The organism is Paenibacillus sp. JT22N12, from assembly GCF_056269365.1.
This window is the reverse complement of the sequence record NZ_JBWDNU010000016.1, coordinates 1-57,671: the sequence shown is the minus strand read 5'-3', so window position 1 is coordinate 57,671 and position 57,671 is coordinate 1. Positions and strand designations below refer to the sequence as shown.

Sequence of the window (57,671 nt, the reverse complement as noted above, 5' to 3'; positions counted from 1 at the left end):
CTTTTGTGTCGCCGAGACTCCGATGCGCTGCACCGGCTTCAGGCATAACGCACTGAGCCGCTCCAACGACAGGGATAAATGAGCTCCCCGCTTGTCTCCAGCCAGCCCGTGGATTTCATCCACAATGACCGTTTCCACCGTCTGCAGCATGCCGCGTCCTTTCTCGGAGGTAAGCAGGAGGTAGAACGATTCAGGGGTGGTAACCAGCACATCCGGCGGATTGCGCACCATTCTGGCGCGCTCGCTTGAGGACGTATCCCCGGTCCGCACGGCTGAGCGTACTCCCGGCCAAGCAAGGGTCTCCGCCCTTTGATGCTCTTCATGGAAACGTTCAATAGCTTCCATGAAGCCGATGATATGGTACTGAATATCGTTATTAAGCGCCTTCAAGGGCGTAATATAGAGTGTGCGTACACCTGGCTTCCAGCTGCTGCCCGGGGCCGTGGCGGCGATTTTGCCCACTGCGATTCCGTTCAGGCAGGGCAGCAGCGCCGCAAGTGTTTTACCGGAGCCGGTCGGTGCTGCGATGAGCGTATGACGATTTTCCATGATTGAAGCCCACGCGTCCAGCTGAATATCGGTCGGCTCGCCGAAGGCCTGCCGGAACCACCCCGCAAGAGTCGGATGAAACACCTGCAGCGCAGGGGAAAGCTCTGTCATCACCTAACAGCTCCTTTCATTCATACATCAAGGTTGGGATTGTGGTTATATTATACCCATTTTCCCTCTGATTGCGAGATTCGCCGGCACCCTCCGCACTTCGCCCGGGTCTATAGGGTCCATTTTGATGGCATCCAGCATGCGCTGGACTGTTTGAATACCGGAACATACGGGGTATATATAGGTGCCGCTTCTTATTTCATACACCCAAATGAAAAAGCAAAAACCGCAGCTGCTTGTCCAATCGGACAAGCAGCTGCGGCTATGCATCAGCATTCGTTAGCGAATGCTTATCGACACTGATCAACCAGCGTCTTCGCTGTCAACCAATTCATCAGAAGGTTCGTCAGCGTATTTCTCGAATGTCTCAGGGCTCATTACGCGGCGGGCAGTAACATAGCGTTTAACGTAGTAAGAGTCACTGAGGCTGCTAATGGTAACGCCCTTGCTGGAGGAGGAATGAGCAAACTTGCCGTCTCCAACATAAATGCCGACGTGCGAAATGCCGCGACCATTCGTATTAAAGAATACGAGATCACCAGCAATCAAGTCGTCCTTGACTACTTTCTTGCCCAGCTTGGACTGAGCGGAGGATGAATGCGAGATCGAGACGCCGAGTTTGTCAAACACGTACATCGTAAATCCGGAGCAGTCAAATCCTTTGTTAGTCGTCCCTGCCGTGCGGTAAGGAGTGCCGATCACATCACTGATAACGCCGTCCATTTTGGAGTCTGCTAGTGCGCTCCCAACTTGGAATAAGAGTACCAATGCTAGACCGATGAGTAGTGCAGAAACTTTTTTCAAAAAATGTGACCCCTTCCGGTTGCCTGCGAGGTTAGCTGTGGGGTTCGGTTGAAGGCTCCCTATGATACCCTCTGACATTCGTTGCAGCGAATGTCGGGATCAATTCACCCAAGATGGTTCCCCCGCTTCTCATCCAAGAGAATTCGGCAATTTTTTCATGCTGGCATACTAATTCTGTTTTTTTAGCGAATCTCCTTCCAAATTCACAATTTGTTCACAAATTAGAATTATTAGAGTGAAACTTTTTGACAACTCGTCTCGTTATCTTATTGCAAAAAATGCGAAAGGTCCTTCCGGCATTTGCAGGAGCCTTTTTTTTGTGGTCTAAACTTGAGTCTCAAGTCCAGGCAGGGAGATGAACGCTTCCGGTTTCACCCGCATTATCGACAATATCTGACTGCGCCTGTTTCTCTAATTCGCCTTTCAGATGTCATATTTTCAAAACAAAGAGGGACCAACCGCATCATAACGGCTGATCCCTCTTTGATATTATAGATTCTTGCCGGCAGCTGAACCGACTTCTGCCTGCTTACTGTTTCACTAATAAGAGCGGTGGTCAGGTCTGCTTGGAATGCCATACTTCATATTGCGAGGCTACCGTCCAAACCTTCATAACCGTACGAATCAGATGATAGCTTTGGTGCAAAATGAGTGCAATCAATCCGGCCCAGAGCATGGAGGCCGAGGCCATAGTCAGACTGAGCGCCATTCCAATGGCCCACATTAGCAGCGAGATGCCGGCCAGCGGAATAAGATGCCGCACCCCGCCCCAGAATGAGCGAAGCGCGCCGTTTCCGGACACAACGCCGAACTGCATGGCGAGGAAGAGCAGGTGGAGCAGTGCCGCCCACACCAGCCAACCGCCGGCCCAGGGCCCGATCTTGTTGGCGATGTCCGCCAGACTGCCGCTGCTGAGCAGGGCATCAAGCGCTTTGGGCAGCAGCCACACGCCCGGAGCCAGCGTCAAGGCCGTTTCGATGCCGTATAGCAGTGCAATCGGCTTCCACGCCGTGCGGATTCCTTTGATAAATCTTGTGCCGTTCTCATCCTGGGCATGATGCAGGGAATGGAACAGCCCGGCGTTCAGGAACGGGGTCAGGAGCATGCGCCCGAGCAGCAGACTTGCGAAGAGCCAGATATAGGGACGAATGAGATCGGTCTTGAGCAGCTGGAACTGCGCCTCCGTCAGGAAAAGCGCCACAGCTCCGTCCGAGGGTGCGCTGTCCGGGTAACGCTTCAGCAGCGGGACCATAATTCCTTCAACCGCACGGTAGAGGAAGAAGCCCCACAGCAGCTCATACAGGAACAACATAATAATGATGTAAAAATGCTTCATCGTCAGATGCCAGCCTTGCTTCACATGATGGTTCATGCAAGCCTTCACCTCCTTTTTTCTCCATTTGTGCGATGGGTACCTGCCGGCCCCAGGTCGCCAGGCTACCAGGCAAGGGAAGTGAAGATCCCCTCCAGCAGCTTGGCGACGCCAATGCTCCAGCGCGTTTGTACCTTCTCCGGAAGCTCGGCTTTCATGAAATTGTTAATATGCTTGTTGTCGAGCACGTTCTCATTCTGCGGATCAATCGCTGCCCAAAGCAAAGGAGAGGAATGCACCAGCTTATATTGAATGTGCATCTGCGCCGCATCCCAAACCTTCGGCAGGGTCGTCCCGTCGGCAAACTGGAAAACAATCGGGACAGGTCCGTAGCTCCCGCCATTCTTGCGGATCAGCACGGTTGACTCATACTTCACAGTGCCGTTTTCCTTCACAGGCTTGACCGCAATCGATTCAACCGAATAGTCGGACATCTGATTGCCGTAGACAAACTGGCTGAAATAATCGTTCCACTTGGTCTTGGTGACCTGCTCCACAACATGCTGGAAATCCGCCGTGGACGGATGCTTGAACTTGTATTTCTGGAAGTACGTCCGCATGATCTTGCTCATGATCTTCGGACCGACCTGTTTCTCGATGCCGAACAGGACGAGCTTGGCCCGCATGTACACATTTTCCGCATAATGATTATGGCTGTGGTAGGACCAGGAAAGCTGCTTGAGCGGTGCGGGATCGGTCATGTAGCTGGCTTCTACAGGAAGATTGGGAGCTACGCCGTATTCGCTCTCCATCACCTTGTCCTCAGAGTAGGAGGTGAAGCCTTCATCCAGCCAGGCTTCTTCGAACTCATTGGAGGCGACCATGCCGTACCAATATTGATGGCCGATCTCGTGAACGACGGTGCGCTCCAGATCGTAGCCGGGATTGTCCGTCTCGGCGGCGAATGAAGTGATCAAGGTCGGATATTCCATTCCTCCCGCCCCGTTGCCGCCTTTGGGGGGGACGACAATCGAGAGTGTGGAATAGGGATAAGCCCCGTACCACTGGGAATACTTGGCCAACGCTGATTTGGCGGCATGCATGTAGCGGTCCTTGAATTTGGCATGCAGCGGGTCGAGGTACAGCTTGATGCGGACACCGGGGACATTGTCGGTCGAGAACGGTTCTTCCGCATAAACAAAGTCGGGAGAGGCGCTCCAGCCGAAATCATGCACATCGTCTGCATAGAAGGAGAAGATTTTCCGGTTGTTGTCGGCTGCGGCAGGCTTCGTCTGGAATCCGGTTGCGGCAACCTTGTAGGAGGCGGGTACATTGATTTTTACGCTGTAAATGCCGAAGTCGCTGTAAAATTCAGAGTTGCCGTGGTACTGATGGGCATCCCAGCCTTCGGTCGTTCTTCCCCTGGTCCCTACCGTCTCATAGGCGGCAAGCTTCGGAAACCATTGGCCGGCCATAACGAAATCCCCCATGTAGCCCATCCGTGCAAAGACTTCCGGAAGCTTGACCTCGAAGGCCATTTTGAGGGTGACGCTTCTTCCGGGCGCTACCGGCTCGGGCAGACGGAGCTTGGCCAACGTTTGGTCATTCGCATTGCCGTCATCGGGCTGCACATAATGAAGCCTTGGCAGAAGGCTGTCATTCTCGCTGGTGACCAGCGAATTGATCCGCATGTAGCCGAGGCTTGCTTCCGTGGCCTTGTCATTCCTGAGCTGGCCGCCGGATTCGCGCATGAACGTCGAGTCTTTGGACTGGAATGCGTTGGGGTACAGGTGAAAATACATCTCGGACACCTGCTGTTTGCCCGGGTTTGTCCATGTGATCGTCTGCAGACCCTGCAGCGTATGCGTATCTTCCTGCAGCCGGACATCAATCTGGTATTCGACGACCCGCTTGCTGAGCGGCGCATCCGGCCCGGGCTGCACCACCGGGTCGGGTTCCGGCATATTGATGCGCGGCGGGGGTGTCTTGGGCGACGTATCTGTTTTGTCGGGGGCAAAAGCATACGTATATTGCGAAGCCCAGGCATCCCCGAATCCATACTGGGCACTCACGCCGAGCAGGACGGCAGCTATTGCAAGGAGCAGCAAACGTTTGGTGTGACGTGGCGTCATTGAACCATTCCCTCCCGTTGACAAGCATCTACAGCATGTATATGTTGGCTTTTCCCGGATTATTAGCTAAAATGGAATTAAAGTGTGGACAGGCGAAGAAGCCTTGTCGGACGCGGGATTTGGAATCATTGGCGAGCATGCGCGGCAATAAACGGGCGATGCTTTTAAAATATAAGAAAGTATAAGATTTCATCATACTTTGCTTATATTTCTGAGGGAAGAAACCTGGCTTAACCGTCAGAGGGTGGCGGCAGCCGGTTTTTCCTGGCGGCATATACGGGCTTGCAGAGAAGGAGAGTGGAACCACAGATGACCGAACAGGATCAAGGACAGGATAAGAACCCGGAACAGGCGGCGCCTGCGCCGGAGAAGAAAGAGAAGAGGCAGCTCTCGCTCAATGTGGTGAGCAACAAGGAGCATCGGGGCTTCGGGGCGGGAACGATCGACCTCAGCGCGGTGTCATGCATCATTATCGATCAGGGCGAGGCTTATATTGATGTAGGCGCCATGCACGCCAAGAGCAAGGTGGAGAAGGGCATCAAGTTCAGCCCGGATAAAGAAACGGTACCGAACGGTCGTCTTTGCTGGATTGTGTGGGTAGCGGTTGACAGGAATGAGGAAGGCTCTTATTATGCGGGAGCGACGGCCTGCCCGATGCTCGTGGATACGGAGGCGCGCCGCGGGTGGAAGATCCTCGCCCAGCACGTGAACAATCTGGACTATGCAATCAAGCGGCGCTTCGTGCTGAGCGAGCTTTCAGCCGAGGAGAAGGCTGCGCTGCGCAAATTGCTGATCGCCAACAACGAAGAGTGGTGGGACCGCTCGCCGGAAGAGCTGAAGCAGGGGCTGGCTTAATTGAAGCAACAGCTGCAGGCGGGCATCGTCGCTTGGCTTTCAATCCAACGCGTAACGCTCCGCGGCGCTGTTATGCTCATGAAAGCCTATGAGATTGCGGCAGGTGCCTCTATCAGCAAGGTACAATCCGCTGGCTTCGCCGACAGGATGTCGATCAGCGAATGGGCCAGGGATTATGTGGATGCGGCCTATAATCTGGGTTTTATCAATGGCCAGGGAGAAAACAGATTTGCTCCCCAAAGCCCTGCAACCCGGGCAGAAGCGGCGCAGATGATTGCCAAACTTTAGTTTTTCTCAAGGATTGCAGATAATCGTTTTATCTTAAATATCGATCATGAACAATCGCGCACCTCCGCTTAGGCTTCTTGGAGGTGCGCGATTTTTTGGTTGTTAAAAAGCGGCGTTTGTTTGAAAACCTGCCACCCCGTGTAATTGGAAATAGAAAGACTTTTCCAGATTTAGGGTTGACTAATGAATAGGAGGCGTTATAACCATGGATAAGAAAATTGTAGGCGTGTTCAGTACCCATGAAGAAGCGGTAAGAGCGATCGACGATTTGAAAAGCCAAGGATATTCCTCTGATGATATTTCAATCGTAGCCAAAAATAACGAGGTCATGGAGGAGATTTCTGAGGAGACGGCTACCAATGCGGAGACCGGATTTGCAGCGGGAGCCACTACGGGCGGCGTGGTCGGCGGCGTGACCGGACTCCTGGCGGGGCTGTTTTTGATTCCCATTCCGGGTATCGGCCCAATCCTCGCGGCTGGCCCAATTGCCGCAACATTAACGGGTCTGGCCGTTGGCGCGGGTGCAGGCGGAATCGTAGGCGGCCTGATTGGACTGGGAATTCCGGAGGACGAGGCGAAGGAGTACAACGACTACGTGGACAGCGGAAAAATCCTCGTCATGGTCGATTCGGATGCGCAGCGGGACTTGCGCGCATATGATACGTTCCGTACTCATAACTCCTTAAATGCCCACAAGTACAACAATTACAGCCGTTAAACCCGGTTATGCTTATTATATGAAAAGGCGGCTATCACCGGTCCTCTGGCGGCTAAGTTTGTTTCTTCACCTGAATAAAAGCCATCTATTATGCCCTATTGCGGCAGGATAGATGGCATTTTTTATGCGGAAAATCTCCAGTTCATTAAAACGGTTTAATGATTATTTTCCCTTTTTTTTACCCGGTTACCCCTCGTATAGAAGAAAAAACCACTATTTAAAGAGAAATTTCAGGTCCTTTACATAAAATTCATCTCTAATTGAAACCCCACTAACAAAACCGGTTTAATCTTAAGCAGTCCGAAACGAAAGATTATTCTACTTTATCGTTAAGAAAACATGTACAGCGTGAATGCTGCAGGGAAAGCGAGGCTGGATATGGTTGGCAACTATAGATGATGTTGCGAAGGCGTCGGGAGTTTCAAAAGGGACTGTGTCCAACGTCTTCAGCAAGAAACGGCCCATCAGCAAAGCGGTATCCGAGCGGGTGCTGGCCGCTGCCAAGGAATTAAATTATAAGCCGAACTACTGGGCGAGAAGCCTGGCGAACCGCTCCACACGGATTATTGGACTCAACATGATGGGGGAATCCGCCAAATTCAGCCAGTTTCACCTGTCCTTATTGAATGGTGTTTTACGAATTTGCTACGAACACGGCTACCGCTTACTGGTCAATACGCTGTCTCCGGATTATTCGAGCCAGCTGGAGAACATCGCGTCGAATCCCGTGGATGGGGAAATTGTACTTGATCCGTCCGTTGGAGACACACGCGTGAAAGATAAAATGGCGGAAGGAGTGCCTATTGTCCTTGTCGGACGTCCGCCGATTTCTTTCGAGGCTCAGGTAAGCTACGTGGATAATGACAATGCAGGCATGGCGGCCCAGGTTACCCAATACCTGTTGTCCATGGAGCACCAGGATATTTTGTTCCTCAATGCTGCTCCGGGGCGGACGGTTGCAGAGGACCGGGAGTTTGGATACAGATCGGCCTTTCGTACGAAGGAACTCACTCCCGAGCCAAGATTACTGCTCAACATACCGGTGCCAGGGCCTACATCTTATGAGTTCGGTTACCGGATGACGCTCGCCAAGCTGAAGGAGTTTCCTTCCATCACGGCGGTCATCGCCGATACGGACGTTATGGCGCTTGGCGTTTATAAGGCAGCGGAGAAACTGAATTTGCGCATACCGGAGGACCTGTCGGTATTGGCGTTTAGCGATGATTCCGTATTTTCCCCGGAATTCTCACCTCCTTTAACAGGAGCCAGACTCCATTCCGAGCAGCTTGGCATCGAAGCGGCCCGCCTGCTCATTGAACAGCTGACGAAGCCAACGAAAACAGCGAAGAGGGTCTTGGTGCCAACAGAGCTGATACTGCGCGGTTCCTGCGCGGCGGCCCGCAAGCCAATATAGACAGATAGCTTAAATGCAAGCTTACAAAAGCCCGTTAAATGCTTTGCGATAAAGAATCCATTCCGTTTAACAGAAACTTTTAGGAGGAAAAAAACAAAATGAACAAGATGATGAAGACCGCTTCTGCACTGGCACTGGCAAGCACACTCCTGCTCTCCGCCTGCGGAAACGCCAATACGACGAATAACGCCGCCGGCAATTCCAATTCATCCGGAAATGCGGCAGCGAATAACAGTGCAGCCGGCAATTCAACAACACCCCCTGCCGGGGACATGAAGCTGCGTGTTCTGACCGCTAATGTTGGCGGCAAAACGCCGGACGAGAACGTGAAATTCGAAGAAACCATCAAGGCGCAGACAGGCATTGAAGCTACTCTGGAGAAGCCGGCGAGCGACTACGACCAGAAGGTGCTGACGGCGCTGGGCTCCGGTGAGAAATACGATCTGATTGAACTAAGCGATCTGGGCAAATTAAGCGAGTTTGTCGATCAGGGCGTGGTCTCCGATCTTACGGACTTCGTCACATCCTCTCCCGTTCTTTCCGATCCGAAGGTAATTCCTGCAGCAGAATGGGATCAATTAAAGGATAAAGACGGCAAAATCGTAGCTGTTTTCTCCAAGTTCCAGGGCGGGACGATGCCGATTATCCGCAAAGACTGGCTGGACAAGCTGAAGCTGTCCGAACCGAAGACTCTGGATGAATATTATAACGTGCTCAAGGCCTTCAAGGAGAAGGATCCCGATGGCAACGGCAAGGATGACACATATGGACTCAGCACATCGGGACTTTATGACATTCAAGCTTTCATGAGCGCTGCCGGCCTCAAATACCGGTATGTGATGCAGGATGGCAAGCGCACGATTCCTTATGCGACAGAAGCGGCAATTCCGATGTACGAGTGGTTCGCGAAGCTGACCAAGGAAGGCATTATGGATCCGAACTTCATTACGAATGATACAGGTAAAATGCGCAACCTGTTCCTCGCCGACCGCGTCGGTATGGTCACTTACTGGGATGCATGGGTGGGCACATTCAACAACCTGCGCCAGCAGGAAGATCCGAATACAACATTCGAAGCAAAAGGGATCGCGAGCATTCCCGGTCCTGATGGAACGATCATGATGCGCCGCGGCGACCCTGATTTCTGGATCATCCCAAGCAATGCCGAGCATCCGGATGCGGCCAAGAAATTCCTGGAGTACTGGAATTCGGAGGAAGGCATTGCGCTTGGCAGCCTTGGCGTCGAGGGTCTGGATTATACGAAGGAAGGATCGACGATTACACTGACGGATCTGGGCAAGGAGCATAGCATGGATCACGGCGTGCCGTTCTGGTACAACGAGAATGTGAAGCCGGCTTTCCCTAAGCTGCCGGGCGTACAGGAAGCACAGGATCTTGTGAAGCAGTATGCGACGCTTGAGCTGGCGCAGCCGGGCTGGGCGGACGCGGAGAAAATCATTCAGAATTATGCGCTCAAAGCGATGGCGGGCCAAATGCCGGCAGACGAAGCAGTCCAGAAGATGCACGATGAATTGTTAGCCAAAAAATTAATCGACTGATAGACATAACACCGCAATCATCATAAAGCCGGTTTGAAGGATTGGACGTGTTAAAGAGATGAGAAACATCCGAAAATATGGGGCTCTTTATCTCATGATGGTGCCGGTAGTGGTCTACTTTCTTCTGTATGGCTACTACCCCCTCATCAAAGGGCTGCAGATCAGCTTCCAGGATTATAAACTGATGGGTGTTCGGCCCTACGTCGGCTTTGATAATTATAAGCTGGTGTGGGCTGACCCCTCCTTCTGGGAGGCTTTCTGGAATACGATTATCATCGGCGGCGGTATTCTGCTGCTCAGCTTCATCGCTCCCCTGATAATCGCTTTATCTTTGAATGAAGTGCTGCAAACCTGGTACAAAAAAATGGCGCAGCTGATTATTTATATTCCTCATCTTCTCTCATGGGTCGTCGTTGGGGGCATCTGGATCTTCCTGCTGTCTCCCGATAACGGTCTGGTTAATCTGCTGCTTGGCAAGCTGGCCGGCATTGCGCCGATTCATTTCCTGGCGGAGTCGAGCTGGGCCCGCTGGATTATGATCGTGCTTGCCACCTGGAAGGACATGGGCTATTTCTGTATTTTGTTCCTTGCAGGTATCATTTCCATAAGTCCCTCACTGTATGAGGCGGCCCGGATGGACGGGGCTTCAAGGTGGCAGCAGCTTTGTTATGTCACCCTGCCCCAGCTCAGCGGCACGATGAAGGTTATTTTTTTGCTCAACACATTGGGTATTCTGCGTATTTTCGATCAGGTATTTATTCTGCGCAACCCGTCGATTGCGACCAAGGTTGATGTATTGATGATGTATACCTTCCAGAAAGGGATTCTGGATATCAAGATCGGCCCTGCGGCAGCGGCGAGCTTCTTTGTTGTCCTGATGACGCTTGTGCTCACATTAATTGTCCGCCGACTAACGCGTTTTGATGAGGTGTAAACCATGAATGGAGAACGATTTGACCGACTGGGCTGGAAAAATAAATGCTTTGACGCACTGAATATTATTTTTCTGCTTGTTCTGATGCTGACGATGATTATTCCGTTCCTGAACGTCATATCGCTGGCGTTTTCCTCCGGACTTGCGTCCATGCAGCCGGACATTATCCTGTTTCCGAAAGAATTCAGCGTCGAAGGCTTCACCATAGTTTGGAAAAGCCTTGATATTTGGCGGCCGCTGATGAACAGCGCGATCGTTACCGTGGTTGGAACTGTTTTGCATGTGCTGCTGTCGGCGCTTGCGGGCTATGTATTGATTCATCCGCATGTGCCCGGCCGGAAGGTAATGGTTACGTTTATTCTGATCACCATGATGGTGCCGCAGGAAGCCGTCATGATTCCGCTGTATGTCGTGAATAAGGATTTGCATTTGATTAATACGTTGTCTGTACTGGTTTTGTCGGGCCTCGTGTCCGGCTTCTCCATCCTGCTTATGCGTAATTTCTTTATGAATGTTCCCTATGAGATGTCCGAATCGGCCAAGATCGACGGCGCCGGGGAATTCCGTATTTTTCTGACGATGTATATGCGTCTGGCCACGGCAGGCCTGGCTACGGTCACCCTCTTCGAGTTCGTCGGACGCTGGAATATGTTCACCCCTGCGGTCATGTTCATTAATGACAATATGAAATATACGCTGCAGGTGGCGCTGAAATCGATGATTATCGATACCAGCTCCGTATCCAGCAATTATCTGGTGACGACCAATGTGCGGATGGCGGGCATTCTGATCAGCATTATTCCGCTGCTCGCGGTTTACCCGTTTGTGCAGAAATATTTCATGAAGGGCATTATGCTTGGAGCGAACAAGGAATAAAGGAGGAGAGGTTATAGTGGCAAAATCATTCACGCAGCATGAAGCGCAGCCGGGAACCCTTCATTTGATTCAAGAACGGTTTATCACGAAGGAAGAGGAGCAGACTTATATAGAGGTTCCCTTCGAGGTGGCAAATGAGCGGTTTGAACGGATAGAAATCCGTTACCACTATGATAACCGTTCCGCTGGTTCCGTTGTCGATATCGGCTTGAAATCACCGGAGCGGATTGTGGGCTGGAGCGGAGGCGCGCGTGATTCCTTCTTCGTCGGTGTGGAGAAAGCAACCCCCGGTTATTTGGCGGGGCGGCTGCCTGCCGGAACGTGGGCGGTACTGCTTGGAGCGTACCGCGTGCCTGAGGCGGGCTGCAGAGTCACGGTGGAAATAACCGCCGTGCCCGCTTACAGCCGATGGATGAAGGGTGATTTGCATATGCACACCATTCACAGCGATGGCAGCTATACCGCTGACGAGACGATCGAGCTGTGCGCCCAGCGCGGCCTTGAATTTATCGCTCTGACGGATCATAATACGGCATCGCAGAACCGCTTTACGCTCGCCAATGACGACCGCCTGCTCTTGATTCCAGGCGTGGAGCTGACAAGCTACAGAGGGCATGCCAATCTGCTCGGCCAGCTTGATGCGCTCGGCGATTTTCGCGTTCTGACGCCGGATGTTGCTGCTTCGGAGCTTTGGAAGGCGCGCGATAAGGGCGCGTTCGTATCCCTGAACCATCCGTTCTGCGATCTCTGCCCTTGGGAGCTTGGCTTCGATGTTCCTTATGACGCCATCGAAGTATGGAATGGGCCCTGGCGAGAGCTGAACGAAACGGCTGTACGGTGGTGGCAGGAGCAGCTCAGCAGGGGAGAGCGTATTGTGGCGCTTGGCGGCAGCGATACGCATCGCGCCGAGCGCTTCGTCATGCACGGCAGACCGGTGTCCTCGATCTGGACCGAGTCGGAGACAGTAGAGGGCTTGCTGAATGGCATACGCAAGGGCCGCGTAGTGCTGTCCGCGGATCCGGATGACAGCTTCATCACATTGTCATCGGGCATGCAGGGTATCGGCGATACGATTGCCCCGGTGAGTCCTGCGGCAGCTGTGCCGCTGCTTATTGAAGCCAGCAAGCTGCAGGGAGACCAGATCAGTCTCTGGTCCGACCGGGGCGTGGAGGCCGAATGGACAACGGATAATGAGCAGGCTGTTTTCGCCTTCGATGGGTCGGCAGACCGTTTATTCTACCGAGTGGAGTCCAGGCGATATATTAAGGAAATGGAACGCACGGTTATGACATGTTTGACCAACCCAATCTATATAGGCAGAAGCATCTAGAACTCCGGTTGACAATCGGCTGCGCTTGAGGGAGCTCTTCGATATTCGATCGTTACTGTCGCTTGATCCTTGAATACGGGTATCCTGAAATGGCGGAGATTCCGCTGTCACGGGACGGCGGACAGTTGCTTCCAAAGCAGGCTTCCTGCACTGGCAGTTTTCCTGCAAAGTGTGTTCTGCCGTTCGATTTATAGGTCACTGCATGCTCCCGCCCGCTCCGCTGCTCCTGAACATGAAGAAGGTCTCCTATGGCAGGAGACCTTTTTTGAATTCACCAGCACAAATTTTGCCTATACTCTTGAGAAGTCTGTGAGCGCCTGTAGATGATGGAGTCATCCAGTAGAACCTTTGAAATATTTTAAGGGTGATTTGTAGCTCATCTTCAAAATTATTTCTTGGTCAGCCGACTTGTCGTCAGCATTCGTCCAACGGTAGAGATGGCAGCTCTCTATAGAGTTTCCATTGCTTATGTTCTCAGATAAACCTATTACCCGGAAAACCCAAACCGGAGCTCCAGAAATCGGCCATAGAAGCCGGAAAAACCTTGCTGCAGTGCCGGTAATACGCCTACAGGGCTCCAACGACCTCTGCAGCAAGGAAAATCCCGCCTACACAAACCGCCGCTCCAGAAATCAGCCATAGAAGCCGGAAAAACCTTGCTGCAATACGCTCCTCCCTTTGAGAACTACCTTCGACCTGCACGTTGTGCCGTCATCCCCAGGAACGGCGGCAACCATCCAGGATTGACCTCTCGGGAAGCTCCCTCCAGTCCAAGCCTAATCCGTCCACCAGCGCTTAAGCTGCTTCCACCACGAGGTCTCTTCATGCGCCGCGCCGTCGCCGGCCGCTGCAGGAGCGGTATCCCCGTGGTCGCCGCATACCTCTGTCGGCTGGGTGCCGCTGACGAAGGTCTCCAGCCGCTTGTTGGCACAGGAATTCGCGGCCAGCTTGCCGCTGGTGGGATCGATATAGACGGACACGACGCCGCTTGGCATCGGAAACAGCTTGGGCGGCACGGCTTCAAGAGCCTTCTCCGTATAGGAGGCGAAGATCGGCGCGGCGCGGTGCGCTTCAGCCGTGGTCAGCTTGCGGTCCTTGTCGTAGCCGACCCAGACGGCGGTGGCAAGCTCCGGCGTATAGCCGACCAGCCAGGCATCGGTCGCCGTCGTTCCCGTCTTGCCTGCAACGGGCCGCTTGATCATTGCCGCGACGCGGCTCCCTGTGCCGCCAGTGTCAAAGACGCTCTCCATCAGACTGGTCAGCACATACGTCTGCGCCGGGGAGACCACCTGCGCGGACTCCGGCTTGGCCTGATACAGCACCTCGCCCTTGCTGTCCTCGATGCGCAAGATCGCGGTCGGCTCCACGTGGACGCCGGCATTGGCAAAGGTGCCGAAGGCCGAAGCCATCTCGAAGGGGCTGATTGGAAAGGTGCCCAGCGCCAGCGAAGGGAGAGGCTGCATGGGGCTGTCGATCCCCAGCCGCCGCGCCATCGCAATAACCTTCTCCGGTCCCACAGCCATAATGGTGTTCACGGCATAGATATTGTCGGAGCTGGCGATCGCCTGCCGCATATCAATAAAGTCGCCGGTATACTTGTCGTTATAGTTGCTCGGGGCGTAGGTTTTACGGCCTTCATCGTAGGTAAAGACCGTTGGCGCGCTTTTGAACCGTGACACCGGCGTCATGGCCCCCTCCTGAAGCGCCGTCAGATACAGCACCGGCTTGAAGGAGGACCCGGGCTGGCGCGTATTGGCGAAAGCGCGGTTGAATTGATTGGTTTTGTAATCGCGGCCGCCGACCATCGCCTTGATATAGCCGTTCCTCGGATCGATGGATACGAGAGCCGCCTGCTGCTCGGAGGTTGCGGGAATGCCTGCCGCGACTGCGTCCTCGGCCGCCCGCTGGGCATCCCCATCGAGTGTCGTAAAGATGCGGATACCGCCCTCGCTCAGCAGCCGCTCGTCAATCCCCAGCTTGTCTACGGCAATCAGATGAACATAATCGCGGAAATACGGCGCGGTTCCATCCTGCTTGCTTGTGCCCAGTGGCTGAAATTTCAGCACCTCGGTCCCGGCCTTGTCCGCAATGGTGCGCGTGATGATGCCTTGATCGACCATCGTGCCCAGAATCGTCTTCTGCCGGTCCTTGGCATTCTTCATATCGCTGTAAGGCGAATAATATTTCGGCCCCTTCGGAATGCCCGCAAGCATGGCGCTCTCCGCAAGCGTCAGCGCGGAAGCATGCTTGCCGTAATACAGCTGCGCTGCGGCTTCCGCTCCGTAAGCGCCGTGACCGTAATAAATCTGATTCAAATAAAGCGAGAGAATCTCGTCCTTGGAATAGGTCATTTCCAGTTGAACCGTATACATCGCTTCCTTCAGCTTGCGCGACCATGTCCGCTCATGGGACAAATACAGATTGCGGGCAAGCTGCTGGGTAAGCGTGCTGGCCCCCTGTTTGGCTTTCAAATGCTCAATATTGACGACAGCCGCGCGGGCCATTCCTCTGATATCGAAGCCGAGATGGTCATAGAACCGCTGATCCTCGATCGCCAGTGTCGATTCGATCAGATAGGGCGATATGGATTTAAGCGGAACGGACTGCCTGTTCTCCTCGGCGTGGAAGGTATCGATCACATTGCCCTGCAGATCCAGCATCTGCGAGGTCTGGCTGATGGAGGAGACAGGCAGCGCCTGCGTGCGCAAATAGAACAGGAAGGCGAAGGCCGCGACCAACAGCAGCGCGAACGCTGCGCCCGCATAGATGAAGAGGCGTTTTACGCGGCGCAGCAGCGGCATCCATTTTTCGAGGCGAATACGAAAGGGCAGTCGGCGCTTTGCTCCACCCTGCCCTGAACCTGTTATTTTCATCCAAGTGGTCCCCTTATGTGAAAACCGTTTATGCTTCTTCTTCCCTTAGTATGGAAATTAGTAGGACGGGCTATTCATCAATCGGCAAAAGTCACATTAATTTTTTGTGAGGGGCTGCTGCAAAGGTTGCATTTTCGCGGGGTTCTACTATAATACAGATTGAACCATTGACGAGGTAGAATGGGCTGTATGAACCATGAGGTTATCATTTGAGCCTGTATATAAAATGAAGGTAGGGACAACCAATATGGAATTGTGGTACACCGAGAAACAAACCGAAACCTATGGCATTACCGCGAAAATAAAAGAAACCTATGTAAGCGAGCAAACCGACTTCCAGAAGCTGGACATGATCGAAACCGAAGAATTCGGCACGATGCTCGTTCTGGACGGCATGGTCATGACAACGGACAGGGACGAGTTCGTTTATCACGAAATGGTTGCGCATCCTGCGCTGTTTACGCATCCCAATCCTAAAAATGTGCTGGTAGTCGGCGGCGGAGACGGCGGCGTAATCCGCGAGATCATGAAGCATCCGAAGGTGGAGAAGGCTGTACTGGTCGATATTGACGGCAAGGTTATTGAATATTCGAAGAAATACCTGCCCAACATTGCAGGCGAGCTGGACAACCCCCGTGTAGAGGTTATCGTGAACGACGGCTTTATGCATATTCATGATCACAAGAACGCATATGACGTCATTATGGTGGATTCCACCGAGCCGGTTGGTCCGGCCGTCAACCTGTTTACCCGCGGCTTCTACCAAGGCATCTACGATGCGCTCAAGGAAGACGGCATTTTCGTTGCGCAAACAGATAATCCATGGTTCAAGGCGGATCTGATCGAAAGCGTCAACCGCGATGTGAAGGAAGTATTCCCGATCGTCCGCGTATATTGGGCGAATGTGCCGACTTATCCGAGCGGTTTGTGGACCTTTACAATGGGCAGCAAAAAATACGATCCTCTTGAGGTGGACGAGTCCGCAATTCCGGAAATCGACAGCAAATATTACACCCCGCGCCTGCACAAAGCGGCTTTTGTGCTGCCTAGATTCGTGGAAGACCTTATTAAGTAGGGCAGAGAGGATATCAACCATATGAAACTGGATCAAAAATATTCCGGCAATGTGTTCATTCTCAGCTCCGAGGATTACGCCGCTTCCAAGGCTGTTATCTACGGCATGCCGATGGACTTTACCGTCTCGTTCCGTCCGGGCTCGCGTTTTGGACCGCCGCGCATCCGCGAGGTATCCGTCGGCCTGGAGGAATACAGCCCTTATCTGGACCGCAGTCTGGAGGATATCGAATACTTCGATGCGGGCGATCTGCTGCTGCCGTTCGGCAATGCGGCGCGTTCCCTTGATATCATTGGCGAATTCGTTCGCGATGTGCTGAAGGACGGCAAGATGCCGGTCGGCCTTGGCGGCGAGCATCTCGTATCCTGGCCGATCTTTCAGGAGGTTTATGCCAAATATCCGGACCTTGCAATCATTCATTTCGATGCGCATGCCGACCTTCGCGAGCAGTATGAAGGAGAGCCGCTGTCCCACTCGACTCCGCTGCGCAAGGCGGCTGGCCTGATCGGCGGCAAAAATATCTATCAATTCGGTATCCGCTCGGGATCCCGCGAGGAATGGCAGTTTGCCCGCGAGAACATCAATTTCCATCCGTTCGAGGTGCTTGAACCGCTTAAGAAGGTACTGCCCGAGCTTACGGGCCGTCCGGTTTACCTGACAATCGACATCGATGTGCTTGACCCTTCCTGCGCGCCGGGTACCGGTACCGCGGAAGCAGGCGGCATCACGTCGAAGGAACTGATTGAATCCGTACATGCCATCGCGCGCGCGGGCATTAACATCGTGGGCTGCGACCTCGTTGAGGTAGCTCCGGCGTATGATCCGACCGAGCAAACCCAGATCGTGGCGGCGAAAGTGATCCGCGAGATGCTGCTCGGGTTTATCAAGTAGATTCTTTTAAAAACTTGCCATTGCAGCCGATATTCCGGTATTGAACCCGGCTATCGGTTGTTTTTTGTATTCAGATGCTTCAGATGCAAAAGTGGAGGTGTATGTGAATGGAGGTTCAATCGTTTCCGCCTATTATTGACGGGCAATCGACATTGCTGGTGCTGGGCAGTATGCCGGGCACCGCTTCGCTGGCGAAGCATCAGTATTACGGCCATCCGCGCAATCATTTCTGGCCGGTGCTGTATGGTTTGGCGGGGCTGGCGGTTGCTGGGGATTATGGGCAGCGGTTGGCTTTTGCGCAGGAGCGTGGCGTTGCGCTGTGGGATGTGATCGCAGCCTGCGAGCGTGAGGGCAGTCTGGATTCCAGCATCCGCGAAGCCGTTCCCAATGATTTGCCGGGGCTGCTGGCCGAATATCCCGCTATCCGTGCGCTCGCATTCAACGGAAACAAATCATATGACACGTACAAGAAGCATTTTGCCGGGCATGCCATGAACGGCAGAGTGAGCCTGCTGCGCCTGCCGTCCACAAGTCCGATCCCGACAGCCCGGATGCGGACGACGGAGGACAGAATTGAAGCGTGGCGGCCCATCGCAGACTATATGCGGATGCCATGACAGATGCCGAATATGAGAACGCAGCAGGCTGTTTCTGTATAAAGTAATCCTACCAGCATCAATATATCCTTTGGATGAAGGCTTCTGCCAGTTTCTTTCCTTCATTAATCTGCGGACAGGAAGATTTTGTTCTTCTTTTGGCCATAATGGCTGGTAAAGGGGGCGAAAAGCAGATGGGAATTTTTCCGATACATGAGCGCTTGGCGGAGCTGTGGACCCTGAAAGGCCGTCGCCGCCTAAGCGAAGAGGAGCAGGCTGATTTTGAGCACTGCATGGCTGTCAATGCTTCTTACTGCAGGCAGCTGGCTAATTTGTACAATTTATCGCTGCTTGCGTCCATGACGGGAGATACACAGTGGCAGCACGAAATTTGCGAGAAAATCGAGAAGCTGGACGGGCGGCCGTCGCCGCGCCTCTGAAACGAAGCCGGAACTGAGCCGCCGCCGTCGTCGTCGTCGCGTGCAGCACTTAATGGTCCGCTTGCGGACGTGTATAGACTAATCTGCCGTGCTTATACGTTTGCACGACATTCAACTGATGACCCGACCATTCGAACGCCGCCAGATCCGCAGGGGCGCCAATCGTCAAGCCGCCCGCTGATGCAAGTCCCATGAGGGCGGACGGGTGAATCGAGGCCATATCGCAAGCCTCGGAGAGGGGGGCAATCCCTCTGCCCGCGATATGGCTTATTCCTCGATGCAGCATTTGGGCCGATCCCGCAAGCAAGCGGGGGTTTTGCTCCAGATGCAATCTTCCCTCCGGTGTCAGGACAACCCTTCCGCCAATATGGTTTTCATATGTTCCTGGAGCCATACCGCATAAATAAACCGCATCGCTGACGAGTATGGTTCGTTTTCCTTTGACGCTGCGAACGACTTTAAGCACGGAATCGGGCAGATGGAAGCCGTCGGCGATAATGCATGTCCACAGCTCCTCTTCGGCCAGCTGCGCCCACAAATAATTCGGATGGCGGGGCAGCATCAGATGCGCGCCATTGCCCAGATGCGTCGATAAGCGGGCGCCGGCTGCGGCAGCCTCTCTGATCTGTTCCTCCGCAGCCGCTGTATGGCCAATGGAGACCTGCACGCCCGTCTTCGCGCACTTCTCGATAAAGCTTGCCGTACCCGGCCATTCCGGCGATAGCGTAATCAGTTTGATTTTCCCCCGGGCAGCGTCCTGCCAGCGATGAAACAGCTCCCAGTCCGGAGCTTTGGTATGCGATTGGCCATGTGCGCCCCGCGGGCCATCCTCCGGCGATATAAAAGGTCCCTCCAGGTGAATCCCCGCAACCCCGGCCTCTGAGGCGGGATCCTCGAGACAGTCCCCGGCAATGCTGCGGACCGCCTGTTCAATGGCATCGTCCCCGTTGGTAATGACGGTCGGGTAATACGAAGTAACACCTTCCTCCCACAAAGCCCTCGTCACCTGCATGGTGGTCCCTTTTGCAATGGGAATCGTGTTGAAGTCGAGTCCCCTGCAGCCGTTGATCTGCAAATCGACGAAGCCTGGCGCAAGCCAGGGCAGCAGCTCGTCGCCGGCAGTCCATTCTTCCCGATGAATCCCGCTGATGACGCCGCACTTCATGGTGACGGCAACAGGCTCGCCGCTTATATAATGAATTCCCCGGATAACCGTCGTTTCTGGATGGGACATTTCTCAGTCCTGCTTTCCATAAGAGTCGGTGTCGGTATAAAGGGTGCAGTCCGGATGCCTGCGCAGAATGGAAGAAGGGCAATCCGTCGTGACAGGCCCGTTCAAGGTCGCTGCGACAGCAGCCGCCTTCGTCCGGCCCGGCACCATACAGAACAAGTGGGATCCGGAGAACAGGGCGGGAATCGTCAGAGTAATGGCGTGAGTGGGAACAGCGTCCAGATTGGGGAAGCAGCCGTCGTTGACCTGCTGCTGCCGGCAGATCTCATCCAGCTCGACGCTTTTCACAAATACATCATCATTGAAGTCGGCAACCGGCGGATCATTGAAGGCAATATGCCCGTTCTCCCCGATGCCCAGACAGACAATATCAATTGGCTGCTGCTGCAGCAAAGAGGCATAACGAAGGCATTCCTCCTCTGCGGAGGAGCTGCTGTCGATCAGATGAACCGTGCCGGGATGAACCAGATCGAATAGCCCGTTGCGCAGAAATGCGCTGAACCGCTCCGGCGCCCCAGGAGATAATCCGATATATTCATCCATATGGAAGGCGGTAACGCGGGACCAGTCCAGGCCGTCGGTCGTGCGGAGCTCTTGCAGGAATTCGTTCTGGGAAGGCGCCGCGGCAAAAATCATGCGAATCCCGTCCTGCTTCGCCAGGAGCTCCTTCATCTTGGCCGCTGCCGCTTCAGCGGCCGAGTGGCCCATCGCCATCCGATTCTCATAAACCTCCACCTTCAACAGCTCGACAGTCCGGTTTTTTACAAGCCCTTTAGTTAAGCTCATTCCAAGCATCCTCCCTTGTCCGTCAATTTGTCCTACATTAGGACTAATTGCTATTAAAGTATCATGCGCGCATCTGTCCGTCAATCCTTTTTCTCTGCTGGAAGTTCCCTCTCCACGGTCAATCAATGTTTTGATAGAATAGAATGAAAGCTAAAATTTTCCACCGAAGGGAAGGGGATTTATGAACAGCAGGCGCGTTACTTACGACGAAATCAAAGGAAAATTGCAAACGGGGGATTTGCTGCTTTGCCACGGAATCTTTCCCGAAGCGATCCAGGTAGAGGCGGTCGAGGGCTCGCTCTGGTCGCATATCGGCATGGTCGTCAAGCTGCCGGACGTGGAAGAGCTGCTGTTCTGGGAATCCACCACGACACAGACGCTTCCGGATGTGGAGCTGCACCATATCAAGACTGGACCGATGCTGGTGCTGCTGCGGGAGCGCATCGCGACGGATGTCAGCGATCAATACGATGCCCTGTTCGCCTTCCGCCTGCTGGAGGGGGACCGGAACGCGCAAATCCCGGATAAGCTCACGCAGTTTATCAACGAGGTGCACGGAGCGTCGTTCCCTTCGCTCGAACGGATGGCCTTTGAGCTGCTGGAAGGAAAACTCCATATTCAGGCAGGCGCATCCAGCTTTTTCTGCAGTGAGCTGGTGGCTGAAACCTATATGCGCCTGGGCATCATGGACCGGTCTGAGCCGTCCAATAGCTATCAGCCGATCGATTTCTCGAACAGAACCGACCTGCCGCTGAATGCCGGCTATCGGTTGAGCGACGAGTTGCTTCTCCTCAATGATGTCTAAAACCATGCGGCTGCTAACGCTGCTTGCCCTTGTCATTATCGGGCTGGCCGGCTGCAGTATGGCTTCAAGCGGCGGGGAGCCGCATCCGGATTCCCGGGCGGCGGCCGGCACCCTCGACTTGTCGGGCTGGGACTTTCAGAAGGACGGGGCAGTTTCCTTACGCGGAGAGTGGGAATTTTATTGGATGCAGCTGCTGACGCCGGATGATTTTCGGGAGCCCAGGAAGCCCGGATTTACCGGATATTTTACATCACCAGGATATTGGAATCGCGAGGCGGTGAAGGATCTCAGCTTCCCTGCCGGCGGTTATGCGACGCTGCGTCTGCAAGTTCATGTGAAACCGGAAGAAGGCGCCCTGGCGCTTAAGATAAATAATATTTTTACGGCTTACCGGATATGGGTTAACGGCGAGCCTCTTGCGTCTGCAGGGACAGTCGGGAAGGATGCGAAGAGCGCGGTTGCCAGACAAATCGTGCAAACGGCGCCGATTCGCCTGTCTTCCGGTCAAGATATGCTGGAAATTGTAGTCCAGCTGTCGAATTACAGCTACACGAAGAGCGGCTTCCAGAACAATATACAGCTCGGCACTTCGGCACAGATTGAAACGTTGTACAGAAAGAATATGGAGGGGACATTTGTCTCGTTCGGGGCCTGCACCATTATGGCGCTTTACCATCTGGTGCTGTTCATTTTGCGGAGGCGTGAGCGTTCCGCCCTGTATCTGGGAATCTTTTCGCTGCTTGTCGCGATCCGTATTCTGTTTGTCAATGACCGGTACATTTACAACTGGCTCCCGGGCTTGAATTGGGAGCTGTTTTGCAAAGTTCCTTATGCTGTATTCTTCTTCGGTCTTGTCATGATCGCCATGTTCGTACAGACGCTTTATCCTCGGTATTTTGCCCGCAGGGCGGTTACGGTTACCCAGGCGGCGGGCGGCGGCGCGACGCTGTTTTGTTTGCTGACCCCGCAGCGGTGGTATGACAAAATATTGATACCGTTCGAGTTATTCACCTGCGCCCTGATCGCATATACCTTATTTGTACTGATTCGGGCGATGCGGGACCGGCAGGCGGGCACGCTGGTTTTTCTGATCGGGTATGCCGCCTTGGCGGGAACCATTCTGCATGATTTTCTATACATGAGCGAGAAGACGCATCTGGGATCGCTGGCTCCTTATGGCTTGCTTGTCTTCATCTCGATGCAGTCGCTCATTCTGGCACGCAGATTTGTCCGGGCGTTCACCGAAGTCGAGCAGATGTCCAGCAGGCTGCTCGCCATGGATAAGCTGAAGGACGAGTTTCTTGCCCATACGTCTCATGAACTGAGAACCCCTCTTCACGGCATGATCGGACTGTCCGAGTCGCTGATCGACGGGGTGGCCGGGGAACTGCCGGATCAGGCTGTCCACAACCTGCAGCTTGTCGTCGCAAGCGGACGGCGGCTGGCCAATCTGGTGGGAGATGTGCTGGATTATGCCCAATTAAACAACAGAGAGCTGAAATTGCACCGGGCGGAGATCGATTTGCGCAGCGTCGTCGGCACGGTGCTGCAGCTGAATGAACCGCTGCTGCCTGGGCAGAAGGTCAAGCTGGTCAACGAAGTGCCGGAGCAGCTTGCCGTGCTGGCCGACGGGAACCGGCTGCAGCAAATTTTGCATAATCTGATCGGGAATTCGGTCAAATTTACGGAATCCGGCAGCATTACGGTCACCGCCTCGGCTCTTGGGGATGAGGTGGAAATACGGGTGACGGACACGGGAATCGGCATTCCGGATAAATTGCGGGAACGTATGTTTACCGCTTATGAGCAGGGAGAGGGCGCTGCGCATGAAGGCACGGGGCTTGGTCTCTCCGTTACCAAGAAGCTTGTCGAGCTGCATGGGGGAAGAATCGGCGTGGATTCTCCGACCGGCGCTGGGGCAAGCATCGTCTTCACGCTGCAAAGGCCGTCCCGGCACCCTCAGCCGCAGCGGACTGAGACTTTCGAGAGCCTGCCGGCAGACACCGCCGCCGTTCAAGCAAGCGGCGTAACGCCGCAGGAGTCATGGGAGACAACGGCAGGTGGCAATAGCGGACGCCCGGAACGGATCCTGATCCTGGATGACGATCCGGTCAACCTTCAGGTGCTGCGCAATCATTTGACGATGGCAGGCTATACCGTTATCGAGGCGTCAGACCCGATCCAGGCGCTTCATCTCATCGAGGGTGGCGACAAGCCGGATCTTGCGGTGCTCGACGTCATGCTTCCCAAAATGACAGGCTTCGAAGTATGCTCGCGCATTCGCAGGCTGTATTCGGCCAATGAGCTGCCGGTCATTTTTTTAACGGCCAAGCCGCTGGACAGCGATTTAATCGAAGGCTTCGACGCCGGCGCCAACGACTATGTGACGAAGCCCGTCGTCAAGCGCGAGCTGATGGCGCGAATCCGGCTGCATCTGCAGCTCGCGAAATGGAACCAGACGCTGGAGCAGCGGGTGAAGGAGCGGACCGAGCAGCTCGAGGAGACGCTCGCCTCCCTCCGGCAAGCGAGAAACCGGCTTATCCAGTCGGAGAAGCTTGCTTCGCTTGGTGTGCTCGTGGCGGGCGTTGCGCATGAAATCAACACTCCGATCGGGATTGGCGTGACGGCATCGTCCCATTTGGTGGAGAGGTCGAAGGAGCTGCTGGACAGCTACAGCCAGGGCGTGCTGCGGCGGAGCGATCTGGAAGCGTATTTTGCCGAGTGCGGGGAGACGGCATCCATCCTGCTGGATAATTTACAGCGCACCGAGAAGCTGATTTCCAGCTTCAAGCAGGTTGCCGTTGATCAGACGTTCGAGCAGCGGCGTTCATTCCGGGTGAAGGCCTATATCGGTGATATTTTGCTGAGCCTTTCGCCAAAATTAAAGCAAAGCCGTCACCGGATCGTCCTGAACGTCGATGACTCGCTGGAGCTTGACGGGTACCCGGGCGCTTTATTTCAAATCATCACGAACTTGCTGTTGAATTCGCTGCTGCATGCATACGACGAATCGCAGGAAGGAACGATTGTCATTCGGGCCGAATCCGATGGACAGTCGCTGATCGTCACCTTCTCGGACGACGGCACGGGCATCGAGCCCCGATTGCTGCCGCGGATCTTCGATCCGTTCGTCACGACCAAACGCGGTCAAGGCGGGACCGGTCTTGGTCTTAGCATCGTGTACAACCTGGTGGTGCAAACCTGGGGAGGTACGATTGTGTGTGACAGCGTCCCGGGCTATGGGACAGCGTTTCAGATGGTGCTGCCATTACAAAGCGTACAGATGGAGGGAGCGGGATGAACGATACGGTTTTAGAGGCTTCCGATATGCATCTGCTGCCTGATGAAGATCCGGCGGATCAGGAGGCGGTCCGCTATTGGAAATTTTTGATTGTCGACGATGACCGGGACATTCACAGGGTAACGAAGCTGGTGCTGGAAAGACATATGTTCGAGGGCAGAAAATTGCAGTTTATGAGCGCGTACTCCGCTTCCGAAGCGATCGGATTTCTGGGGAAGCATCCGGATATTGCGGTAGTGCTGCTTGACGTGGTAATGGAGCAGGACGATTCCGGACTGACGCTCGTCAGGGTTTTGCGGGAGGAGCTGGGCAATCAGCTTGTCCGCATTATTCTGCGGACGGGTCAGCCGGGGCAGGCGCCGGAGCATACGGTCATTCGAGCCTACGATATCAGCGATTATAAGGAAAAAACAGAATTGACCAGCACCAAGCTGTTCAGTACGGTGTACACCTCGATCCGCACCTACCAGTTTCTCAGCGGAGTCGTCGCCGACAAGGAGACCCTGGAGGAGAAAGTGCGCGAGCGGACGCAGGAGCTGGAGCTGCGGGCGAGAGAACTGCAGGCATCCATTCGGCAGGCTTACGAGGCGATGATGGAAATCTCGGTACTGGAGGAACGCAACCGCATCGCCAGAGACATTCACAACGTCGTCGGCCATACGCTAACGGCGGCGGTGGTGCAGCTCGAAGCAGGCAAATATCTGATCGAAATCGACGCATTGCGGGCTTCGGAGAAAATGGAGCTGGCGCAGCAGCTCGTTCGCAAAGGCCTGGACGAAATCCGCAGCTCTGTCCATCAATTGGCGGAGCAGCGGGAGACGATCGATCTGCAAAAGGACCTTGAACGGATCGTCCGGGAGACCGAGGCGTACGCTGGCGTTCAGATCAACTGCCGGATCGGGCCGCTGCCACAGCTGACGTTCTATCAAATCAAGCTGATCTGCCATGCGCTGCAGGAAGGGCTGACGAACGGCATCCGCCATGGGAGAAGCACCTGCTTTCATTTCCGGCTGACCTGCGGCGGCAGTCTCATCGATTTTGCACTCCGCAACAATGGCCTGGATCCTGACGGCTTCCGCTATGGATTCGGCCTCAGCGCGCTGCGCAACCAGGTGGAGTTTGTGCATGGCACATTAGCTTTGCAGGCGGCTGCGGATGAAGGCGCGGAGCTGCGCATCTGGCTGCCGGTACCGGAATCGGGGCAGGGAACATGATACCCTTGCGCATAATGATTGTCGACGATCAGGCTCTGATGAGGGACGGCCTGCAGACGATTCTGGAGCTCCAGCCCGATTTGGAAGTGGTCGGCACGGCAGAAAATGGTCTTCAGGCGCTCGAGACCGCCCGCTTGACGAAGCCGGATGTGGTTTTGCTGGATATCCAGATGCCTGTCATGAACGGAATCGAATGCACGAAGCGGTTGAAGGAAGAATCGCCGGGTACCGTGATCCTTCTGCTTTCAACCTTCGCCGAGGATCAATATATCCTGGACGGCCTCGGCTACGGAGCCAGCGGTTACCTGCTGAAGGACATGGAGGGCAGGCGCCTGATCGAAGCGATACGCGACGCGGCAGTCGGGCAGCTGATGATGCCTGCCGTCATCGCCGCCAAGCTGGCTGCGAATCTGACAAGGCTTTCGGCAGCCGCGGAGCTTACAAGCGGCTCTCTTCAAGTCATTCAGAGCGAAATCCGCCTGACCGGGCGCGAGGCGGAAATCGCAAGTCTAATGGCGCGGGGGCTGACCAACAAGCAAATTGCCAAGGAGCTGTATATGCACGAGGGCACCATCCGCAATTACGTCAGTGTCATTTACTCGAAGATCGGGGTAAGCGACCGTGCGAAAGCGATGCTTGTGCTGAAACAATTGCAATTATAAATAGCGATAGACACGCCGGCCCTTATGAGGGCCGGTTTTTTGTTTTTCTTGTCATATGACAAGAATCCCGACATCCGTAACTGTCGGGATGACAATCATTCCCTGTATAACTGAATCAGAAAGACCATCTTACTCCAAAGGAAGAAGGGAGGAGCGTCAATGGGAAAAGGCGTCGATACGACGGTCAACTGCCATTCGCTCGCCGCTGCCATCAAGGAAGCGGGTTATGACTTTGTATGCAGGTATTACAACCGGAACAACCCGGGCAAGAATGTGACCCGCAAGGAGGCGGAGGCTTTGTCTGGAGCGGGACTGCATCTCGTTGCGGTATGGGAGAACGGATTTCCCACTTCACCGGACTATTTCTCGTATGATGCCGGGAAAAGGGACGGCTGCGATGCCCACCGGTATGCCCGTTCCATCGGTCAGCCTGCGAACACGCCGATTTACTTTACCGTTGATTTCGATGCCTCGCAGGAGGAGCTGTCCGGTGCTGTAAGCCGGTATATGCAGGGTGTCATCGATGCTTTCCGCGAGGAAGCAGCGGCTGGAACGTTGTATGACATCGGCATCTACGGGTCCGGTCTTGCCTGCCGGCATATGCGGGATACCTTCAGCGGCGGCATTGCATACGCCTGGCTGGCCGAGTCAAGGGGCTGGAGCGGTTACGATTCGTTCAGCGATTGGAATATCAAGCAGCTTGCGGGCGCTATGGTAGCTGGCATACCGGTCGACACGAATATAACTTCGGGCCGCGGCGGCGGCTTCCAGGTACAGGGGGAGTGACCGGAACATGGCACAAGTGAGGCTTGCACCCTTGCCGAGGAAGATCGGCTTCACCGGAGCTGCCGGTCTGCTCGCCATTTTATTGCTGCTGCTCATTCTGCCAGGCGTCCTGGCCTATGTGAATCTGGCCAAACCGGAGACCAGAACACTCGTTATCGAACTGGAGCAGCAGCTCTTCGGCAGGGAGCTGACAATGCAGGAGCTCTCTGATATCCCATTGATGAAGACCGAAGTAAACCGGATTCTGGCCGCACTCCAATCCGACCCGCAGCCAGCCGCTGCCCAAGCGGTGCAGAAACAGGCGGCTGACCTAAGCAAGCAGGCAAGCCGCGGTCAGGGCGCTTTGTGGATCGGATCGATCGCGCTCATCTCCTGCTTTTTTATGATCGTCAGCTTGCGCATTACGGGGAGGCCGCTGGGTCTGCTCGTGAATGAACGCAATTTAATCAGCTTGTCGAGATTTCAGACGGTGCTTTGGACAATCGTGCTTCTGTCCGCTTATTACACCGCAGCATCGCTGCGCATTTACGGGCTGCAGGATATCGGGAACGCCCTCAATATCGCGATGGATTGGCACTTATGGGCGCTTATGGGCATCAGCTTCACTTCGTTGGTCGCAACGCCGCTCATTCATACGACCAAGCAGGCCAAAACGATTTCCCCTGACGAGGCCGATAAGCTTCAGCCCGTGGACGTCGAAGGAAGCGATGGCATTTTGTACGCCAATGCGAACTTTTCCTATGCGTCATGGACCGATATGTTCAAGGGCGAAGAAGTGAAGAACGTGAATATTGTCGACATGGCGAAGCTGCAGATGTTTTTCTTCACGATCATTGCCGCGGCCAGCTATGCCGCGTTGCTGCTGCAGCTGTTCAACAGCCGGGCTCCCGGCGGCCTCACTGAATTTCCGGCCGTCAGCGAAGGCTTGCTGGCACTGCTGGGCATCAGTCACGCCGGATATTTGACCAGCAAAACGATTGACCGGACGAAGAGCACACCCTAACTTTTGCAAAGGAGAGATGAATATGAACGACAGTAAAAATCTGCTTACAGACTTCGATCTGTGCCTGGCGCTTTCCCAGAAGGCGATCAACAGCCAAATGGCTTATGCGTGGAAAGCGTGGAAGCGGCGGAAGCAATTTAGCGACACGCTGGACATTTATCCGAAGAAGAATGACGGCACTCCATCCAGATACGGCTTGACGGCCGAAATCGCTCCGCTCGAGGTGAGCCTGAATGTAGAGGACGGGAAACTCGGCCAGGTGAAGGTGACTTTAACGTTGAAATCGGGCAATGTCCATTACTATGACGAGGACGAGGAGCAGGCTGCGGATCAAGCGATTTCCAACTGGAGCTTATCGTTCATTACGGATTTGGACAAAAAGCCGGTCGATCTCGAGACGATCGCCTCGATTGATCCGGCCGCGTACGAAACGGTTCAGAAAACGATCGATGCCAGCGGGCTGCCGGATGATGTATTTTCCATCGAATATTTATTTATGAAGCTGACGGAAGTCGATCTGCTCCTGTCGGACAACAAGAACGTCTCCATACCGGCCGCTGTCTGCCAATATGCCCGCACCAGAACGCTGAGCTGTCTTAACAATCTGCTTCAAGGCGAAATGAGCGAATTTATGCTCGGTACCGTCGTGCGGCGCAACACAAAGCATCAGACCCCGACGTTTGCGATGACGGACTTCGTGTTTGACGTTCATGCCAATTGGAAGGCGGCTGACGTTGCGGCGCTCAGTTATCTCGGGATGTTCTCGGGACGGAATTTGCCGGATGATAGTAATGCGGCGCGGATCAAGCTTTCGGATGACTGGATCAATCCGGCGATGATTGACGGTACGCAGGGACTAATATCCGGCATCATGGCGATACGCAAGGAAGTGCTGCTGGACAATTATCTGATGCCGCAATTTATGAAGGAGCTTGGCGCAAGTCCCGTAGTCGACGGCTTGAAGCGGCGCTTTGTCTTCCAGGATTCCAGCAGCCATACGAGCCGGGATCTCGTTGACCGGAAGGTGGAGCAGTCCCGCAGCTATTGGCTCGAAATCGCAATCGCCCCGGGGACGAACCGTTTGGATATCTCGGGCAGTATCGAAGGATCGTTCACGTATACGGAGCATACGCTGGGTCCTCTAGGCACGGAGACGGCCCGATTGGAAGCAGCGGGAAATCAGCCTGTCAGCGGGTCCGTTACGCTGACGACTCCGGGAGGAACATCCGATTTTTCCGTGAATTCGCAGCTGAATTACAGCATCGGCGATTTCAAGCAGACTAAAGACGATGCCAGCGGCTTCGGCGTCGTGGAGAACGGCGTATCCTGGATCCCGAAGCTGCTTGGCATCAGCAAAGGAACCATGCTGGAAATGCTGGGCGGAATCGTCGCCGATAAAGTGAGCGTTCTGCATACCGCGCTGCAAAATGCTCTGGGCCATGTGGAAGTCGACATGTCGCAAAGCCACTTCATCCCTCCGGGCGGCGGCGTGTTCGCGTTCCAGAATCTTCGTTTTTCCAGCCAAACCGGCGATCTGCTGCTGGACGTCATTTATAAAGCGCCATGATGTGATGAACCGATTGATAATCTTGAACAGGAAGGGAGTCTCGCAATGAACAAACCGCGAGTGGTACGATTATCCGCTAATGATGTGAGTGGTAATTCCATACAGTTTACCGTTTCGAACGATATTATCGATCATATGGAGGCGGCCCGCACGTTTGGCCGCGAGGACTTGGCCGACCCGGCTGCACATGGGAGATTTCAACGGCGCGTTATTGCGCTGCCCGACCGCAAATCCGGTGTTGTAACGCCGATGGTGCTGACGATCGGCAATCAGAACGGGCTATATCTTGTGCGTCAAGACAATAAGGCGGACAGCGGCTGGAGCTTGGCCGATCTTGGCGCGTCGCTTGCTTCCGCCGTGGGAGGGGCGCCGCAGGTGCGGGCTGTCGGCGCCGGCTGGACCGATGACGACCGCATCACGATCGCCGTAGCGGTCGATGCCGGTCCCGGCCAGACGCACAGCCGCATATTCGCGGCATATAACTTATCCAGCGCAAGCAGCGACTGGGAGCAGATCGCCTGGTCGGACTGCGGGACAAGGGAAAATGTCCGCGTCGAAGGGATTCGGGTATTGGATGAAGGCGATAATTTGTGGACGGTCGTGCTGGCAGGCAGCAGGGGGCCAAGCGAGACCGTATATCTGCTGCGCAGTGACAGAGCCGCATCATTCGCAGGCGCGCTCGTCTTTAATCCCGCCGTTACGCTGGAAGAAGTTCTTGATTTTGAGGCTGGCGTTCATCCGACATACGGAGGAGGGCTGCATGTACTGGGCATAGGCAGCGGAGACCGCGTGCTGGCCTTCCGGCCGTTCCCCGAATACGACGGCGCGGGCAAGCCTGCAACCATACCTCCCGTCGTGGGTTTGCCCTGCCCGGCCGGAGCTAATGTCCTGGAGACGGGCATTATGACGGAGAACGGCACAAATTTATATATTGGCGGACAGGGCCTGCACCTGATCCCTGCTGCGGAGCTGGATAATGCCGAGGACGCCCGGGTCAGCCAGATTGCCGCTCCGGAGACGGCGGCGAATGTACAGGATGTGATCGTCGGCGAGGCAGCGGACGGGAGTGTCTCTCTATGGGCGCTGCTGCAAAATGGCGATTTGAATGTCGTCAAGCGTCCGAATGCGGACACGGATTGGGAACCGCCCTTACGGCTGCGGAGCGGAGTGCAGGAAATGGCGCCGGTCCCGGGAGACCGGCATACGACGGCATCGGTTCTGGCGGTATATACCGACGCCCATGGGGGATACATCTGGCAGGATAACAGAACCGGCGTCTGGCAGGAAAGCCCCCTGCATGTATCCGATCCGGACCAGGTGATGCAGGTAACGTGCTACGGGACCTCGCTTCGCGTCCTGGATGACGCAGGTGCGCCGAAGCGGTCGGTTAAAGTCTCGGTGACGGCATCCGTGCTGTCCAGTGTTTCGCTCAATGGAGACGCCGTGTTGCTCGGCCCTGGCGCGGCTGTCGATACGCTCACCGATTTGAACGGCGGCATCAGCCTGTTCAACCGGGTGAAGTCGCTGACTCCGGCCGTCTATCGTTTCTCCGTTGACGGTATCGACAGTCACATCGACGTCAATCCGGCTTCCGGGGTGTTCGACCGGTTCAAATCGCTGACGGCGGATGAGCTTCGCACCGCGACAGTGAAGACGCCAAGCGGCGACATGCCGCTGCTGCCGGACAACTTCCGGACCGGCCCGGACCAGGGGCAGGTGGATGCGGTAGCCGCCTCGCTCAATCAGGCGGCCGGACTCGCCCTCTCCTCGAACGGAGCCGCTCCGGATGTGCGGACAGCTCCGGCCGGCGCCCCATTCAGCTCTGTGCTGCGGGCAGATGCATTGCCCGAGGCGTACCGTTGGGGCATTCAATCGGATGCGCAGGGCGTGCGCGTTATTCACGACGACGCCATTTCGAAGCTGATCGGGGCCGCGGAAAGCGCGGAGCATTTCTTCGTTAATCTTGGCCATACGATTGCCGATTTCTTCGAGGGGATCGGGGAGAAAATGAAGGAGGGCTTGACCTTCGTGCTTCATAAAGCGGAAGGCGCGTTCCAATTCATATGCGCCATCGGCGACAAGATTAAGAAATTCGTGCTCACAACGCTCGAGGAAGCGGGTGCTTTCTTCAAATGGTTATGGGCGCAGGTAAAGACGGGTCTGGAGAAGCTGTGGGATTACTTGAAGTTTCTGCTCGAGTGGGAAGATATCGTGCTGGTCCGCAGAGCAATGGTGGAGGCAGCGGATGAAGCTTTGACATCCCTGAAACAATCCGTCGGCCGCATGAAGACGGCAGCGGCGGGCGGTTTCGACAAAGCCATTGCGCAAATCGGACAATGGCGGGCGGCGGGCGGCGCCGCTCCGGCGAAGCCGAGCCGACCCGGTCCGGGACAAAGCATTATCGACGATATCGGCAAAGCGGCCGCTCCGATTCAGAAGCTGCTGGACGAGGTGAGCGGCAACAGCGTGGTCGGATGGGTCACGCAGAAAATCGGAAAGCTCGCCGATGATATCGTCCATGTGGAAGGTCCGGACGTGACGGAAGAGGCGATAGCAGCGGCTGAGCAGTTCGTTGAGGGGCTCCTGGGCGATGAGATGAACGATCTGCTAACCATGTGGGATAAGCTGCAGACGGACATCGGCCGCCTGTTCGACGGCGCGATGCCGAAGCCGGGAGAGCTAAATTTCGGAACAGTTAAAGATGTGCTTGTTGCAGTGGGAACGTATGTGCTCGAGGGCGTACTGGCGGGCTTGCGCGATTTTGTTTTGCGGACCCTCGACTTGATGCAGAATCTGATCGGAGTCGCCCGCGACGCGCTGTTCGCGAAAGTGAGCTTTCCGTTTATCGAGAAGCTGGTGGAGTTCGTCGCGCCGGGCGCCCATATCGACACCTCGTTCCGGATGATTGACGGCGTGATGATGCTTTGCGCCATTCCGGCCACCATAGCCTACAAGCTCATGCTGGGAGAGGCGCCTTTCAAGAAAGGCGATATCATTCCGCTTTCTTTCGGGAATGTAACCGTTCAGTCCGGGGTTGACGGGCTGCGCAAATTTTCATGGGCGGGCGGACTTATAGGCTCATTCATGAGCATGATTCTTACGGGATATCAGTTATACGTGCAGGGCAATGTTGTTAGCGAAGGAGGCAGTTCGAAGCAGGCTGAAGATTGGCAGCTGTGGCTTGGCGCAGGATTGGGCGTGCTGGGTCTGGCAACGGAAGCGCTAGGCATGCATGTGAACAAAGGCGAGGAGGTTGAGGCCATGGAATGGACGATGCTGGCCATTACCGGCATCCTGTCGGTCAAGACGGTTGCGCTCCTCGTTGCGGGAAATCAGAAAGAGGCCCCTGATCGCAAAAAGCTGCAAAAAGTCGGCTCCGGCATCGAGGTTGTCGGCAAAGTCGTCCACTTCATAATGCGCACGGCCTTGTTCGGAAAGGTTATCGATGATGACAGCAAATCAAGCTCGCCTTCCGCAGGCGACGAGAAGTCGACGGAATCGCTGGCATGGATCCAAAGCTTGTTCGATCACCTGGGAGCGGCGCTCGTATCGTCCGCCAATCTGGACGACGACGAGGAAACGAAGGCGATCCTGCTCGCAGCGGGCGAGGGCGGTAAAGGCCTCTCATTCGTGCTTAATCTGATCCGCGTGCCGATTACAGCCCAGAAGCAGCAGCTCCTGACCAATTAATCCAGGAACAGCTCGCCCGGATCGATCACAGGCCAGAGAAGGCCGTTCTCGTCGGCGGCTTCCCGGCCGAAGCGGAGCAGCCGCCCGACCAGCGCATCGACCGAAGCATCCGGATCGGCTTGCCGCAGTGCGGCAAAGCATCCCGAGACAACCGCGGCAGCGCCGCTCGTCTCTCCCGGATCTCCGGGCCGGGTAAACAAGGTTGTGCTGCAGCCTGTATGAAGACTTTCATGAAGGCGCTGGCTCGTGTTTGCGAGCCGGACGCCTTCTTCCCCGTTCTCGAGAGCGCCTGCGCTGACAGTTTCACGGAGAATGGCAGGCCACGCCATGCCGTGAAGGCTGCGGCCGCGGTGCTCCGGGTACCAGTTGCCTGCGGCGGTAACCGTAGGGATGCCCTCTTCGCGCAAAGCGGCAACCTGCCGCTGCAGCATCGATTCGCGCAGCGGCTCATCCGAGGTGCGGTGAGTCGAATCGGCGAAGGCGGCGCAGACGACGCCGATGCCGAGCTCTTCCCTGTGCTCTATGATCCACGCCAGGGCCGATTCAATCATGGCCGTATCGCGTAATACGCCGCGCCGGTTCATCAATTTCACCGGCAGAAGCCGGGAGCCGGGGGCAATCCGGGCAATCGTCGCCGCTACGGCGGTGCCGTGTCCGGCATAATCGCGGGTGTCCCCGCTGCCGCCGTCGCCGCTGAGGTTGACTCCGGGCAGTATGGCGGTACCGTGCTGCAGCCGATCCGGGTCAATCCCGGAATCGATGACGGCTACGACGACTCCCGTAGTGGTGGAGAACGGACTTTCTGCAGCTCCGCTGGTCAACATGGCAAGGGACCTTCTTTCCAATTAAGAATAGTGAAGCACCTGAACAACTTGACCCGTTTACTCCTTCTCGAAATCCAGCACGACCGCATATGCGGCGCCAATGCTTGCAGAGAACTCATTACGGATGAACTGCAGGCTCGTCTTTGCGAGCGGAATTCGCAGCGCTCTTCGCTGCATGGTCTGCTGGACCGCCAGCTTGAAGGGGGCGAGTGTGGCAAGAGGAGTGTCGATGATGATGTTCTGCGGGTCCATCAGATTCACGATTTGGGCCAGCGCGAAGCCGATATGTTCACCGGATGAACGCAGCAGATTCAGGACGCATGCTTCATGCTGAAGTCTGGTCACCAGTGACAGCAGACTTTCTTCCGGATTCGCCGAGGGGCAGCTGGCGCGCAGCTGCTCTCTCACCGCAGGCATGCTGACGAGCGTCTCCAGGCATCCCCGCTGTCCGCAGGCACACAGGGGTCCGTCCATCTGCACGCACAGATGACCGATTTCACCTGCAGTGAAGCTTGCGCCATCATAGACGCGGCCGTCAATAATCTGGGCTCCTCCTACTCCTTCATTCACCCGCAGATAGAAGAGATTGCCGGAGCCACCCGGGGGCAAGGGGACAGCAGACGAAGCCGCCAGCGCAGACGCTCTGACATTGTTCATGACGATGGTTTTCACCGGGAGGCCCTCATCCAGCCGCTCCTTGAGACGGACTTCCCGCCAGTCCAGATGGGACGAGAAGTGCACAAGGCCCAAGTGGGGATCGACCAGCGCAGGTATCGCCGCACCGATGCCGAGCGTCTGGGGGTACTTGTCGAGAAGCCCGCCGCACAAGCTGATCAGCTGCCCGATAAAAGGGTCCGCCTGCATGGACGGGATTGTCCATTCGCCGCTCTCCAGAATGGCGGAGCGGTAGTCGGTGACGACAAATTGGCAGCTTGAATGGCCAATGGAAATTCCGATTGCGGTATGAAAAGCCGGAATCAGCTGCAGCTGGATTCTTGGCCGCCCTGCGCCGCTCTGCTCGTCCAGCCCTTTTTCCTCGACGATCCCCTGCTTGATGAAGCTGTCGATTATGAGCGAAATGGTGTTTTTACTTAAGCCGAGCAGCTTGGAAAGCTCCTGCCGGGAGTGATGTTCCCCGGTGCGAAGCAGCGCCAGGGTGCGTTTTTCATTGCGCTGCCGTAATAATGCGGTTCCTTTGCTCATTGATCCTGCCGTCCTCCAAATAAAATTGAAATCCCGTTGTTCAGTTCAGTTTAGTATATGCTGTTCATGAAGCCGGCAGCAAGTCGCATGAATGGGCCGTTATGCCTTCCCCTTGCAATTTCTCTTCGGATGCATATAATAAACAAATAACAGCTTACAAGCGATGAACGGGACAGTACTTTGCAAAGCGCTGCAAGCAGCGAGCCGGGGCGGTGAAAGCCGGTGCAGCGAGGCATGGGAAGCGGGCCCGGGAGTTGATTGTCCGAATGCGCCTGCCGCTGTAGGATAATCCGGTCACCCCGTTACCGTGTTCAAGCGGCCCCGCTAACGAGGAGAGGCAGCCGGCCAATCGGCCGGCCCCTTCTATTCAAGGCGGGAGCCAGAAGAGTGGTACCACGGACCAGACCTCCGTCTCTTTACAGAGACGGGGGTTTTTGTGTTTTTTCAACATAAGCATCCGTTAAAAATCGAAGGAGGAGAATAAGATGAATCTTTTGCTGAAATGGGCGGCAGAGCGCCTGCAGCCTCATACCGGGCTTTCGCAGGCGGAGATTGCCGCTGTGTTGGAGCTTCCCCCGAATCCGGCGCTTGGTGATGTGGCGTTCCCTTGCTACCTGCTGTCCCGCCAATGGAAGCGTCCGCCTGCAGCCGTCGCCGGGGAGCTTGCGCCGCTTGTCCAGGACCCGTCTGCCGGTGTGCGCGCAGAAGCCAAGGGTCCCTATTTGAATCTGTTTTTTGAACCTGCCCGCTTTGCTCCAAAGCTGTTTGAAACCATATTGGACGGGGATTTTGCCAAGTCTTCGGAAGGAGAGGGGCAGCGGGTCGTCATCGACCTGTCCTCGCCCAATATCGCCAAGCCGTTTGGAGTGGCGCATCTGCGCTCAACGATGATCGGCCATGCACTCGCCAATCTCTACCGTTTGTCGGGGTATAAGGTGATGACGGTCAACCATATCGGGGATTGGGGAACGCAGTTCGGCAAGCTGATGGAGGCTTACACGCGCTGGGGCGACGAAGCGGCGCTTCAACGGGAGCCGATCCGCGAGAGCCTGCGTCTCTATGTGCTTTTTCATGAGGAGGCCGGGAGGGATCATTCGCTTGAGGATGCGGCGCGTCTCTGGTTCTGGAAGCTTGAGAACGGAGATGCGGAAGCAAAGCGGTTGTGGACGTTTTTCATATCGTTCAGCATGAAGGAATTCGACCGGATGTATGCGCGTCTTGGGGTTGCCTTTGACCATACGCTGGGAGAGAGCTTCTATAATGATAAAATGGCGGCGGTTGTGAGTCAGCTCACTGAACAGGGGCTTCTTGAGGAGAGCGACGGCGCTCAGGTGGTGCGGCTGGATGAAGAGGGTATGCCGCCCTGCCTCATTTTGAAATCCGACGGTTCGACGATTTATCCGACGCGCGATTTGGCCACCGCGCTGTATCGGAAGCGTGAGATGGGAGCCGACCGCCTTCTTTATGTGGTTGGTGCAGAACAGAAGCTTCACTTCCAGCAGGTGTTTGCCGTTCTGCAGCGGATGGGAATGGACGGCGTGGATCGCTGCGAGCATGTCGCCTTCGGATTAATGAAGTTCGAAGGCCGCAAGATGTCCACACGCAAAGGGCAGGTGGTCTTTCTTGACACGGTGCTCGATGAAGCGGTCGCCAAAGCGGAAGCGCTCATCGCCGAGAAGAATCCGGAGCTTGCCGGCAGGCGGGAGATTGCCGAGGCTATCGGCATCGGCGCCATTATTTTCGGCGATTTGAAGCACGGCAGGCAGCTGGAAGTGAATTTCTCGCTGGACGAGGCGCTTCGCTTTGAGGGGGAGACCGGTCCTTATTTGCAATATACCGCGGCAAGGGCGTATAAGCTGCTGGACAAAGGCGGCTTGACCATCGATGAAGCGATGCAGGCAGTTAAGGACGGCACTCTGCAAAAAGAGGGAGGCTTCTTATCCCTTCCCGCCGCATGGACCTGTCTCAAAACCTTGACCGCCTATCCGGATGCCATCCGCGAGGCGGTCAAGGCGAATGAGCCTTCCATCTTGGCCAGATATTTGCTTGACGCTGCCAAGGACTTCAACCGATTCTATCATCAGGAACGGATTCTATCGGAAACGGTGGAAGCGACTCGGGCGAAGCTTGTGCTTGTGGCTGCCTGCGCAAAGGTCATCCGCAGCGGGCTGACTGTGCTGGGTCTCCAGTCGCCCCGCCAGATTTAGCCGCTGCTTCCGGCGGCATTGAAATCCTTGTTGCTCCTGTATATAGTAGGTATCATAAGAAGCAGGACAGGAGACTAACGACGATGACAGGCAGAGCGAAAGTGCGAATCAAACTAACGAGCGAGCTCGACGGAGAACAGCAAAAGCATGCTTTCATCGGCGAATGGTTCCGCAAAGACCGCACCGTCTATGTCCGCTACGACGAATCCGATGAGAATGGCCAGGTGCGGACGGTCGTTCGCTGGCGCGAAGGCGAGCTCAGCGTCAAGCGTCACGGGGATGTGGAATCCGACCAGTCCTTTGCGGCTGGAGCCCGCCGCTTGGGGCATTACGCCTCGACGCATATCCGTTTCCAGCTGGAGACGGATACTACGCTGCTGTGGATGCAGTGCGGAGATATGGCCCAGGCGGAGCCTGCGGATGAACCGCTGGCGCCGACGCTGCCCATGCTGCTGGAATGGCATTACAGACTGTGGGTAGACGAGCAGCCATCCGGGTTGTTTGTCATCCGGCTGCGTGCGGAAGAGCTGGAAGACGGGCATGCTTCCGTCCTGACGGAAGAATAGAAGTTTGCCTGTTTGGTAATGTGAATGATGAAGAGGAGCTGGATTTTTTAATGGAAGCAAATGCGATTGATGTACTGGATATACTCGTAAAAGAAGCGATAGCGGATGCGGTGGTAGCCGCCGGGCTGGCGGCACGCGAGGAGCTTCCCTCCTTCGTGCTGGAAGTGCCCAAGGATAAGTCGCATGGCGATTTGGCGACCAATGCGGCCATGCTGCTCAGCAAGCTGGCCAAGAAGAATCCGCGCCAAATTGCGGAAGCCATACTCGCCCATCTGGATAAAAGCAAGGCATCCATACAGTCCGCGGAGATTGCCGGACCGGGTTTTATTAACTTCCGGATCGACAAGAGCTATCTCTATCCGGTGATCAGTCAGGTGCTGGGCCAAGGCCAGGAATATGGCCGCGTGAATGCGGGAGGCGGACAATCCGTCCAGGTCGAGTTTGTCAGCGCCAATCCGACGGGCAGCCTTCATCTGGGCCATGCCCGCGGCGCCGCTGTGGGCGATGTGCTTTGTAATCTGCTGGATTTTGCCGGCTACCGGGTCACACGGGAATATTACATTAATGATGCCGGCAAGCAGGTAGCGAACCTGGCTTACTCTATTGAGGCCCGCTATAAGGAAGCGCTTGGTCAGGAAGCCCAAATGCCGGAAGACGGTTATTATGGCGAAGATATTATTGGCTTTGCCAAGGCGCTGGCCGAGTCGGAAGGCGACCGGCTGCTGTCGATTCCTGATGATGAGCGTTTTGCATTCTTTCGCGCATACGGCCTGGAGCGGGAGCTGAACAAGATCAAGCGTGATCTGGCGGAATTCCGCGTCGAATTCGACGAATGGTACAGTGAGACGAAGCTGTATGAGAGCGGACAGGTCGAAGCGGCGCTTGAGGCGCTGCGTGAGCGTGGGCAAGTGTTTGAAGAGGAAGGCGCCACGTGGCTGTCCACGATGCCTTATGGCGATGACAAGAACCGCGTTTTGGTGAAAAATGACGGTTCCTACACCTACCTGACGCCGGATATTGCCTATCACCGGGATAAATTCGCCCGCGGCTACGACCGGATGATCAATATTTGGGGCGCTGACCACCACGGCTATATTCCCCGGGTCAAGGCAGCGATGGCTGCGCTAGGCAACGATCCGCAGAAGCTGGTTGTGCTGATTGCCCAGATGGTCAGCCTCTTCCAGAACGGCGAGAAGATGAAAATGTCCAAACGGACCGGCAAGGCGGTCACGATGGAGGATTTGATGGCGGAAGTGGGCATCGACGCCATTCGTTATTTTTTCTCCATGCGGAGCATGGACTCGCATTTGGACTTTGACATGGATCTGGCTATTTCGACATCGAATGAAAATCCGGTATTTTATGTCCAATATGCCCATGCGCGCATCTGCAGCATCTTCCGCCAGGCACAGGAGCAGGACATTCAGCTTCAGCCGCCCGCATCGGTGGATCTGACCCGGCTTGCGACTGAGCATGAATTCGATCTGCTGCGCAAAATGGGCGAGCTGCCGCAGGAAATCGCGGAAGCGGCCGAGCAGTACGCCCCTCACCGGCTTGTCCGGTATGTCTATGAGCTGGCATCCCTGTTCCACAGCTATTACAAGGCGGAGCGGGTTATAACCGAGGATGCTGCCCAGACGCAAGCCCGGCTGGCGCTGCTGGCCGCAGTTCGTACAGTGCTGTCGACGGTTCTGCGCCTGATTGGCGTCTCAGCCCCGGAACGTATGTAGATTTGGCAGCTACCGCGCATTGAATTGCAAGCAAACCGCAGACCTACCGGTCCGCGGATGCGAGCATGCGCATTACATCCAGCTCCCCGGTTAACCGGGGAGCTTTTGTGCCCCGCAGCGGGAGCATGGAACGCTTTAATATGGCTTTAATCTCGGACGGCGAAAGTCCCGGCTGGTGGGCCAGCAGCAGCGCAATGGCGCCGCTGACATGCGAGGTTGCCATGGAGGTGCCGCTCATCTCATGATATTTTCCGCGCAGCCATGACGACATGATTTTATCTCCGGGAGCATAGATATCAATGTAGATGCCGCGGTTGCTGAACGGCGCAATACGGCGCAGGCGGTTAGTGGCTCCGACAGAAATGGTCTGCGGATATTTGGCCGGATAGTCGACGGACTTTCTTTTCCCGTCATTTCCGGAAGAAGCGACAACAATAACGCCGGCATTGTACGCATTGGTCACCGCTTGGAGCAGAGATTTGCTGCGCGTTTTCATACCGAAGCTCATGTTAATAATATTCATCCGGTTGCGGACACACCATTCGATGCCCAGAATGATGTCCGATACAAAAGCGCTGCCGTTATGATCGAAGGCTTTTACAGGGTAAACGATGGATCGTGGAGCGACCCCGATCATGCCGCGCAGCTGGTTGGCCGCGGCAATCGTTCCTGCAATATGTGTGCCGTGCCCGTTATCATCATGCGGAAGTGCGGCAGGGTTCAACAAATTGACGCCGCGGGCAAGCGAATGCTTCAGGTCGGGATGGCTGAAATCCACGCCCGTATCAATTACACCGATTCTAACCCGGTATCCCGTTGTCATGCCCCATGCCTGCGGAGCTTTAATTTCATGGACACCCCAGGGAATACCCTTCTCGCGTGCGGTTTGCTTGACTGTCGAGGCATGAACGCAAAGGAGGGGGTCGTCCTCGATGAGGATGCCGTCACGGGAACGGGTTTTCAACTGCTCATCGGGGATGGGAAGTGAAAAAGCTTCAATTAATGGAAGATGTCTGGGAGCCTGCTCATCGGCAAGCGGATCGCGCAGCTCCGACCATTCCTGGAGGAAGCGCTGATAGTCGCTGCGCTGCTCAAAGCGGATGATGCGGCGCTTAACGTGAGACGAGGACTGGGCTTGCGAACTGTGCAGCAGGCGGAGAATTGCGGTTCTGTCCAAGGCTGGCCTCTCCTCCCGGGTGGACTATGCTGCAGTATTGTATGACGGCAAGCGGCAAGCCGTATGAGCAAGTGACCTTTTTTCCTATAATTAGGCTGAATAACCGTGTCATTCGCCGCTGAGGCACATAGAATAAATCAGGAGTCCTTTAACGGCTCTTGCATCCCGGGTGGGCAGCAGCCGGATCATCCGGAAGGATACAGTCAAAGCGAAGGTTGTCCTTCGCTTTTTCTTTTTACATACAAAAGGCCTGCCGCTTGCTTTTTTGAAAGAAATAGGTTTTACTAAAAGTTGATAATGGATTGTCTGCGTAGTTTTGTAGTAGATTGACATGAGAGGAAGTGTCCAATGAGCAGCGAAATCACCTTGAAGATCGATCCTGAACGCGTCAAGGAAATGCCAATGGTTGATTTGGCTTTTGAACTGCTTAAAGCGGCCAATACGCCGTTTTATTATCGGGATATTATGATGGAAATTGCCAAGATCCGTGGCTTGTCCCAAGATGAAACCAACCAAGTGATTGCGCAAGTATATACGGAAATCAATATTGACGGTCGTTTTGCCTGTGTTGGTAACAATACCTGGGGCCTCAAACGCTGGTATCCGGTGGAACGTTCCGAAGATCCGGTGGGCAACGCCAAACGCCCTCGCATTATCAATGATGATGATGAGGATGACGAGGTTTATCCGGACGAGGAAGAAGAAACCTACACCGCCGAGGAAGAGGATTTCGACAGCTATGACGAAGATCAGGAAATCTTCGACGAAGCGGAAGAGGAAGCTGAGGTTGACGAAGAGGTACTGATCGATGACGAAGAAATCGATGAGGATACCGATGACGTGGATGAGGATGAGGCGTCGGATGACGAGGATTCCGAGGAAGCGGATGATTTTGAGGATGACGACGAGGACGACGATAAATAGATAAATCTCCAGCGTTTGTCAATTCCAGAAGGTCTTTGGCGAAAATCCTGACGAACCGTCAATGGACGGCGAGCCATTCTTCTGTACAGGGCGGAAGACCCTTCTTCTTGTCTTGACAGGGGATAGCCGCGAAGAGTAAACTATTGCATGGGCTTTAAGTTCGGACATGCAAGTAATAAGCCAATCCAGAAAGTGCCCCGTCTATACGGGTGTCACTTTTTTCTTTTTTTTATCCTTTTTTCAAAATATAAGAAGGTTGGTTTCGACCATGCTCTGCTTATATTTCTTGAGAGAAGAAGCTTGTCTCGCCGCCGAAGACGGCGCCAGCCGCATCTTCCTGAAAGTTCAGAAGGATCAAGCTTCATCTATTCTTCTCTGAACTTAATTGAATTGCAGAAACTAATTTCGCCTTCAGCAAGGCAGTGGAATTCGTTTCTTATTAAGGAAATGGGCAATCCTATACTTTAACATCCTAGCGTGGAGGGTATCATCAGTGACCAAGTACATTTTTGTAACCGGCGGTGTCGTGTCGTCTTTGGGTAAGGGCATAACGGCAGCATCGCTCGGCCGATTGCTCAAGAACCGGGGTTTGAAAGTAACGATTCAGAAGTTTGATCCTTATATTAACGTGGACCCGGGAACGATGAGCCCCTATCAGCATGGGGAGGTATTCGTAACCGATGACGGTGCGGAGACCGACCTTGATCTTGGCCACTATGAGAGATTTATTGACATCAACCTGTCCAAGAACAGCAATGTAACGACAGGCAAAATTTACTCCTCTGTTATTACCAAGGAGCGGCGCGGAGAGTATCTTGGGGGCACTGTTCAGGTCATTCCTCACATCACCAATGAAATCAAGGAACGCGTATTCCGTGCAGGCAAGGAGACGGGATCCGATGTGGTGATCACAGAAATCGGCGGTACGGTCGGGGATATTGAGAGCTTGCCGTTTCTGGAAGCGATCCGCCAGATTAAAAGCGATATCGGACGCGATAACGTGATGTATATCCATGTGACGCTGATTCCTTTCATCAAAGCTGCGGGCGAAGAGAAAACAAAGCCCACCCAGCACAGCGTCAAGGAGCTCAGAAGCATCGGCATTCAGCCGAATGTCATCGTGTGCCGGACGGAATACCCGCTTGCGGACGAGTTGAAGCGTAAAATCGCTCTATTCTGCGATATCGACGCCAGTGCAGTTGTGGAATGCCGCGATGCCTCCACCTTGTACGAGGTACCTCTTAACCTGCGCGAGCAGGGTCTGGATGAGATCGTCGTCAACCACCTTAAGCTGACCACCCCTCCGCCGGATATGACGGAATGGGAGAGTCTGGTCACCCGTGTCAAGCAGCTCAGCCGGACCACGGAAATTGCGATTGTCGGCAAGTATGTAGCGCTGCATGATGCTTATCTGAGCATCGTGGAATCGCTCAGCCATGCAGGCTTTGATTCCGATGCGGATGTGAAGCTGCGCTGGGTTAGCGCGGAGGATGTGACAAGCGAGAATGTAGCGGATTTGCTGGATGGCGTTCATGGCATTCTGGTGCCTGGCGGCTTCGGCGACCGGGGGATTGAAGGCAAAATCACGGCGATCCGTTATGCCCGCGAGAACCAGATTCCATTTTTCGGCATTTGTCTCGGCATGCAGGTAGCCGTTATCGAGTTTGCCCGCAATGTTACGGGGCTTGCCGATGCCAACAGCTCGGAGATCAACCCTTCCACCAGCTATCCGGTTATTGATCTGCTGCCGGAACAAAAGGATATCGAGGATTTGGGCGGAACCATGCGCCTTGGCTTGTATCCGTGCAAGCTTGCTGCCGGGTCGCTGGCCGAACGTGAATATAGTGACGAGCTTGTATATGAGCGCCATCGTCACCGCTATGAATTCAATAATGAATTCCGCGAACGCATCGAATCGGGCGGACTGCGCATTTCGGGGACTTCGCCGGATGGCCGTCTGGTTGAAATGATCGAGCTGCCGGAGCACCCTTGGTTTTTGGCCGTACAGTTCCATCCCGAATTTACCTCCAGACCAAATCGCCCGCAGCCGCTTTTCCGCGGTTTTGTCAGGGCAGCGCTGCTAAGATCCGAGAGTTTAGAAGGAAAGATGTAGTTTTTCACTTTTTTTCCAGCATGAAGCAGGATATTGAATGCCACTTCGCGAATAAATTAACGATTATGGGAGAGTTGACCAAATCGTGCGGCAGGATTTTAGCGCATTCGTAGGAGGGTTTCGAGTTGGATAAGAAGAAAGTGTTAATCGTCGACGACCAAAACGGTATTCGAGTCTTGCTGATGGAAGTATTTAGCAGTGAGGGTTATGTGACCTTTCAAGCCTCTAACGGCAAACTGGCGCTGGAGATCGTAAGGAATGACGTGCCGCATCTTGTCTTACTAGATATGAAAATTCCAGGCATGGACGGACTGGAAATTTTGAAGCACATTAAAGCCATTAACAAAGACATCAAGGTGATCATGATGACAGCTTATGGCGAGCTCGACATGATCAAGGAGGCAACCGACCACGGTGCGCTGATGCATTTTACCAAGCCTTTCGATATCGATGAGATGAGAATGGCCGTTAATTTGCAGCTGCGCGGCGGTGAATCCAACAACTGGTACGCAGTAGGGTCCTGATTATTCAGGGCCTTTTTTCTTTAGAGGTTAGGCAGTTGGCCTGTTAAGAGGAATGCTTCTGGGGCGGTGGAAGGCCTGCTGACCACGGAGCCAAGCGTTTCAAAGACCTGTACCAAACAATAAACGGTTGTGGTATACTAGCGGGGTATAACAAGCAGAACCGTGATTTATTCCGTTTTACCCGCAGAGTGCTCCCGCTGCAAGCTTTCTGAAAATACCGGAAAAGGACGAGTCTTACGCTCCTTCTCTGTATTTTTGCGGGAAGATGCTTGGGTCGCCAGAGCGCAGTTAGCGACAAGCAGCTCGCAGCAGGCATAACCTCCATCTTATTAATCTATAGGAAACGTCCAGCTTTTCGTTATGCTTTCTCTTATAGATTTGAAGGAAGAAACGATTTTCACCATCGCCGGAAGGTGGCGGGGCGTTGCTTCATTTCAGGGGTGTTTGTTTGTGGAGAATGGCGCGCAGGAGAGAGAAGCACCGCATGTCAGAGCCATGCTTCACACCCTTAAGCTCGCGGCTTTTTGCAAGCTGATTGCTTGATGGAGCAGGGCCAAAAACTTTTAGGAGGAACAGAGAATCTATGCCACTCGTATCAATGAATGAATTTTTACCAAAAGCCAAAGCCAACAAATTCGCAGTCGGCCAGTTCAACATGAACAACCTCGAGTTCGCGCAGGCGATCGTCGAAGCAGCAATGGAGGAAAAATCACCGTTTATTTATGGTGTATCCGAAGGCGCGCTGAAATACATGGGTATTGAATTCACTGTTGCCATCGCACAAGCAGCCGCGAAACAATCCGGCTTGCCGATCGCGCTCCATCTTGACCACGGAAGCAGCTTTGAAGTTGCCATGAAATGTATCCGCGCAGGATTCTCCTCGGTTATGTTCGACGGCTCCCACTACGGACTGGAAGAAAATATCGAATTGACCAAGCAGGTTGTAAAAGCTGCACGCGCAATGGGCGTTTCCGTTGAAGGCGAGCTGGGTACAATCGGCGGCGTTGAGGATGATCTGAGTGTTGATGAAGCCGATGCTACGATGGCCAAGCCTGAGGAAGCCATCCGTTTCTACGAAGAAACCGGTGTTGATTGTCTGGCGATTGCTGTAGGTACCGCACACGGTATGTACAAAGGCGAGCCGAAAATCCACTACGATATTATCCAAAAAGTAGCTGATGCCATTCCGGTACCGGTTGTTTTGCATGGCGGTTCGGGCGTTCCAGACGAAGCCATTCGTCTGTCCATTGCAGCCGGCGTAGGCAAAATCAACGTTAATACCGAGAATCAGGTTGCATGCACCAATGCAATCCGCGAAGCATTAGGCGCCAGCGCCTCCGTGATTGACCCGCGTAAATATCTGACACCTGCCCGTAACGCTATGAAGGCAGTTGTTCAAGAAAAAATCCGGCTGTTCGGCAGCAGTAATCAAGCGTAACATCCGGAGCATGGTATAAACCGCCACATAGTACCTGATGAAAATCGATGTCCTCTTTCACTCAATGTCCCGTAATATTTAAGGTGTGAGTAATGGCGTCGAGCGTTCTTCAAAGGATGCGGCGGTTTTTCCTTTGCTCCCTTCCGAGTGGGAGGAAAATGAGGCTGATGGAAAAATTAATGATACGCGGCGGAAAATCGCTGCGGGGCACCGTGCAGATCAGCGGGGCAAAAAACAGCGCAGTCGCGCTTTTGCCAGCTGCCATCCTGGCGGAGTCAACAGTTGTTCTGGATAACTTGCCGCTGATCAGTGACGTAGCGGTTTATAGTGAAATACTGCGTGAGCTTGGCGGAACGGTGACAAGAAGCGGAGATGCGATTTCGATTGATCCATCCGGAATGCAATCCATTCCGATGCCTAACGGAAAAGTAAAGCTGCTTCGCGCCTCCTATTATTTGATGGGAGCCATGCTTGGTCGTTTTGGCGAAGCGACAATCGGTCTTCCCGGCGGCTGTAATTTCGAGCCCAGGCCCATTGAACAGCATATTAAAGGATTTGAAGCACTTGGCGCCAAAGTGACGAATGACCATGGATCGGTTCGTATCGTAGCCAAAGAGCTGCGGGGTGCAAAAATTTATCTTGATGTAGCCAGTGTTGGAGCAACCATTAATATTATGCTTGCGGCCTCCCGGGCCAAAGGTTCCACGATTATCGAAAACGCGGCAAAAGAGCCTGAAATTATAGATGTTGCCACTCTTCTTAACGCCATGGGCGCGAAAATAAAAGGAGCCGGGACAGAGACGATCCGTATTGAGGGAGCAGACAGCTTGCATGGTTGCCGTCACTCGATTATCCCCGACCGCATTCAAGCAGGAACCTACATGATTGCCGCTGCGGCGACCCGCGGCGACGTACTTATTGATAACGTGATTCCCAAGCATATGGAGGCCGTTACAGCCAAGCTTCAGGAAATGGGCGTTCATGTGTATGAAATGGATGAATCCATTCGTATCGTCGGTCAGGCCGACTACGAAGCGATTGATGTCAAAGCGCTTGTGTACCCCGGATTTGCCACCGACTTGCAATCTCCGATGACCAGTCTGCTGACCCAAACGAAAGGCGTTAGTATTCTGAGCGACTATATTTACAGCAACCGGTTCAAGCATGTTCCCGAATTAACGAGAATGGGCGCCAATATCAGGGTAGAGGGCCGATCGGCCATTGTCGAAGGCGGACCTCTTACCGCGGCCAAAGTACGTGCTGCCGATTTGCGGGCAGGAGCTGCGCTGGTTGTGGCGGCACTGACTGTTCCTGAGGGCGTGACGGAAATAACCGGAGTTGAATATATAGACAGAGGTTATGACAATCTGGTGGATAATTTACGTATGCTTGGCGCGGATGTTTGGCGTGAGCAGGAACAAGAGTAAAGAATAGTAGATGCGAGAGTAGAATCGGCTTTGGAATAGACAAGGCCGATTCAGGCAATGATGGATGGAATAAGATGGATTTTGATCATTGAAAAGAAGTGGTGATAATATGTCCGATCTTCAGATCGCCGATCTTGAAGAATTGAAGCTGACCGAGCTGTATAAGCTGGCTAAACAGTTTCAGATACCGTATTACGGTACATTGAAGAAGAAAGAATTGATTTTTGCCATCCTGCGCGCTCAAGCCGAGCAGGGCGGACTCATGTTTATGCAGGGTGTACTTGAGATCCTGTCAGAGGGATACGGGTTTCTCCGCCCGATCAACTATTTGCCCAGCACTGAAGATATTTATATTTCTGCATCCCAGATCCGCAAGTTTGACTTGCGAACAGGCGACTTGGTTTCCGGCAAATGCCGTCCTCCCAAGGAGAACGAACGTTATTTCGGATTGCTTCAAGTCAACGCGGTCAATGGAGAAAGCCCCGAACAAGCCGGAGAACGTCTGCATTTTCCTGCCCTTACTCCTCTTTATCCAGAAAAGAAGCTAGTCCTTGAAACTTCCCAATCCAAACTATCCACGCGCATTATGGACTTGCTTGCACCCGTTGGACTTGGTCAGCGGGGACTTATCGTTGCTCCGCCGAAAGCGGGCAAGACCTTGCTGCTCAAGGAAATTGCCAACAGCATCTCCACCAATCACCCGGAAATTGAATTATTCGTGCTTCTGATCGATGAGCGGCCGGAGGAAGTAACGGATATGTCGCGTTCGGTCAAAGGAGAGGTTGTAGCCTCAACCTTCGATGAATTGCCGGAGAATCATATCAAGGTTACGGAGCTGGTTCTGGAACGGGCGCTGCGGCTGGTAGAGCACAAGAAAGATGTTGTTATTTTGATGGATAGCATAACGCGGCTTGCACGTGCCTACAATCTCGTGGTTCCGGCTTCTGGACGGACGCTCAGCGGCGGTATCGATCCTGCTGCGTTCCATCGCCCCAAGCGGTTTTTCGGTTCCGCGCGTAATGTCGAAGAGGGCGGAAGCTTGACGATTCTGGCGACGGCGCTAATCGAAACAGGCTCGCGTATGGATGATATTATTTATGAGGAATTCAAGGGAACGGGTAATATGGAGCTTCATCTGGACCGCAAGCTGGCAGATCGCCGCATCTTCCCGGCCATGGATATCCGCCGTTCGGGTACAAGGCGCGAAGAAATGCTGCTTACCAAGGAAGAGCTGGATAAAGTATGGGCGATTCGTAAAAACATGAATGATTCAATCGAATTTGTCGACGGGTTCCTGAAAAAGCTCGCGGATACAAAAACGAACGAAGAGTTCCTGGCTTCGCTGGATACCTCCGCGATGATACAGCCGCCTAAACGGCCGCAAAGCAGCCACTCGTCGAATTCAGGGAGCAGCAGCACGGGAACGAGCGCTGCAAGGCGTCCAACGACCCGTTCAACCCCCGTTTCCTAGGGGAAGAAGGAGGACAACATGAATCTCGTATATGCGGACGAACAGGGTAATTTGTTCGATCATCCGGATTGGTTAGCGCTTGGACGAAGCGGTGACATGGTTATTGAATTAATGGAAGATGAATTGATTCCGCTGCCGGAAGGAGCCACACTGGTCGGATTGCCGCATACGCGGCCAATCGGCATACATGCGGCTTCCGGCGAGATGCGGCCGCTTCCTGGCGATGTACAGGCAGTAGGAGCGCTTCTGCCGCAAGGATTTACACGGTTGTGCATTCCCAGCTACATGAAGACGGACAAGACGCAGAAGCTGCCCTTGTTCGGCTATTCAGCTGTCGTCTGGAAGGATGATGGCTTCTATGTAGCGGCACATAAGTCTGACGATCCGGAGCGGTGGAATCCTCTGAATTGCGACACGGATGAGCTGAACCTTCAGGTGGAACGATTGCTCTCCAAATATCCAGACAATCGTCTTTATAAGCATCTGTCCAATTGCGCCCTTGGCTATGAATGTCTGACGGCATCGAATACATTTTTACAGCGCTGGGAAGGGGCGGTACCGGTATCGTTCTCCTGCAACGCAGGCTGTTTCGGCTGTATTTCCGAACAGCCTGACGACAGTGGATTCCCGGCGCCGCAGACACGGATGAACTTTAAGCCGACTGTCGATGAAATCGTGGACATCATGCTTGAGCATCTGCGCACGCCTGAAGCGATCATCAGCTTCGGCCAAGGCTGTGAGGGTGAGCCCTCGACCCAAGCCAAGATTATTATAGATGCCATGCGGAGGGTCCGCGATCAGACGCAGCTTGGTTTTATTAATATTAATACTAATGCCGGATTGACCGATCATATCCGCGGCATCGTGGACGCCGGATTAAATTTGATGCGGGTAAGCACGATCAGCGCTTTGGATGATCACTACAATGCATATTACAAACCGCGCGGCTATAACCTGAAGAATGTAGAAAAATCACTCCGTTACGCGGCTGACAAAGGGGTATATACGTCAATCAACTATTTGATTTTCCCCGGCGTTACCGATCGTGAGGAAGAGATGGAAGCCATGATCGGCTTCATTAAACGGACAGGCTTGAAGTTCATCCAAATGCGCAACTTGAACATTGATCCCGAGAGCTACCTGGAGCTGATTCCGAAGCCGCAAGGCGAGATATACGGGATGAAGCAAATGCTGGATATCTTCGCTGAGGAACTTCCGGACGTTGTCATTGGTTCCTACACGCATGTTCCGCCTATGCCGGTTAAATAGGAATTCACCGCTATTAGTAAGCAAAAGGAATTCATTGCACGTTTGACGTGAGCCATGCTATACTACTTTGAGTGTGTATTTTAACTCTGGGTCCGCCTGTGACTCAGGGCAGAAAGAGGTGTGTACGAATGAAACAAGGTATTCATCCGACCTACCACGTCACCACGGTTACTTGCGCTTGCGGGAACACATTCGAATCAGGTTCGATCAAAGAGAACCTGCGTGTAGAGATTTGTTCCGCTTGTCACCCGTTCTTCACGGGTAAGCAAAAGTTCCTGGATGCCGGCGGCCGCGTCGACAAATTCAAGAAAAAATACGGTATCTAATTCCATTGAACCGTCTCTGCCTTTAATTAGCAGAATACAAGAGCCTCCCTTAGCCATCCTATGGCTAAAGGGAGGTTTTTTTATGAAGTTTTCACGCAAATCTACAGTTCTTGCCGCCGGGCTGGCGCTGCTTCTCGTACTTGCCGCGCTTGCCGGATGCGGGGTGAAGAAAGACGGCAGCAACAATATGAACACCCGCTCTTACGGTCATGACGGCTATATGGGCCTTTCCAACAGCAACCCCCATTTGCCCAATCGCAACGGCAATGATCTCAATTATGGATCGGATGGCGATTTCGCGGAACGGAAGCTGAAGGAAATTCCCGGAGTTGCGGATTATAACATTATGATTCAAGGGCCAAAGCTCAAGGTATCGGTCAAGGCTGCCCCGAATGTGGATGAGGCGCAATTGAAGGAGAAAGTATTATCCACCCTGCAGAAAAACATGCCGCGCTATAAGGTATCTGTTACCTCGAAGAAGTAAGGGGAGTTTCTCTTTTTGTGACTGGTTGTAATAAGACGGCATAGCAGCGTTTCCCAATGGACTGTCATTTCTTCTTATAGTTGCACTTTAAGACAGAACACGCTATAATTATTTCTGCCGTGCTAGACGGGGAGGTAGCGGTGCCCTGTAACTCGCAATCCGCTGTAGCGAGGTTGAATTCCTGTCCGAGGTTATGCCGATGCGGGGCTGGTTTTTAGGAACAGTGTTGACGGTTTGGTCCTCCGCAATGGACGCTTGTGAACCCGGTCAGGTCCGGAAGGAAGCAGCCGTAAGCGGGTACGTTCATGTGCCGGGGGAGTGCCTGGCCAGAGCTGGGAATAAAATTGCCGCCCGGGTCGCATGTATCGAAGACAGGTGCGCGGTTTAACTCTATAGTAGCCACCTAAGTAAAACATAAACATCCAAGCGAAGCGTAATATGACTTCGTGTGGATGTTTTTTTCTTTTTCTGCAGGAATTTGGTAATTATGGAACGAAAGGAAGAAACAGCAAATTAAAAAAAGAGGGGATCACCATGTACAAAACGCCATCCTTGCCAACCGGCTCAATAAGTATGGATATGCTTGATGATTACTCCAGTCATCTGCCCGGAACTATGGTTTTGGTGCTTGATGATCAAGGTATGATAACAGAATGCAATTCCTTATTTTTAAGCGAAACGGGTTACACCTCCTCGACGATCCTCAATCGAAGCATATCATCTCTTTCCGACAGCCAATTATTTATTACAGAAACGGGCGGAGATGTGCTCAGTATCGGCAACCGGAATATTATTAAACCGGCTCCCACGCAGTTGAAAAAAGCCAACGGTGAAGCTCTCATCCTCCATGTGATGCCTTTAAGAATGGAGAACGAGCATGCCCTGCACCACTTGCTGCTTCTTTTCAGCCAGGAGCCTGTAAAGGAAGGGAATCTGATCCAGCGCTTTGGAGAAACGATGCTGCGGGACGATCACATTGGAGTGATTCTGCTTCACCCCTCAGAGTCGATCATTCTGGATATTAGCCCGCTGGCATGCAGGCTGCTTGGCGCTTCGAAATCCGCCATTGTGAATGAGCCGCTCCATCATTTCTTTGCCTCCTCTAAGGAATACAAATTCATTCAAAGCGCACTTGCAGGCGGTCCGGCCGTGCGGAATTATCCCATGACTTGGAATCAGGGCAGCGAGCAGACAGAGCTGTTGATGGATGTCGGACTTTTTCACAGTTCCGGGGGCGTGGTGGAGGGCGCTTATATTCTGTTCAAGGATGTCACCAATTTACGATCGCTGGAGGTGCAGGTTCAGCGCAGCGACCGTCTGGCGATGATTGGCCAGATTGCCGCTGGAGCCGCTCACGAAATACGCAATCCGCTCACAGCGATACGCGGATTTATGCAGATGTTTCAAAAAACAATGACCGCACGCGGAATGACCAAAGAAGTGGAGTATACGGAGATTATGCTCACAGAGCTCGATCGGATCAACAGTCTCGTCGGTGAATTTCTTATGCTGAGCAAACCCAGGCATGTTACTCAGGATCTCATTCAAATTGACGCTGTATTTCGCGAAATTATGCCGATGGTTGCCAGCGAAGCCCTGCTTCACAGCGTATCGGTGTCATGGGAATGGGGGGCGGAACTTCCCGTTGTTAGGGCTGATCCGGAGATGTTGAAGCAGGTGCTGCTGAATATTTGCAAAAACGGTATTGAAGCTATGAGCATCGGGGGGACATTGACAGTACATGCACAAGTGGAGAATAACAGTGAAGGGAGATGGCTGATGATTGAAATCCAGGATACGGGACCGGGAATTCCCCTGTCCATGCTGGATAAAATATTCGATCCGTTCGTGACGACGAAGGCTAATGGAACCGGACTCGGTCTTTCGGTCTGTCAACGGATTCTTCATGATTTCGGGGGATCGATCCGGGCGGATACGACAGAGGAAGGCGCTCTTTTTACCATTATGCTGCCCTGTTGAAAGCTCCGGTCCCGGCTGCGGCGCGCTCTTGCGGAATCGTTTTTTTATCTAACGTCTTCCGCCGAACCGCTGCAAACAGCGGAGCAGCAGCGATTTCATTGAGGGAAAAGAAAGAAAGCCCGCAGGTTAACGGTTTTTTTGGCGGACGGGTTCGTGTATAATGAGAATACCGGGCAATGCCCATAATGAGCCGAAAGGAACGTTCCGTGTGACACATATCGCTTTATATCGCGCCTGGCGTCCACAGACGTTCCAGGACATGGTCGGCCAGCAGCATATTATCCAGACGCTGCAAAATGCGATCCGGGAAGACCGGGTGTCGCATGCATATCTGTTTAACGGTCCCCGAGGGACAGGCAAGACAACGGCGGCCAAAGTATTGGCCAAGGCAATTAACTGCGAGCGGGGGCCAGCGCCGGAGCCATGCAATGAATGCGACGCATGTCGCGGAATCACTGCAGGAACCGTCATGGATGTCGTGGAGATTGATGCAGCATCCAACCGGGGTATTGACGAGATTCGGGATATCCGGGACAAGGTCAGGTACGCACCATCTGAAGTCCGTACCAAGGTGTATATTATTGACGAGGTTCACATGCTTACTACAGAAGCGTTTAATGCGCTGCTCAAAACGCTGGAGGAGCCGCCAGGCCATGTCATTTTCATCTTGGCGACTACGGAACCGCATAAGCTGCCGGCTACAATTATTTCGCGCTGCCAACGCTTCGATTTCCGCCAGGTTTCACTGCCGGAGCAGACAGAGCGGCTGCGCCGAATATGCGATGAAGAGGGGATTGGCGCGGAGGATGAGGCGCTGGCCTATATTGCACGTCTCTCCGATGGCGGAATGCGTGATGCCATCAGCCTGCTGGAGCAGGTTTCTGCTTATTCGGCAGAGCAGATTACGCTTATCGATGCCGTCGAAGTAACCGGGGGGTTAGCGGCAGAGCAGTTTGCCCAGTTGGCTGAGGCTGTACGCGACCGTAACGCCGGGGCAATACTGCCGTTAGTTGAAGGACTTATGCAGGCAGGCAAAAGTGCGGACAAATGCCTCGAGAATTTAGTATACTATTTTCGGGACCTGCTCGTTATAAAATTGGGTCCGCAAGGCCGCGCCTCAACGGAGCGGATTGTAGATCAGGAGCAGTTCAAAGCTATGGCTGAAGCTTTCAGCTCCGAGCGGCTTTTCCGTATGATTGATGTACTGAATCAATATCAAACGGAGATCCGTCATGCCACGCTCCCTCAAACGATTTTTGAAGTCGCTCTGATGAAGATCTGCACGCTTCCGGAGACAGCAGCTTCAGGTTTGCCGGATGATCATGCTGGCAGGGGAGCGAACGCGGCGCCCGCTCAGGTGTCTGCTACGGCGGCTCCCCCGGAAATGCTGCGGCTGCAGCAAAGGGTCGAGACCTTGGAGCGCAGGCTGGAACAGCTGCTGCGCACCGGTGTTCAGCCTGCCGGCGATGAATCCAAAGGTACTGCTGCAGAAGTGGCGGGTTCAAGCCAGACACGAGGCGGACGCGGCGCAGCATTCGGCAATCGCGGCGGTGCTGCTTCGCCTTCAGGCGGAACTGTTCGTTCGAATGTGAAGCTGGAACCCTTTCTTGCAGCTGCTGAAGGGCAAGCGATTGCCCAGGTGCGCATGAAGTGGAGCGAGATTTTGCAGCGGGTCAAGGAAATGCGTATTACAGTGCACGCCTGGCTGGTTGATGGGGAGCCGGTATCGGCTGCAGACAATACATTGCTTATTGCTTTCAAGAACACGATGCATCGCGAAACGACAGAGAAGCCGGCCAACCGGGAAGTCATCGAGAAGGTGCTGGAGGAGTCCTTTTCCCGCCCTGTGAAGCTCGCGACAGTCATGCTCAAGGACTGGCAGTCAGCCTCCGACTCGGCACCGGCATCATCCGCCGAGCCTTTGTTCCTGCAGCCTGATGAGCAGAGCGGCCCGCCCTCTGAACCAGAATGGATCGAAGAGGCAGTCAAGTTATTCGGTGAGGATCTCGTGGTCATCAAAGATAAATAATCCTAGATAACCGCTGCTAAGCCGATTGTTTCTTCTTGAAATATCTTAAGAGCATAGATTTTACATGTATGCTTGCTGACGTAATGATTCCAATTTAAGCAAACACGAGGAGTGTAGACCATGAATAACATGAATCAAATGATGAAGCAAGTGAAGAAAATGCAGGAACAAATGCTTAAGGCTCAAGAAGAGCTGGGCACGAAAACCATTGAAGGAACAGCTGGCGGCGGTGTTGTCACCGTAGTCGTAAATGGCCATAAAAATGTGCAAAGCATCATAATTAAACCGGAAGCTGTGGATCCGGATGATATTGAAATGCTGCAGGATCTTGTATTGACCGCAGTCAATGATGCAATTTCCAAAGCCGATGAACTGGCCAATAAAGATCTGGGCAAATACACCGGCGGCGTGAAAATTCCAGGCTTGTTCTAATCGACAACCGGTGCTTTAAAGCATATTTCAATAATCCAAAGGGAAGAAACTTGTGTCGTCGTAAGAGGATGCAGGTTTCTTCTTGATTATAGATAAGCGGTTAAATCTGATGTATTGAAGTAAAGGAGCTGCGCTTTGTATTATCCCGAACCGATAGCCAAACTTATTGATGCTTTCAGCCGACTGCCGGGTATCGGTCCCAAAACCGCAGCCCGGCTAGCCTTTCATGTTCTGAAGATGAAGGAAGACGATGTTATTGATTTTGCCAAATCGCTGGTCAGCGTCAAACGCAATCTTCATTTTTGCTCCGTCTGCTGCAATATTACCGATATCGATCCATGCCGGATTTGTCAGGATAAGAGCAGAGACAATTCGGTAATCTGTGTGGTGCAGGAATCCAGAGACTTGGTAGCGATGGAGAGAACCAAAGAATTTCAGGGCCAGTATCATGTGCTGCAGGGAGCCATCTCGCCGATTGAAGGGATTGGACCCGAAGAAATTCGGATTGCCGAGCTGCTGAGGCGTCTTAGCGATGAGCGCGTTCAGGAGATGATATTAGCGACCAACCCCAATATTGAGGGCGAAGCGACCGCGATGTATTTATCAAGACTGGTCAAGCCCTTTGGTATCAAAGTAACGCGTATCGCTCATGGACTGCCGGTAGGCGGCGATTTGGAATATGCCGATGAGGTCACATTGTCCAAAGCGTTGGAAGGCAGAAGGGAATTGAATTAATCGTTTACCCTTTGGGTGCAAAAAAATTTTCGCATATCTTCTTGCTTTGGAAACCCTGTGAGATTTTACTCGCAGGGTTTTCTGTTTTTTCGTTCTGTTTTACGGCGCTGGTTCATAAATTTGTACTACATGCTGAATCAAAATCAGGTATGTATACAATGGACAAGCGAAAGGGGAACTTGCAATGTGGGATAAATGGCTGAAACAGCGCGAGAGAGCGGTGATGATAGAGAAAGAAAGCAAAATGAAGCAGGAGATGCTGGAACTTTACGATGAACTGTTGATTGCCAAGCGTGATTGGGATAACGCACAGCGGCATTTTGAGTATGCCTCAGGCAAAGATCAGATTGATTACGCGATCTTCGCGATCGAAGCGGCCGAGAAAAGATACGAGATGCTTCTCAGAAAAGCCAAAGCACTGAATGGAGACTGGTGCCAATCCGTAAGGGGGATGGCAGTATGCAGACCATATGGCTTGTCCTATTAATTGTCTCTTCATTATTGCTGGCTGTCATGATACTGAGAAACAAGATATCCTGGCTATGGTTTCGGCGGTTTGCGCTGCATCTCACTGCAGCGGCGGTAGTGCTGTACCTGCTTAATTATTCGGGTCTGATATCAGGTTTCGAAGTACCCCTTAATCCGGCAACCATCGGTACTGTTGTTCTGCTGGGGCTTCCCGGCATCATGCTTGTTCTCGGACTTCAATGGACGCTCTTCTAGCTCATGGAATGAAATAGCTTGACCATTAGGCAGACTTTGTGTTAAATTACTCCTTGCGTTACACAGCACCAATTCATTTGCAAAAACAATTCAAAAAAAGTACTTGCAATGAGCTAGGCGGATGTGATATATTAATCAAGTCGCCGCTGAAGCGAACGACGAGAGCTTACGAAGCGGGAAAGCCTTACGGCGCCTGCAAGAAGAAGCATTTGTTCTTTGAAAACTGAACAATGAGCGACCTGTCAAACAGGTTTTAAAGAATGAGCTGTTTTAGCTTATCTGTAAGT

Annotated in this window: 48 protein-coding genes, 1 other RNA gene, 1 riboswitch and 1 other annotated feature (1 of these 51 running past the window's edge); of the genes, 39 read left to right on the top strand and 10 right to left on the bottom strand. The window is 53.8% G+C overall.

Going from position 1 to position 57,671, the window contains the following annotated elements:
• The 4 genes from AC0YOA_RS33435 to AC0YOA_RS33420 form a co-directional block, all read right to left on the bottom strand.
• Nucleotides 1-660: the start of a DEAD/DEAH box helicase gene (locus tag AC0YOA_RS33435; RefSeq protein WP_475790265.1), read on the bottom strand. It extends 4,071 nt beyond the left edge of the window; the window shows 660 of its 4,731 coding nt (coding positions 1-660); its start codon is at nt 658-660; its stop codon lies beyond the left edge, outside the window.
• 303 nt (nt 661-963) lie between these two features.
• Nucleotides 964-1,464, bottom strand: a complete 501-nt coding sequence (locus AC0YOA_RS33430) for a C40 family peptidase (protein WP_475790264.1) — start codon at nt 1,462-1,464, stop codon at nt 964-966.
• A gap of 5 nt (nt 1,465-1,469) precedes the next feature.
• A riboswitch (cyclic di-AMP (ydaO/yuaA leader) is annotated at nt 1,470-1,623 on the bottom strand.
• A 397-nt stretch (nt 1,624-2,020) separates the two neighbouring features.
• A complete protein-coding gene (locus AC0YOA_RS33425; RefSeq protein ID WP_475790263.1) occupies nt 2,021-2,836 on the bottom strand; it encodes a hypothetical protein in 816 nt (271 codons plus the stop codon).
• A 65-nt stretch (nt 2,837-2,901) separates the two neighbouring features.
• Nucleotides 2,902-4,908, bottom strand: a complete 2,007-nt coding sequence (locus AC0YOA_RS33420) for a M1 family metallopeptidase (RefSeq protein ID WP_475790262.1) — start codon at nt 4,906-4,908, stop codon at nt 2,902-2,904.
• A gap of 309 nt (nt 4,909-5,217) precedes the next feature.
• On the opposite strand from AC0YOA_RS33420, the gene AC0YOA_RS33415 reads away from it, so the two are divergent.
• The 8 genes from AC0YOA_RS33415 to AC0YOA_RS33380 all read left to right on the top strand — a co-directional run bounded on the left by AC0YOA_RS33415 (nt 5,218) and on the right by AC0YOA_RS33380 (nt 12,882).
• Nucleotides 5,218-5,763, top strand: a complete 546-nt coding sequence (locus tag AC0YOA_RS33415; protein ID WP_475790261.1) for a YwhD family protein — start codon at nt 5,218-5,220, stop codon at nt 5,761-5,763.
• A complete protein-coding gene (locus tag AC0YOA_RS33410) occupies nt 5,764-6,051 on the top strand; it encodes an S-layer homology domain-containing protein (RefSeq protein ID WP_475790260.1) in 288 nt (95 codons plus the stop codon).
• A 205-nt stretch (nt 6,052-6,256) separates the two neighbouring features.
• Nucleotides 6,257-6,769 (top strand): general stress protein, encoded by a 513-nt coding sequence (locus tag AC0YOA_RS33405; RefSeq protein ID WP_210046182.1) that lies wholly within the window; start codon nt 6,257-6,259, stop codon nt 6,767-6,769.
• Between the two features lie 382 nt (nt 6,770-7,151).
• The gene (locus AC0YOA_RS33400) at nt 7,152-8,183 is read left to right on the top strand and encodes a LacI family DNA-binding transcriptional regulator (protein ID WP_475790259.1); all 1,032 of its coding nucleotides are present in this window, start codon (nt 7,152-7,154) and stop codon (nt 8,181-8,183) included.
• Between the two features lie 98 nt (nt 8,184-8,281).
• Complete coding sequence (locus AC0YOA_RS33395) at nt 8,282-9,742, top strand: extracellular solute-binding protein (RefSeq protein ID WP_475790258.1); 1,461 nt, start codon at nt 8,282-8,284, stop codon at nt 9,740-9,742.
• Between the two features lie 58 nt (nt 9,743-9,800).
• Nucleotides 9,801-10,676 (top strand): ABC transporter permease subunit, encoded by an 876-nt coding sequence (locus AC0YOA_RS33390; RefSeq protein ID WP_210046179.1) that lies wholly within the window; start codon nt 9,801-9,803, stop codon nt 10,674-10,676.
• Nucleotides 10,677-10,679: 3 nt separating this feature from the next.
• On the top strand, nt 10,680-11,552 hold the full coding sequence (locus tag AC0YOA_RS33385; protein WP_210046178.1) for a carbohydrate ABC transporter permease: 873 nt from the start codon (nt 10,680-10,682) through the stop codon (nt 11,550-11,552).
• Between the two features lie 16 nt (nt 11,553-11,568).
• Entirely contained in the window at nt 11,569-12,882 is a 1,314-nt protein-coding gene (locus tag AC0YOA_RS33380; protein ID WP_475790257.1) for a CehA/McbA family metallohydrolase, read from the top strand.
• A 776-nt stretch (nt 12,883-13,658) separates the two neighbouring features.
• Here AC0YOA_RS33380 and AC0YOA_RS33375 read toward each other — a convergent pair.
• A complete protein-coding gene (locus AC0YOA_RS33375; protein ID WP_475790337.1) occupies nt 13,659-15,683 on the bottom strand; it encodes a transglycosylase domain-containing protein in 2,025 nt (674 codons plus the stop codon).
• A 319-nt stretch (nt 15,684-16,002) separates the two neighbouring features.
• Here AC0YOA_RS33375 and speE point away from each other — a divergent pair, with 319 nt between their 5' ends.
• From speE to AC0YOA_RS33355, 4 genes are all read left to right on the top strand, one after another.
• Nucleotides 16,003-16,830 (top strand): polyamine aminopropyltransferase, encoded by an 828-nt coding sequence (speE, locus tag AC0YOA_RS33370; protein ID WP_475790336.1) that lies wholly within the window; start codon nt 16,003-16,005, stop codon nt 16,828-16,830.
• A gap of 21 nt (nt 16,831-16,851) precedes the next feature.
• The gene (speB, locus tag AC0YOA_RS33365) at nt 16,852-17,721 is read left to right on the top strand and encodes an agmatinase (protein ID WP_475790256.1); all 870 of its coding nucleotides are present in this window, start codon (nt 16,852-16,854) and stop codon (nt 17,719-17,721) included.
• 107 nt (nt 17,722-17,828) lie between these two features.
• Nucleotides 17,829-18,338: a DNA-deoxyinosine glycosylase gene (locus AC0YOA_RS33360; protein WP_475790255.1), complete on the top strand. Its 510-nt coding sequence runs from the start codon at nt 17,829-17,831 to the stop codon at nt 18,336-18,338.
• 173 nt (nt 18,339-18,511) lie between these two features.
• Nucleotides 18,512-18,757, top strand: a complete 246-nt coding sequence (locus AC0YOA_RS33355; protein ID WP_210046172.1) for a DUF7667 family protein — start codon at nt 18,512-18,514, stop codon at nt 18,755-18,757.
• Between the two features lie 49 nt (nt 18,758-18,806).
• Here the strand turns inward: AC0YOA_RS33355 and AC0YOA_RS33350 are convergent, their stop codons facing one another.
• Both AC0YOA_RS33350 and AC0YOA_RS33345 read right to left on the bottom strand, forming a co-directional pair.
• Complete coding sequence (locus tag AC0YOA_RS33350) at nt 18,807-19,991, bottom strand: N-acetylglucosamine-6-phosphate deacetylase (RefSeq protein ID WP_475790254.1); 1,185 nt, start codon at nt 19,989-19,991, stop codon at nt 18,807-18,809.
• Nucleotides 19,992-19,994: 3 nt separating this feature from the next.
• The gene (locus tag AC0YOA_RS33345) at nt 19,995-20,774 is read right to left on the bottom strand and encodes a glucosamine-6-phosphate deaminase (RefSeq protein ID WP_475790253.1); all 780 of its coding nucleotides are present in this window, start codon (nt 20,772-20,774) and stop codon (nt 19,995-19,997) included.
• Between the two features lie 181 nt (nt 20,775-20,955).
• Here AC0YOA_RS33345 and AC0YOA_RS33340 point away from each other — a divergent pair, with 181 nt between their 5' ends.
• The 8 genes from AC0YOA_RS33340 to AC0YOA_RS33305 all read left to right on the top strand — a co-directional run bounded on the left by AC0YOA_RS33340 (nt 20,956) and on the right by AC0YOA_RS33305 (nt 33,802).
• Nucleotides 20,956-21,579: a hypothetical protein gene (locus tag AC0YOA_RS33340; RefSeq protein WP_210046169.1), complete on the top strand. Its 624-nt coding sequence runs from the start codon at nt 20,956-20,958 to the stop codon at nt 21,577-21,579.
• Nucleotides 21,569-24,880: an ATP-binding protein gene (locus AC0YOA_RS33335; RefSeq protein ID WP_475790252.1), complete on the top strand. Its 3,312-nt coding sequence runs from the start codon at nt 21,569-21,571 to the stop codon at nt 24,878-24,880. The genes AC0YOA_RS33340 and AC0YOA_RS33335 overlap by 11 nt, the downstream gene beginning before the upstream one ends.
• Nucleotides 24,877-26,094: an ATP-binding response regulator gene (locus AC0YOA_RS33330; protein ID WP_475790251.1), complete on the top strand. Its 1,218-nt coding sequence runs from the start codon at nt 24,877-24,879 to the stop codon at nt 26,092-26,094. Before AC0YOA_RS33335 ends, AC0YOA_RS33330 begins: the two co-directional genes overlap by 4 nt.
• Nucleotides 26,091-26,756: a response regulator gene (locus AC0YOA_RS33325; protein WP_475790250.1), complete on the top strand. Its 666-nt coding sequence runs from the start codon at nt 26,091-26,093 to the stop codon at nt 26,754-26,756. Before AC0YOA_RS33330 ends, AC0YOA_RS33325 begins: the two co-directional genes overlap by 4 nt.
• A gap of 159 nt (nt 26,757-26,915) precedes the next feature.
• Nucleotides 26,916-27,542: a glycoside hydrolase domain-containing protein gene (locus AC0YOA_RS33320; protein WP_475790249.1), complete on the top strand. Its 627-nt coding sequence runs from the start codon at nt 26,916-26,918 to the stop codon at nt 27,540-27,542.
• 7 nt (nt 27,543-27,549) lie between these two features.
• On the top strand, nt 27,550-28,545 hold the full coding sequence (locus tag AC0YOA_RS33315; protein WP_475790248.1) for a hypothetical protein: 996 nt from the start codon (nt 27,550-27,552) through the stop codon (nt 28,543-28,545).
• 22 nt (nt 28,546-28,567) lie between these two features.
• Nucleotides 28,568-30,112, top strand: coding sequence for a hypothetical protein (locus AC0YOA_RS33310; RefSeq protein ID WP_475790247.1), 1,545 nt, complete (start codon nt 28,568-28,570; stop codon nt 30,110-30,112).
• A gap of 45 nt (nt 30,113-30,157) precedes the next feature.
• Complete coding sequence (locus AC0YOA_RS33305; RefSeq protein ID WP_475790246.1) at nt 30,158-33,802, top strand: hypothetical protein; 3,645 nt, start codon at nt 30,158-30,160, stop codon at nt 33,800-33,802.
• Here the strand turns inward: AC0YOA_RS33305 and AC0YOA_RS33300 are convergent.
• Both AC0YOA_RS33300 and AC0YOA_RS33295 read right to left on the bottom strand, forming a co-directional pair.
• The gene (locus AC0YOA_RS33300) at nt 33,799-34,626 is read right to left on the bottom strand and encodes a S8 family serine peptidase (protein ID WP_475790245.1); all 828 of its coding nucleotides are present in this window, start codon (nt 34,624-34,626) and stop codon (nt 33,799-33,801) included. The two genes, AC0YOA_RS33305 and AC0YOA_RS33300, sit on opposite strands and share 4 nt — an antisense overlap.
• 57 nt (nt 34,627-34,683) lie before the next feature.
• Nucleotides 34,684-35,829: an ROK family protein gene (locus AC0YOA_RS33295; protein WP_475790244.1), complete on the bottom strand. Its 1,146-nt coding sequence runs from the start codon at nt 35,827-35,829 to the stop codon at nt 34,684-34,686.
• A gap of 154 nt (nt 35,830-35,983) precedes the next feature.
• Nucleotides 35,984-36,248 (top strand) — a binding site (T-box leader).
• Between the two features lie 66 nt (nt 36,249-36,314).
• On the opposite strand from AC0YOA_RS33295, the gene argS (AC0YOA_RS33290) reads away from it, so the two are divergent.
• The 3 genes from argS (AC0YOA_RS33290) to argS (AC0YOA_RS33280) all read left to right on the top strand — a co-directional run bounded on the left by argS (AC0YOA_RS33290) (nt 36,315) and on the right by argS (AC0YOA_RS33280) (nt 40,332).
• Entirely contained in the window at nt 36,315-38,036 is a 1,722-nt protein-coding gene (gene argS / locus AC0YOA_RS33290; protein ID WP_475790243.1) for an arginine--tRNA ligase, read from the top strand.
• An 83-nt stretch (nt 38,037-38,119) separates the two neighbouring features.
• The gene (locus tag AC0YOA_RS33285) at nt 38,120-38,602 is read left to right on the top strand and encodes a YwiB family protein (RefSeq protein WP_475772095.1); all 483 of its coding nucleotides are present in this window, start codon (nt 38,120-38,122) and stop codon (nt 38,600-38,602) included.
• 50 nt (nt 38,603-38,652) lie between these two features.
• A complete protein-coding gene (gene argS / locus AC0YOA_RS33280) occupies nt 38,653-40,332 on the top strand; it encodes an arginine--tRNA ligase (protein ID WP_475790242.1) in 1,680 nt (559 codons plus the stop codon).
• Between the two features lie 43 nt (nt 40,333-40,375).
• Here the strand turns inward: argS (AC0YOA_RS33280) and AC0YOA_RS33275 are convergent, their stop codons facing one another.
• Nucleotides 40,376-41,509, bottom strand: coding sequence for a S8 family peptidase (locus AC0YOA_RS33275; RefSeq protein WP_475790241.1), 1,134 nt, complete (start codon nt 41,507-41,509; stop codon nt 40,376-40,378).
• 348 nt (nt 41,510-41,857) lie between these two features.
• Between AC0YOA_RS33275 and rpoE the strand changes: the two genes are divergently transcribed.
• The 16 genes from rpoE (at nt 41,858) to AC0YOA_RS33195 (ending at nt 57,384) form a co-directional block, all read left to right on the top strand.
• Nucleotides 41,858-42,433 carry a DNA-directed RNA polymerase subunit delta gene (gene rpoE / locus AC0YOA_RS33270; RefSeq protein ID WP_475772098.1) on the top strand — a complete coding sequence of 192 codons (576 nt, stop codon included), beginning with the start codon at nt 41,858-41,860 and terminating at the stop codon, nt 42,431-42,433.
• Nucleotides 42,434-42,926: 493 nt separating this feature from the next.
• A complete protein-coding gene (locus AC0YOA_RS33265; RefSeq protein ID WP_210046154.1) occupies nt 42,927-44,546 on the top strand; it encodes a CTP synthase in 1,620 nt (539 codons plus the stop codon).
• 125 nt (nt 44,547-44,671) lie between these two features.
• Nucleotides 44,672-45,070: a response regulator gene (locus AC0YOA_RS33260; RefSeq protein ID WP_210046153.1), complete on the top strand. Its 399-nt coding sequence runs from the start codon at nt 44,672-44,674 to the stop codon at nt 45,068-45,070.
• Nucleotides 45,071-45,653: 583 nt separating this feature from the next.
• Nucleotides 45,654-46,508, top strand: coding sequence for a class II fructose-1,6-bisphosphate aldolase (gene fba, locus AC0YOA_RS33255; RefSeq protein WP_475772100.1), 855 nt, complete (start codon nt 45,654-45,656; stop codon nt 46,506-46,508).
• A gap of 167 nt (nt 46,509-46,675) precedes the next feature.
• Nucleotides 46,676-47,935 (top strand): UDP-N-acetylglucosamine 1-carboxyvinyltransferase, encoded by a 1,260-nt coding sequence (locus AC0YOA_RS33250; protein ID WP_210046151.1) that lies wholly within the window; start codon nt 46,676-46,678, stop codon nt 47,933-47,935.
• Between the two features lie 109 nt (nt 47,936-48,044).
• Nucleotides 48,045-49,406 (top strand): transcription termination factor Rho, encoded by a 1,362-nt coding sequence (gene rho, locus AC0YOA_RS33245; RefSeq protein WP_475772101.1) that lies wholly within the window; start codon nt 48,045-48,047, stop codon nt 49,404-49,406.
• 18 nt (nt 49,407-49,424) lie between these two features.
• Nucleotides 49,425-50,675, top strand: coding sequence for a radical SAM family protein (locus AC0YOA_RS33240; protein WP_475790240.1), 1,251 nt, complete (start codon nt 49,425-49,427; stop codon nt 50,673-50,675).
• A gap of 128 nt (nt 50,676-50,803) precedes the next feature.
• Nucleotides 50,804-51,001, top strand: a complete 198-nt coding sequence (rpmE, locus tag AC0YOA_RS33235; protein WP_210046148.1) for a 50S ribosomal protein L31 — start codon at nt 50,804-50,806, stop codon at nt 50,999-51,001.
• 82 nt (nt 51,002-51,083) lie between these two features.
• Complete coding sequence (locus AC0YOA_RS33230; protein ID WP_210046147.1) at nt 51,084-51,485, top strand: YhcN/YlaJ family sporulation lipoprotein; 402 nt, start codon at nt 51,084-51,086, stop codon at nt 51,483-51,485.
• A gap of 117 nt (nt 51,486-51,602) precedes the next feature.
• An RNA gene (gene ffs, locus AC0YOA_RS33225) (signal recognition particle sRNA large type) lies at nt 51,603-51,868 on the top strand.
• A gap of 151 nt (nt 51,869-52,019) precedes the next feature.
• Complete coding sequence (locus AC0YOA_RS33220) at nt 52,020-53,465, top strand: ATP-binding protein (RefSeq protein ID WP_475790239.1); 1,446 nt, start codon at nt 52,020-52,022, stop codon at nt 53,463-53,465.
• A 208-nt stretch (nt 53,466-53,673) separates the two neighbouring features.
• Entirely contained in the window at nt 53,674-55,494 is a 1,821-nt protein-coding gene (gene dnaX / locus AC0YOA_RS33215) for a DNA polymerase III subunit gamma/tau (protein WP_475790238.1), read from the top strand.
• 120 nt (nt 55,495-55,614) lie between these two features.
• Nucleotides 55,615-55,926 (top strand): YbaB/EbfC family nucleoid-associated protein, encoded by a 312-nt coding sequence (locus AC0YOA_RS33210; protein ID WP_210046144.1) that lies wholly within the window; start codon nt 55,615-55,617, stop codon nt 55,924-55,926.
• A gap of 135 nt (nt 55,927-56,061) precedes the next feature.
• The gene (recR, locus tag AC0YOA_RS33205; RefSeq protein ID WP_210046143.1) at nt 56,062-56,661 is read left to right on the top strand and encodes a recombination mediator RecR; all 600 of its coding nucleotides are present in this window, start codon (nt 56,062-56,064) and stop codon (nt 56,659-56,661) included.
• 184 nt (nt 56,662-56,845) lie between these two features.
• Nucleotides 56,846-57,148 carry a DUF2508 family protein gene (locus AC0YOA_RS33200; protein WP_379114369.1) on the top strand — a complete coding sequence of 101 codons (303 nt, stop codon included), beginning with the start codon at nt 56,846-56,848 and terminating at the stop codon, nt 57,146-57,148.
• Entirely contained in the window at nt 57,121-57,384 is a 264-nt protein-coding gene (locus AC0YOA_RS33195) for a pro-sigmaK processing inhibitor BofA family protein (protein ID WP_210046142.1), read from the top strand. The genes AC0YOA_RS33200 and AC0YOA_RS33195 overlap by 28 nt, the downstream gene beginning before the upstream one ends.
• The last annotated feature ends 287 nt before the right edge of the window (nt 57,385-57,671 follow it).

Bases quoted from the DNA above. Each gene is read 5' to 3' on its own strand.
- AC0YOA_RS33425 (WP_475790263.1), bottom strand. From the start codon at position 2,836: ATGAACCATCATGTGAAGCAAGGCTGGCATCTGACGATGAAGCATTTT.
- AC0YOA_RS33420 (WP_475790262.1), bottom strand. From the start codon at position 4,908: ATGACGCCACGTCACACCAAACGTTTGCTGCTCCTTGCAATAGCTGCC.
- AC0YOA_RS33415 (WP_475790261.1), top strand. From the start codon at position 5,218: ATGACCGAACAGGATCAAGGACAGGATAAGAACCCGGAACAGGCGGCG.
- AC0YOA_RS33405 (WP_210046182.1), top strand. From the start codon at position 6,257: ATGGATAAGAAAATTGTAGGCGTGTTCAGTACCCATGAAGAAGCGGTA.
- AC0YOA_RS33395 (WP_475790258.1), top strand. From the start codon at position 8,282: ATGAACAAGATGATGAAGACCGCTTCTGCACTGGCACTGGCAAGCACA.
- AC0YOA_RS33390 (WP_210046179.1), top strand. From the start codon at position 9,801: ATGAGAAACATCCGAAAATATGGGGCTCTTTATCTCATGATGGTGCCG.
- AC0YOA_RS33385 (WP_210046178.1), top strand. From the start codon at position 10,680: ATGAATGGAGAACGATTTGACCGACTGGGCTGGAAAAATAAATGCTTT.
- AC0YOA_RS33375 (WP_475790337.1), bottom strand. From the start codon at position 15,683: ATGCCGCTGCTGCGCCGCGTAAAACGCCTCTTCATCTATGCGGGCGCA.
- speE (WP_475790336.1), top strand. From the start codon at position 16,003: ATGGAATTGTGGTACACCGAGAAACAAACCGAAACCTATGGCATTACC.
- speB (WP_475790256.1), top strand. From the start codon at position 16,852: ATGAAACTGGATCAAAAATATTCCGGCAATGTGTTCATTCTCAGCTCC.
- AC0YOA_RS33360 (WP_475790255.1), top strand. From the start codon at position 17,829: ATGGAGGTTCAATCGTTTCCGCCTATTATTGACGGGCAATCGACATTG.
- AC0YOA_RS33355 (WP_210046172.1), top strand. From the start codon at position 18,512: ATGGGAATTTTTCCGATACATGAGCGCTTGGCGGAGCTGTGGACCCTG.
- AC0YOA_RS33350 (WP_475790254.1), bottom strand. From the start codon at position 19,991: ATGTCCCATCCAGAAACGACGGTTATCCGGGGAATTCATTATATAAGC.
- AC0YOA_RS33345 (WP_475790253.1), bottom strand. From the start codon at position 20,774: ATGAGCTTAACTAAAGGGCTTGTAAAAAACCGGACTGTCGAGCTGTTG.
- AC0YOA_RS33340 (WP_210046169.1), top strand. From the start codon at position 20,956: ATGAACAGCAGGCGCGTTACTTACGACGAAATCAAAGGAAAATTGCAA.
- AC0YOA_RS33335 (WP_475790252.1), top strand. From the start codon at position 21,569: ATGATGTCTAAAACCATGCGGCTGCTAACGCTGCTTGCCCTTGTCATT.
- AC0YOA_RS33330 (WP_475790251.1), top strand. From the start codon at position 24,877: ATGAACGATACGGTTTTAGAGGCTTCCGATATGCATCTGCTGCCTGAT.
- AC0YOA_RS33325 (WP_475790250.1), top strand. From the start codon at position 26,091: ATGATACCCTTGCGCATAATGATTGTCGACGATCAGGCTCTGATGAGG.
- AC0YOA_RS33320 (WP_475790249.1), top strand. From the start codon at position 26,916: ATGGGAAAAGGCGTCGATACGACGGTCAACTGCCATTCGCTCGCCGCT.
- AC0YOA_RS33315 (WP_475790248.1), top strand. From the start codon at position 27,550: ATGGCACAAGTGAGGCTTGCACCCTTGCCGAGGAAGATCGGCTTCACC.
- AC0YOA_RS33310 (WP_475790247.1), top strand. From the start codon at position 28,568: ATGAACGACAGTAAAAATCTGCTTACAGACTTCGATCTGTGCCTGGCG.
- AC0YOA_RS33305 (WP_475790246.1), top strand. From the start codon at position 30,158: ATGAACAAACCGCGAGTGGTACGATTATCCGCTAATGATGTGAGTGGT.
- AC0YOA_RS33300 (WP_475790245.1), bottom strand. From the start codon at position 34,626: ATGTTGACCAGCGGAGCTGCAGAAAGTCCGTTCTCCACCACTACGGGA.
- AC0YOA_RS33295 (WP_475790244.1), bottom strand. From the start codon at position 35,829: ATGAGCAAAGGAACCGCATTATTACGGCAGCGCAATGAAAAACGCACC.
- argS (WP_475790243.1), top strand. From the start codon at position 36,315: ATGAATCTTTTGCTGAAATGGGCGGCAGAGCGCCTGCAGCCTCATACC.
- AC0YOA_RS33285 (WP_475772095.1), top strand. From the start codon at position 38,120: ATGACAGGCAGAGCGAAAGTGCGAATCAAACTAACGAGCGAGCTCGAC.
- argS (WP_475790242.1), top strand. From the start codon at position 38,653: ATGGAAGCAAATGCGATTGATGTACTGGATATACTCGTAAAAGAAGCG.
- rpoE (WP_475772098.1), top strand. From the start codon at position 41,858: ATGAGCAGCGAAATCACCTTGAAGATCGATCCTGAACGCGTCAAGGAA.
- fba (WP_475772100.1), top strand. From the start codon at position 45,654: ATGCCACTCGTATCAATGAATGAATTTTTACCAAAAGCCAAAGCCAAC.
- AC0YOA_RS33250 (WP_210046151.1), top strand. From the start codon at position 46,676: ATGGAAAAATTAATGATACGCGGCGGAAAATCGCTGCGGGGCACCGTG.
- rho (WP_475772101.1), top strand. From the start codon at position 48,045: ATGTCCGATCTTCAGATCGCCGATCTTGAAGAATTGAAGCTGACCGAG.
- AC0YOA_RS33240 (WP_475790240.1), top strand. From the start codon at position 49,425: ATGAATCTCGTATATGCGGACGAACAGGGTAATTTGTTCGATCATCCG.
- rpmE (WP_210046148.1), top strand. From the start codon at position 50,804: ATGAAACAAGGTATTCATCCGACCTACCACGTCACCACGGTTACTTGC.
- AC0YOA_RS33230 (WP_210046147.1), top strand. From the start codon at position 51,084: ATGAAGTTTTCACGCAAATCTACAGTTCTTGCCGCCGGGCTGGCGCTG.
- AC0YOA_RS33220 (WP_475790239.1), top strand. From the start codon at position 52,020: ATGTACAAAACGCCATCCTTGCCAACCGGCTCAATAAGTATGGATATG.
- AC0YOA_RS33210 (WP_210046144.1), top strand. From the start codon at position 55,615: ATGAATAACATGAATCAAATGATGAAGCAAGTGAAGAAAATGCAGGAA.
- AC0YOA_RS33200 (WP_379114369.1), top strand. From the start codon at position 56,846: ATGTGGGATAAATGGCTGAAACAGCGCGAGAGAGCGGTGATGATAGAG.
- AC0YOA_RS33195 (WP_210046142.1), top strand. From the start codon at position 57,121: ATGCAGACCATATGGCTTGTCCTATTAATTGTCTCTTCATTATTGCTG.